48 protein-coding genes and 1 riboswitch (1 of these 49 running past the window's edge) are annotated in these 57,671 nt (G+C 43.4%); of the genes, 38 read left to right on the forward strand and 10 right to left on the reverse strand.

Annotation, left to right across the window (positions count from 1 at the left end):
* Positions 1-244: 244 nt before the first annotated feature.
* Positions 245-403, reverse strand: coding sequence for an asparagine synthase (locus BLS49_RS19530; RefSeq protein ID WP_091234830.1), 159 nt, complete (start codon positions 401-403; stop codon positions 245-247).
* Positions 404-1,044: 641 nt separating this feature from the next.
* Positions 1,045-2,136, reverse strand: a complete 1,092-nt coding sequence (locus tag BLS49_RS19535; protein ID WP_091234832.1) for an FAD:protein FMN transferase — start codon at positions 2,134-2,136, stop codon at positions 1,045-1,047.
* A 232-nt stretch (positions 2,137-2,368) separates the two neighbouring features.
* On the opposite strand from BLS49_RS19535, the gene BLS49_RS19540 reads away from it, so the two are divergent.
* From BLS49_RS19540 to BLS49_RS19575, 8 genes are all read left to right on the forward strand, one after another.
* A complete protein-coding gene (locus tag BLS49_RS19540) occupies positions 2,369-2,761 on the forward strand; it encodes a NusG domain II-containing protein (RefSeq protein ID WP_091234835.1) in 393 nt (130 codons plus the stop codon).
* The gene (locus BLS49_RS19545) at positions 2,745-3,302 is read left to right on the forward strand and encodes a Gx transporter family protein (RefSeq protein WP_091234837.1); all 558 of its coding nucleotides are present in this window, start codon (positions 2,745-2,747) and stop codon (positions 3,300-3,302) included. The genes BLS49_RS19540 and BLS49_RS19545 overlap by 17 nt, the downstream gene beginning before the upstream one ends.
* 28 nt (positions 3,303-3,330) lie before the next feature.
* Positions 3,331-4,170, forward strand: a complete 840-nt coding sequence (locus tag BLS49_RS19550) for an energy-coupling factor transporter ATPase (protein WP_091234839.1) — start codon at positions 3,331-3,333, stop codon at positions 4,168-4,170.
* Positions 4,146-5,072: an energy-coupling factor transporter ATPase gene (locus tag BLS49_RS19555; protein ID WP_091234841.1), complete on the forward strand. Its 927-nt coding sequence runs from the start codon at positions 4,146-4,148 to the stop codon at positions 5,070-5,072. Before BLS49_RS19550 ends, BLS49_RS19555 begins: the two co-directional genes overlap by 25 nt.
* Complete coding sequence (locus tag BLS49_RS19560; protein WP_091234844.1) at positions 5,065-5,865, forward strand: energy-coupling factor transporter transmembrane component T family protein; 801 nt, start codon at positions 5,065-5,067, stop codon at positions 5,863-5,865. The genes BLS49_RS19555 and BLS49_RS19560 overlap by 8 nt, the downstream gene beginning before the upstream one ends.
* 155 nt (positions 5,866-6,020) lie before the next feature.
* The gene (locus BLS49_RS19565; RefSeq protein WP_091234847.1) at positions 6,021-8,033 is read left to right on the forward strand and encodes a peptidase U32 family protein; all 2,013 of its coding nucleotides are present in this window, start codon (positions 6,021-6,023) and stop codon (positions 8,031-8,033) included.
* 312 nt (positions 8,034-8,345) lie between these two features.
* On the forward strand, positions 8,346-9,629 hold the full coding sequence (locus BLS49_RS19570) for an aspartate aminotransferase family protein (RefSeq protein ID WP_091234946.1): 1,284 nt from the start codon (positions 8,346-8,348) through the stop codon (positions 9,627-9,629).
* Between the two features lie 123 nt (positions 9,630-9,752).
* Positions 9,753-10,625: a UbiA-like polyprenyltransferase gene (locus BLS49_RS19575; protein WP_091234849.1), complete on the forward strand. Its 873-nt coding sequence runs from the start codon at positions 9,753-9,755 to the stop codon at positions 10,623-10,625.
* 66 nt (positions 10,626-10,691) lie between these two features.
* Here the strand turns inward: BLS49_RS19575 and BLS49_RS19580 are convergent, their stop codons facing one another.
* The 4 genes from BLS49_RS19580 to BLS49_RS19595 all read right to left on the reverse strand — a co-directional run bounded on the left by BLS49_RS19580 (position 10,692) and on the right by BLS49_RS19595 (position 15,159).
* Positions 10,692-11,672, reverse strand: coding sequence for a polyprenyl synthetase family protein (locus BLS49_RS19580; RefSeq protein ID WP_091234851.1), 981 nt, complete (start codon positions 11,670-11,672; stop codon positions 10,692-10,694).
* A 52-nt stretch (positions 11,673-11,724) separates the two neighbouring features.
* Complete coding sequence (locus BLS49_RS19585; protein WP_091234853.1) at positions 11,725-12,177, reverse strand: hypothetical protein; 453 nt, start codon at positions 12,175-12,177, stop codon at positions 11,725-11,727.
* 140 nt (positions 12,178-12,317) lie between these two features.
* Positions 12,318-14,195: an FAD-dependent oxidoreductase gene (locus tag BLS49_RS19590; protein ID WP_091234856.1), complete on the reverse strand. Its 1,878-nt coding sequence runs from the start codon at positions 14,193-14,195 to the stop codon at positions 12,318-12,320.
* Between the two features lie 61 nt (positions 14,196-14,256).
* The gene (locus BLS49_RS19595; RefSeq protein ID WP_091234859.1) at positions 14,257-15,159 is read right to left on the reverse strand and encodes an FMN-binding protein; all 903 of its coding nucleotides are present in this window, start codon (positions 15,157-15,159) and stop codon (positions 14,257-14,259) included.
* Between the two features lie 503 nt (positions 15,160-15,662).
* On the opposite strand from BLS49_RS19595, the gene BLS49_RS19600 reads away from it, so the two are divergent.
* The 4 genes from BLS49_RS19600 (at position 15,663) to BLS49_RS19615 (ending at position 21,769) form a co-directional block, all read left to right on the forward strand.
* Positions 15,663-17,156 carry an HD-GYP domain-containing protein gene (locus BLS49_RS19600; RefSeq protein ID WP_091234861.1) on the forward strand — a complete coding sequence of 498 codons (1,494 nt, stop codon included), beginning with the start codon at positions 15,663-15,665 and terminating at the stop codon, positions 17,154-17,156.
* A 69-nt stretch (positions 17,157-17,225) separates the two neighbouring features.
* Entirely contained in the window at positions 17,226-17,603 is a 378-nt protein-coding gene (locus BLS49_RS19605) for a RidA family protein (RefSeq protein WP_091234863.1), read from the forward strand.
* 195 nt (positions 17,604-17,798) lie between these two features.
* A complete protein-coding gene (locus BLS49_RS19610) occupies positions 17,799-20,954 on the forward strand; it encodes a DEAD/DEAH box helicase (RefSeq protein ID WP_091234865.1) in 3,156 nt (1,051 codons plus the stop codon).
* Positions 20,951-21,769: a hypothetical protein gene (locus tag BLS49_RS19615; RefSeq protein ID WP_091234867.1), complete on the forward strand. Its 819-nt coding sequence runs from the start codon at positions 20,951-20,953 to the stop codon at positions 21,767-21,769. The genes BLS49_RS19610 and BLS49_RS19615 overlap by 4 nt, the downstream gene beginning before the upstream one ends.
* A gap of 75 nt (positions 21,770-21,844) precedes the next feature.
* Here BLS49_RS19615 and BLS49_RS19620 read toward each other — a convergent pair whose 3' ends face one another.
* Positions 21,845-22,462, reverse strand: a complete 618-nt coding sequence (locus BLS49_RS19620; RefSeq protein WP_091234948.1) for a GTP pyrophosphokinase — start codon at positions 22,460-22,462, stop codon at positions 21,845-21,847.
* A gap of 348 nt (positions 22,463-22,810) precedes the next feature.
* Here BLS49_RS19620 and BLS49_RS19625 point away from each other — a divergent pair, with 348 nt between their 5' ends.
* Complete coding sequence (locus BLS49_RS19625) at positions 22,811-23,569, forward strand: zinc ribbon domain-containing protein (RefSeq protein WP_091234870.1); 759 nt, start codon at positions 22,811-22,813, stop codon at positions 23,567-23,569.
* 212 nt (positions 23,570-23,781) lie between these two features.
* The gene (locus BLS49_RS19630) at positions 23,782-24,087 is read left to right on the forward strand and encodes a hypothetical protein (RefSeq protein WP_091234872.1); all 306 of its coding nucleotides are present in this window, start codon (positions 23,782-23,784) and stop codon (positions 24,085-24,087) included.
* Between the two features lie 68 nt (positions 24,088-24,155).
* On the opposite strand, the gene mscL is transcribed toward BLS49_RS19630, so the two are convergent.
* Positions 24,156-24,647 carry a large conductance mechanosensitive channel protein MscL gene (gene mscL / locus BLS49_RS19635; RefSeq protein WP_091234875.1) on the reverse strand — a complete coding sequence of 164 codons (492 nt, stop codon included), beginning with the start codon at positions 24,645-24,647 and terminating at the stop codon, positions 24,156-24,158.
* Positions 24,648-24,804: 157 nt separating this feature from the next.
* Positions 24,805-24,905: riboswitch (purine riboswitch) on the forward strand.
* A gap of 129 nt (positions 24,906-25,034) precedes the next feature.
* Here mscL and BLS49_RS19640 point away from each other — a divergent pair.
* Both BLS49_RS19640 and BLS49_RS19645 read left to right on the forward strand, forming a co-directional pair.
* Positions 25,035-25,616: a xanthine phosphoribosyltransferase gene (locus tag BLS49_RS19640; RefSeq protein ID WP_091234878.1), complete on the forward strand. Its 582-nt coding sequence runs from the start codon at positions 25,035-25,037 to the stop codon at positions 25,614-25,616.
* A 46-nt stretch (positions 25,617-25,662) separates the two neighbouring features.
* Entirely contained in the window at positions 25,663-26,988 is a 1,326-nt protein-coding gene (locus BLS49_RS19645) for a nucleobase:cation symporter-2 family protein (protein ID WP_091234880.1), read from the forward strand.
* Positions 26,989-26,992: 4 nt separating this feature from the next.
* On the opposite strand, the gene BLS49_RS19650 is transcribed toward BLS49_RS19645, so the two are convergent.
* Together BLS49_RS19650 and BLS49_RS19655 are read right to left on the reverse strand one after the other, a co-directional pair.
* A complete protein-coding gene (locus BLS49_RS19650; RefSeq protein WP_091234883.1) occupies positions 26,993-27,331 on the reverse strand; it encodes a DUF4870 domain-containing protein in 339 nt (112 codons plus the stop codon).
* A 112-nt stretch (positions 27,332-27,443) separates the two neighbouring features.
* Positions 27,444-28,565: an MGDG synthase family glycosyltransferase gene (locus tag BLS49_RS19655; protein WP_091234886.1), complete on the reverse strand. Its 1,122-nt coding sequence runs from the start codon at positions 28,563-28,565 to the stop codon at positions 27,444-27,446.
* Between the two features lie 416 nt (positions 28,566-28,981).
* Between BLS49_RS19655 and BLS49_RS19660 the strand changes: the two genes are divergently transcribed.
* The 22 genes from BLS49_RS19660 to BLS49_RS19770 form a co-directional block, all read left to right on the forward strand.
* A complete protein-coding gene (locus BLS49_RS19660) occupies positions 28,982-29,170 on the forward strand; it encodes a hypothetical protein (RefSeq protein ID WP_091234888.1) in 189 nt (62 codons plus the stop codon).
* 173 nt (positions 29,171-29,343) lie between these two features.
* Positions 29,344-30,093, forward strand: coding sequence for a type I methionyl aminopeptidase (gene map / locus BLS49_RS19665; RefSeq protein ID WP_091234890.1), 750 nt, complete (start codon positions 29,344-29,346; stop codon positions 30,091-30,093).
* 766 nt (positions 30,094-30,859) lie between these two features.
* Positions 30,860-31,918: a cytochrome c oxidase subunit II gene (coxB, locus tag BLS49_RS19675; RefSeq protein WP_091234893.1), complete on the forward strand. Its 1,059-nt coding sequence runs from the start codon at positions 30,860-30,862 to the stop codon at positions 31,916-31,918.
* 99 nt (positions 31,919-32,017) lie between these two features.
* The gene (gene ctaD / locus BLS49_RS19680) at positions 32,018-33,868 is read left to right on the forward strand and encodes a cytochrome c oxidase subunit I (RefSeq protein ID WP_175471480.1); all 1,851 of its coding nucleotides are present in this window, start codon (positions 32,018-32,020) and stop codon (positions 33,866-33,868) included.
* Positions 33,865-34,494 (forward strand): cytochrome (ubi)quinol oxidase subunit III, encoded by a 630-nt coding sequence (locus tag BLS49_RS19685; RefSeq protein WP_091234897.1) that lies wholly within the window; start codon positions 33,865-33,867, stop codon positions 34,492-34,494. Before ctaD ends, BLS49_RS19685 begins: the two co-directional genes overlap by 4 nt.
* Positions 34,495-34,497: 3 nt before the next feature.
* Complete coding sequence (locus tag BLS49_RS19690; RefSeq protein WP_091234899.1) at positions 34,498-34,818, forward strand: cytochrome C oxidase subunit IV family protein; 321 nt, start codon at positions 34,498-34,500, stop codon at positions 34,816-34,818.
* Positions 34,819-34,917: 99 nt separating this feature from the next.
* On the forward strand, positions 34,918-35,808 hold the full coding sequence (gene ctaG, locus BLS49_RS19695; RefSeq protein ID WP_091234901.1) for a cytochrome c oxidase assembly factor CtaG: 891 nt from the start codon (positions 34,918-34,920) through the stop codon (positions 35,806-35,808).
* A gap of 186 nt (positions 35,809-35,994) precedes the next feature.
* Positions 35,995-36,459 carry a DUF420 domain-containing protein gene (locus BLS49_RS19700; RefSeq protein ID WP_091234950.1) on the forward strand — a complete coding sequence of 155 codons (465 nt, stop codon included), beginning with the start codon at positions 35,995-35,997 and terminating at the stop codon, positions 36,457-36,459.
* A gap of 545 nt (positions 36,460-37,004) precedes the next feature.
* The gene (locus tag BLS49_RS19705) at positions 37,005-37,730 is read left to right on the forward strand and encodes a hypothetical protein (RefSeq protein ID WP_091234904.1); all 726 of its coding nucleotides are present in this window, start codon (positions 37,005-37,007) and stop codon (positions 37,728-37,730) included.
* A 39-nt stretch (positions 37,731-37,769) separates the two neighbouring features.
* Positions 37,770-38,183, forward strand: coding sequence for a GntR family transcriptional regulator (locus tag BLS49_RS19710; RefSeq protein WP_091234907.1), 414 nt, complete (start codon positions 37,770-37,772; stop codon positions 38,181-38,183).
* Entirely contained in the window at positions 38,180-39,103 is a 924-nt protein-coding gene (locus BLS49_RS19715) for an ABC transporter ATP-binding protein (protein WP_245742581.1), read from the forward strand. The genes BLS49_RS19710 and BLS49_RS19715 overlap by 4 nt, the downstream gene beginning before the upstream one ends.
* 17 nt (positions 39,104-39,120) lie before the next feature.
* Positions 39,121-40,026 carry an ABC transporter ATP-binding protein gene (locus BLS49_RS19720; protein ID WP_091234910.1) on the forward strand — a complete coding sequence of 302 codons (906 nt, stop codon included), beginning with the start codon at positions 39,121-39,123 and terminating at the stop codon, positions 40,024-40,026.
* Entirely contained in the window at positions 40,019-41,311 is a 1,293-nt protein-coding gene (locus BLS49_RS19725; protein ID WP_091234913.1) for an ABC transporter permease, read from the forward strand. Before BLS49_RS19720 ends, BLS49_RS19725 begins: the two co-directional genes overlap by 8 nt.
* Positions 41,312-41,333: 22 nt before the next feature.
* Complete coding sequence (locus tag BLS49_RS19730; protein ID WP_091234916.1) at positions 41,334-41,525, forward strand: hypothetical protein; 192 nt, start codon at positions 41,334-41,336, stop codon at positions 41,523-41,525.
* Between the two features lie 425 nt (positions 41,526-41,950).
* On the forward strand, positions 41,951-43,321 hold the full coding sequence (locus BLS49_RS19735) for an ABC transporter substrate-binding protein (protein ID WP_091234919.1): 1,371 nt from the start codon (positions 41,951-41,953) through the stop codon (positions 43,319-43,321).
* Positions 43,322-43,417: 96 nt separating this feature from the next.
* Entirely contained in the window at positions 43,418-44,308 is an 891-nt protein-coding gene (locus tag BLS49_RS19740; RefSeq protein WP_091234922.1) for a carbohydrate ABC transporter permease, read from the forward strand.
* Positions 44,293-45,144: a carbohydrate ABC transporter permease gene (locus BLS49_RS19745; RefSeq protein WP_175471478.1), complete on the forward strand. Its 852-nt coding sequence runs from the start codon at positions 44,293-44,295 to the stop codon at positions 45,142-45,144. Before BLS49_RS19740 ends, BLS49_RS19745 begins: the two co-directional genes overlap by 16 nt.
* A 411-nt stretch (positions 45,145-45,555) precedes the next feature.
* A complete protein-coding gene (locus BLS49_RS19750) occupies positions 45,556-47,343 on the forward strand; it encodes a sensor histidine kinase (RefSeq protein ID WP_091234928.1) in 1,788 nt (595 codons plus the stop codon).
* A 23-nt stretch (positions 47,344-47,366) separates the two neighbouring features.
* Complete coding sequence (locus BLS49_RS19755) at positions 47,367-48,962, forward strand: response regulator (RefSeq protein WP_245742586.1); 1,596 nt, start codon at positions 47,367-47,369, stop codon at positions 48,960-48,962.
* A 195-nt stretch (positions 48,963-49,157) separates the two neighbouring features.
* The gene (locus tag BLS49_RS19760) at positions 49,158-50,528 is read left to right on the forward strand and encodes an ABC transporter substrate-binding protein (protein WP_091234934.1); all 1,371 of its coding nucleotides are present in this window, start codon (positions 49,158-49,160) and stop codon (positions 50,526-50,528) included.
* 206 nt (positions 50,529-50,734) lie between these two features.
* On the forward strand, positions 50,735-56,224 hold the full coding sequence (locus BLS49_RS19765; RefSeq protein ID WP_091234936.1) for a discoidin domain-containing protein: 5,490 nt from the start codon (positions 50,735-50,737) through the stop codon (positions 56,222-56,224).
* Positions 56,225-56,528: 304 nt separating this feature from the next.
* Positions 56,529-57,671, forward strand: the start of a protein-coding gene (locus tag BLS49_RS19770; RefSeq protein ID WP_091234938.1) for a glycoside hydrolase family 2 protein. It continues 1,299 nt past the right edge of the window; 1,143 of the gene's 2,442 nt are visible here — the first part of the coding sequence; the start codon lies at positions 56,529-56,531; the stop codon falls past the right edge of the window.

Raw genomic sequence — 57,671 nt, forward strand, 5'->3', positions numbered from 1 at the left:
CTGCAAATGTGCAGGCTTTCTCTAAGGATTCTCTTCAAACTAGTCTATTCTGAACCATTTTCCTGCATTTTTGCAGGCTTTTGTTCATCCTTTCATGGCTACTTAAATAAAACTGTATTTTTGCATCCTTTTCCTGATATCTTGCCTTTCCACTGCTAAACAAGAAGCGTCCCTCAAAGTTATCTGAGATAACTTTTGGGACAGCCTCTTTCCCCTATTTAACAAGGGATATCCTCCAAACGTGCTAGCGACGCCCCACCAGGTCGATGGCTCCAAGTACGATGTGAGCGAGACCAAAGCCAAGGACACCAGTTGCGGCAAGCTTATACCTGCTTCCAAGCAGTGATGCGGCAGAAGCAGATACTACGGTTCCAAGAACTGTAGGAATCAAACCTTCACGCATGTGTAACACCCCTTTGGATTTGTTTGGAAAGACATTGTTAGTCTGGTGTTTCGGGGAGTTAATTATTCGTATTTTTTAAAGTGTCGAATCCAGATGAGGTTGTTCAAGATAGCTAAAAGGATTCTAAAAGATAATGAGCAGCAATACTAAAATAAGCATCGCGAGAATGGTTACTCGTCGATGCTTATTCAAGCTTATAGCTGCTATAGCATTTCTATAGCTATATAGTAACCCGTGCCCAACTGTACACGTGAAGGACACTTGCGATGTTCCTGCTTAGACTACAACTGCAACTGTAACTGCATGTAATTTTCTAAAACAACAAAAGCCCTACCTCTCATTTGTCCTTGCGGCTCCGATGACCGCGCCAGCGTGAATCAGAATTACTTGAAAAATCCTTACTTTTCGTGAGAGTTTAAAAAGGAATTTCATACCGAACTGGTAATAAGGAGAGTTATAATCTTTTGAGGAACTACATTAATGAGGTTTACTTTCTTATTATAGTGAAAACAAAATGAAAATGCAAGAAAGTTTTCAAGGGTTATAATAAAGAACCGCTCGTTCATTCGAAACTTCAAAACGTCGAGACGTTAAAGTTTGTGAACGACGAACGGTTCCAATGGGTTGAATGACTTTATAGATTAGTTGTCGAATTCATAGCTGTCATTGGTTTTGTTAAGCATTTCTTTAAAGCCGGAAGAGGCAAAAAGCTTCTTGTCCTTGGAGATGAACAGCGCTTCGGTGTCTTCCGTATTTTCAATGAACTTCAGTCCATCTTCAATCCCAAGTACAAACAAGGTAGTAGACAGCGCATCAGCGTTAGTAGAAGAATTTGTTACAATCGTTACGCTGCTTATCCCATTATCGACAGGGTATCCTGTTCTAGGATCAAGAATGTGCTGGTACAGTTTGCCGTCTTCGATGAAAAATCGTTCGTAGATTCCAGAGGTGACGATCGTTTTGTCTTCGACTTTAATCGTTCCGATTGGATTTCCACGTTCCTGGTCGGGATCCTGAATACCGATATTCCATGGAAGGTTGCCTGGTTTTTGGCCCATAGCATATACGTTGCCGCCAAGATCTATAATTGCACTGTTAAAGCCTTGATCAGCCAGATACTCATAAATTTTATCGGCTGCATAGCCTTTACCGATGGAACCAAGGTCAATGGACATGCCTTTTTCCTGTAAGTAGATTTCATGATTTGCTTCATTTAACTCAATTTTACGGTAATCGCATAGTTTTTGGGCTTCAGCGATCTCTTCCGGCTCAGGCACATGAGCACCCTCATGCCCAATATTCCAGAGACTTACTAAATTACCGATCGCAGGGTCGAACATACCATTTGTACGCTTCGCGTAATCCATTGCTTTGGCTACGAGATTATAAGTTTCTTCAGATACCTGAACTGCGGCAATTCCGGAATTTTCGTTCACTTTATAGATTTCGCTGCCTTCAAGCTGACGGTTAATCTTTTGATCAATATCCTTGAGCAGCGCTTCGACATCCTCAAGATTTTGCTTGGTAGCACGATTATCATATATTTTGACGTTAACAATCGTATCGAAAATAAAATAAGTTTCAGATAGGGGTTGAACCACCTGAGATTGAGTCTGGTGTTCATTAGTTCCTGACTTAGTGTTTGGAGTCTCGTTTGCTCCGCCACAGCCGCTAATCAAAGTCCCAAGCATAGTCATAGCGACTAGTAAAATCGCTGTTTTATTCATTCTCATAAGTGCAGCCTCATTTCATTCAGTCATTTCGACCTTGATTTTAGCAGAAAATCTGTTCTACTAAAAGTATTCCTATTCACAAATAGTTAATGTACTATATATATTCAATTTAAAATGGTAATTCTGTGAATTATACACCCAATGAGACATTTGTCACGCTTCTATTCATAGGGTAAAATGTATAATGAATTCGTCTAAGATTTACATTATTAAAAAATAAGGGAGTACATACATGAAGCGCGGAGATATTATTCTTATTGGAATTGTGATAGCTATTGCTTTGGCATTTATAGTCCCTCGATGGCTTAATGAAGACACAAGTGAAACAAATCACGAAGAGGCAAGAGTTGCAAAAATTACAGTGGATGGCAAGCTGTTCAAAACCGTGTCTTTAACTAAAGAAGAGCAGACGGTTGAGGTTAATACGGAGTTTGGTTCTAATACTCTGAAAATTCATGATTATGGTATCGAAATGCACGATGCCGATTGCAAGGATAAAGTGTGCTTCACCTTCGGTTTTGTTGATCGCAATGGGGGCACGATTATTTGTTTGCCACATCGACTCATGGTAGAAGTAGAGGGGCCGTCCGGGGAAGGGGATGACGTCGATGTCATCGTTAAATGAGCATTCTAGCATAGCATTGAAAAGAACTGTCATCGTCTCTATTTTTGCAGCGGTAGCCGTTGTTTTAAGTTTGGTAGAGGCCTTGATCCCAGTAAATATGAGCGTGCCGGGTGCAAAGCTTGGTCTGGCTAACATTATGGTGCTGACGTGTCTGTACTTTCTGCGTCCAAGAGATGCTTTAATGATGGTAGTACTGAAAACGCTGCTTACCGCATTTATTTTCGGGACATTTTCAAGTTTGCTTTTCAGTATAATGGGAGCTATGTTTAGCTTTGTAGCGATGGGGTTTCTGCTGCTGGTTGGACGTAAGCGGCTTAGCTTGATTGGCATTAGTATAATTGGAGGTATTGCTCATAATATCGGTCAGCTTACAGCGGCTACTCTATATTTTAAGACTTCCAAAATATTTTACTATTTACCGATGCTTATGATCATGGGAGTACTCACTGGAATTGCTGTCGGTATAGCAGTTCGTTACTTGGTACCAGCATTATCGAAACTGTCGCTGTTCGAGGATTTTTTAAAGGAAGAGACAGCATAGGGACAAGACTGGAAGGGGGAGAACGACGATGTCAGGAACCGAAAACGCTTATGAGCTGCATCAGGTGTCTTTTGCTTATGAATCAGAGCAATCGGTACTAGACGGCATAACACTTAGTATCCCTTCTGGAAGCTGGGTTTCGCTCGTTGGCCCTAATGGCTGCGGCAAGTCGACGTTAGCTAAATTACTAGGCGGGCTGCTTGCTGCTAATGCAGGGGAAGTTGTAGTAGAAGGCACTGTGCTGAATCGCGAGACAATCCACCAGATTCGTCCTCGGATCGGCATGGTATTCCAGAACCCGGATAATCAATTCATCGGATCTACTGTTGAGGAGGATATCGCTTTTGGATTGGAAGGACGTTGTCTGCCAAGAGAAGAGATGATCCATCGGGTACGTAAGTATGGGGATAAGCTGGAAATAGGTCATTTGCTGTCCAAACACCCTTCTGAATTATCTGGCGGGCAAAAACAGCGGGTGGCCGTTGCTGCTATTTTGGCGATGGAACCAGGAATTGTTATCTTTGATGAGGCATCCTCGATGCTTGATGAGAAGGCACGCGGCGAGCTGCTCGACATAATAAAGGAAATGAAACAGTCCGGTGAATACACGATAGTATCCATTACGCATGATGCTGAAGAGATTATGTACTCAGACAGAGCAATTGTGCTTCTTGATGGTGGAGTTGCAGCTGATCTTAGTCCAGAAGATTTGTTCCATGATGATGCTCTGTTACAATCCTGTCGTCTTATCGCTCCTTACCGGATTCAGCTAGTACGGGAGCTGGCTAAGCTGGGCGTACAGGTCCCACCTTTGCAGCGTGAAGAGGAGGTGACGGAGGCGTTATGGCAATTACACTTGAACAAGTAAGCTATGCATATGATGATCGCAGCCTTTGGCGCAATGGTGCGCTGGAGGATATCAATCTGAAGCTGGATCAAGGTGTGTTTGCTGGTATCGTAGGTGCTACCGGATCGGGAAAATCTACTCTGTTGCAGCATTTTAACGGAATATTGAAACCAACCTCAGGGAAGGTGCAGGTTTTTGATTACATTTTGCAGGCCGGGGAAAAGAATCCTCCGCTTCGTGAACTGCGCCGGCGAGTTGGACTTGTATTTCAATTCCCGGAGCATCAGTTATTTGAGGATACTGTCGAGAAGGACATTTGTTTTGGACCTCTTAACTTTGGAATGTCTAAGGAAGAAGCGAAAGAGCGGACAAGTCGTGCATTAAATATGTTAGGTCTCGATGATTCGTTCCTCTCTCGAAATCCGTTTCATTTAAGCGGAGGACAGATGCGCAAGGTAGCGATTGCCTCCGTGCTGGCGATGGACCCGGATATTATCGTGCTGGATGAGCCTACTGCGACTCTTGATCCACAGAGCAGGGCTGAGCTGGCAGAGCTGCTGTTCCGCCTGCAGCGCGATCTGGGCAAGACCGTCATAGTTGTTACACATCGGATGGAGGAAATGCTTCCATATGCCGATACGTGGATCGTTATGAAAGATGGACGGAAAATATTTCAGGGTTCGAAGATCGAGCTAGTACGAGAAGCTAATACACTTGCCAAGTCAGGCCTTTCATTGCCAACCTGTATAACAGAATGGAATCAGCTTGCTGCCCGATTTGGTCTGGAGCATGAGGAGCCGTGTCTGACCGCGGGATCGGCAGCTGTAAGGATCGCGAAGCTGCTCACAAATCGTATGGACAAGGACACTGATCCTGGTAGCAATTCAACCAGTCCGGACGAAGGGGGCGAGCCGTATGCGTAACAAGCTTCTGTTTGGCCGCTGCATTGATACCGGATCATGGGTTCATGCTGTGGACCCGCGGGCCAAGCTTACAGCTATGGTGCTCTATCTGGCGGCATTATTGGCTGTGGGTTCATGGATACCGCTTGCTATTGCCGCGGCTTTTTCGTTAGCGTACATGCTTGCTACCCAGATTCCCTTGAAATATTTTGTGAAGGCGGCAAAGCCGCTTTGGGTTCTCATGGTGTTCATCTTTGTCATTCAATGTCTTACGGTGGATGAAGGCGTGGCCTTGTGGCAGATCGGGTCATGGACGTTGTATAGCGAAGGGCTTAGCAAAGGTCTGATCGCAGCTTTACGGATGGCATTATTGGTCTCTTTTACCGCGATTCTAACCTTTACGACTACACCTGGTTTGCTGAATCAAGGGATGTCCGGCGTACTGAAGCCGCTTGAGAAGATTGGGATTTCTGCAGAGCGTTTGACGCTCATGATGAGCATAGCGCTGCGGTTCATTCCAACGATTCTTGATGAGACTCACAAAATAGTAAAAGCTCAGGCAGCACGTGGTGCGGATCTTAAGGAGCTGCCGTGGAAGGAGAAAGGGAAACTGCTGGTTTCACTGCTTGTTCCGGTGACGGTAAGTGCTTTTCGCCGTGCGGAAGACCTTGTGCTTTCGATGGAATCCAGAGGGTACTTGATCGGCGCTCCGCGTTCGGAGTATCACTTGCTGGTATGGCGAAGCAGGGACACAGGGTTTATCTTGTCTTTTATCGTACTGGTAGCAGTTGTTGTTGTTCTCAGATTTATATAGTTCGTATTGCAAGTCCAAGTGAAGGAGCGGATATGTTATTTATGATCCTAGAACATCATCCGCTTCCTAACTTCACCTATTCCTGACGCATATATGTGTGAAAAAAATCACATTTTACATCATAAATTACTACAGCGATTTGAGGGGGAAGCGCTATGGCACGTTATTTTAATGGAAAAGAAATTGAACTGCTCGCACCAACGGGAACGTTTGAAATATTCAAAGAAGTGATTCATGCGAATTGTGACGCCGTCTACTTGGGTGGGCCAAGTCTGAATATGCGTCTTATGCGTAAAGGGTACAACTTCACATTAGAACAAATTACAGAGGCCGCTGAAATCGCACATTCCTTAGGCAAAAAGGTGTATGTAACAGTAAACAATTTGCTGAATGAAGGAGAGCTGAATGAGGCCCGTACTTATTTGAAATTTCTTGAGAACGCAGGCCCGGACGCTATCATCGTTCAGGATTTTGCCATTCTTGCTCTGATTCGTGAAATGGGGCTCTCGATTCCGGTGCATTCCTCCGTCATGATGAACGTGCATAATGTGGAAATGGTCAAAGCGCTTCAAGAGTTAGGAGTCACTCGTGTCGTAACATCACGTGAAATGGATTTGATGACGACTCGATACCTGCAGGCGGCTACTGGCATGGAGCTGGAGTACTTTGTTCACGGTGATATGTGCTCTGTTCATGGAGCAAATTGCTATTTTAGTTCGATGGTATTCGGTATGAGCGCTAACAGAGGAAAGTGCCTTAAGCCTTGCCGCTGGGATTATCGCGTGAAGAAGGATGGTCACGTCTACCCTGCAGAATATCCTCTGGCCGCAAAAGATATGTTCATGTACGAGCATATTCCAGAACTGATTCATGGCGGGATTACTTCGTTCAAAATCGAAGGACGCATGCGTGATGCCAATTTTGTGCTGATGCTTATTAATGCTTACGGAGATGCGATTGATCGTTATATCGAAGATCCGGCCGGATTTAATCGCAGCAAGGATACCAAGCTGCTGTATGATAACCGCAAACGTGATTTCTCAACGGCATATGCATTTGGAAAACCGGGTCTCTCGTATATTAACAAACGTTATGAGGGAACAGGTAAATTTTATAGCACAGGCAAGGTATTCAGCACACCAACGGAAGAGCGTGAGCTAAGCGACAAACGCCTGGAAGACATTCGTAATAAATGGACTGCTGCTCAGACGGATAAGGTTCATGGCATGAATAAATCGGAGCTTTCCGTTCATGTGAACAATATGGCTCAGGCGAAAGTTGCAATTAAGGCGGGGGCTGACCATATTTATTTGTCGGGTGATGTGTACGAACCGGATCGTCCTTTTACTAAGGATGAGATCAAAGAGCTTGCAACAATAAAAGGTAATGCAAAAATATATCTATGTCTGCCACGGATGATGACCGAGCTGCATTTTGAAATCTATGACGGGCTGTTGTCGGGCGAGAGATTGCCGATTGATGGTGTAATGGTAACGAACCTTGGGGCGATTCACAAATTTGCTTCCAAGGGTTATTCGCTGATCGGTGACTTTAATCTGAATGTATTTAACCCGCTTGCAGTACAATTCTATGCAAATTACGGGGTAAAACGTCTTACTGCATCAATGGAATTGCCATTGAATGATTTGATGGATCTGCTCAGAAATGCAAATGCGCCACTTGAGGGCATAGTGCACGGATCTCCTACAATGATGTATATGGAGCATGACCTGTATGCAAATACTGAAGCTTTTGAGCCGATTGATGAAGAAGATAATCATTATGTAGATAACAGCATTCTTGTGCTGAAGACTGATAAGGGAGAGAATCCGGTGTATCGCGATACACATGGCCGCTGCCATTTGACATTGGCAAAGGAGCTGTGCCTGTTACCGCTTGTGAAGGAGTTGACCGAAGCAGGCCTGTCCGTCATCCGTATTGAAGGTGCTACCTATAAGCCAGAGCAGCTTGAAGCTGTTGTGGGGGCCTATAGAGCCGTACTGGATAACCCGGATATGGCGGCTGAGGAATTCTCCAAACTGGCTCCTGTTTATGCAGGATACACGCTGGGCGCGTTGCAATTTAACGGGGGACGGACGGCAGAAGCTGATAAAAGTGTAGAGCAAACAGAGGCCTCACAGCTAGTAAAGGAACCGCAGCATGTTTAGCTTGGTAGGGTAACTCGATTTGATAGTGAAAGCCGCTAACATGATGGCGAAATTCCTGCAAAAGTACATCTTTATACTAAGAGCTTCATTCATCAGGTAAAGTTCCTGCAAAAATACACCTTTTTATTCTCCAAACGTTGGTTTGGGGCGTAATCGTTTGAAATTACTGCACTCATGCAAGCTTTTTCATAAATATGGTTATTTCAGCTCGAAAAAACTGTATTTTTGCTGCTTTTTCTGGAGTGGGAGAGACTGGCCAATCGGATTAGGCTACCTTGTATTCAAGTGTAAATAGGAGAGGAGAGAATGAACATGCAGCAATATATCGGACCGGAGGGTATTCTCTCAAAAAGAGGGCAGTATTTCTATCCTTGTACCAGTTATTTTTATCGGAATCCGCCCCAGCTAGTGAAAGGAGAAATGCAATATCTATATGGTCATGATGGAAAATGCTATACTGATTTTTTTGCAGGCGTTTCTGTCGTGGCGAGCGGTCATTGCAATCCAGAAATTGCGGAGCGAACAGCAGAGCAGCTAAAGACGCTGCAGCATACGTGTACTATATATTTGACTCAGCCTAATGTAGATCTTGCGGAGCGTCTTGCAGGAGTGCTGCCGGGTAAGCTTAGCCGGACGTTTTTTGTAAACAGCGGGTCTGAAGCTAATGAAGGGGCATTACTGCTTGCCCGTCTTCATACGAAGCGGCGCGGTTTTATTGCGCTGGAGCAAGGACTGCACGGCCGTACCTATCTGACCATGAGCGTGACAGGCTTAAAAATGTGGCGTTCAGACCCGCAGCTAGCCGAATCAGGTGAGGATGTGACCTTTATACCTCGGCCTTATGAGCCTGGGCTTAGCAAGGATGAGGCAGCTCGTCGCTCCATCGGTGCACTCAAAAAGGTGCTTGAGGAGAAGGGACATGAAATTGCAGCTATGATCGCTGAGCCGATTCAAGGGAACGGCGGGATGATCGTGCCTCCGGATTGGTATTTCCCTGAAGTGAAGTCACTCTTGGAGCAATATGGTATACTGCTCATTGCTGACGAAATTCAGACAGGATTCGGTCGTACAGGACGCATGTTTGCAATGGATCTATGGGGAGTAGAACCTGATATAGTGACGATGGCAAAAGCGCTTGGAAGCGGCATTCCAGTGGCAGCATTCGCTTCTACAGATGAAATCGCGGCAAGCTTCAATAAGCCGTCAGCCTCCACCTTTGGGGGAAATCCGGTTTCATCTGCAACTGCACTCGCAGTGCTGGATTATATTGAGTCACATAGCCTGGCAGAGCGCGCTGAACGTCTTGGCGACTTGTTAAAGAGTGGGCTTCAGGAGTTGGCTGGTCGTTACCCTGATATGATCTCTGAGGTGCGTGGAGCAGGGTTGATGATCGGTGTGGAGCTGTGTGCGGAGGACTCCGAAAGGGGGGCCGTGCTAGTTGATGACCTTCTGGAGGAAATGAAGGACCGCGGCTTTATCATCGGTAAAAATGGCGTTGGACGCAATGTGCTTGCTTTCCAGCCACCTCTCGTCATTACAGAGGATGATATCCGCGAGATGCTGTCTGCCCTCTCAGCTTCACTATCAAGCGTGTAAATATACCTAAGCAACCTCTTAAAGATTTGGATGATTTAGCCGTTAAATTAGCATGGACTTCATTTCAGTGGAGACAGTGTAGATGAACACAGGCAAGGAACGTTTCAAGGAGAGTGGATGAAGATGGAATATGCTCGGAAAATCGGTACAAAAATAAAGCTGTACAGCCAGCTGGTGATGTTCTCGCATACATTATTTTCACTGCCATTTGCGGTGATCTCGATGATATGGGCTGCTGAGGGATTGCCCTCCTGGCATGTGATGCTATGGGGATTGATCGCGCTTGTGGCTGCGCGTAATGGTGCTAATGCGTTTAATCGCGTTGTCGATCAATCATTTGATGCGATGAACCCTAGAACCGCTCATAGGCACCTTCCCAAGCGTCTGCTGGCGTCTAAAGAAGTGCTGTGGTTCGTGGTAGTGAACTACGCGATATTTATTTTTGCAGCGGGCATGCTCAATATGCTGTGCTTTATTTTATCGCCAGTAGCTATTTTTCTGATCTCATCTTACTCGTATACAAAACGCTTCACCTATTTGAGCCATCTGTATCTTGGCTTTACGATAGCTTCAGCACCGATTGGAGCCTGGTTTGCGGTCACCGGACAATTCGCCTTTACTCCGTTTATTCTGGGTACGATTGTGATGCTGTGGATCGCCGGGTTTGATATCATTTACGGCTCACAGGACATCGAATTTGACCGTAATCATGGACTCTGGTCTATTCCTAGCATATTCGGCCTGAAAAACGGTCTGAGAATAGCTGCAGCACTTCATAGTATCATGGTGCTCCTGTTGATTGTCCTTATTCCAATTCGTCAGCTAGGCTGGATCTATATTGTCGGAATTATAGTTTCTATCTTACTGCTGCTAACGGAGCATAAAATCATTAAGCCTTCCAGTCGAAAAGTAATGAAAGTTGCCTCCTATAACTTGAATCAGGTTATTAGCATGGTTATTCTGATCTCAGCCCTATGTGATTTTTTCTTATTATAAAAAAAGCTGCTCTATCCGGTCACATTGTACGGTGACCCGAAGAGCAGCTTTTTTTTATCTATTCATTTATTTATCCCGACCGCTGAAAAAATGCAATAACGCTTGCAGATCCTTGTGCGCCGGGTACATGTCCAGTTCATTGATAATGGCCTGAGCTTCGTCCAGATATTGATTGCTAAGGGCCTCTGTTCTTATGAGAGCGTCTGACGCCTGTATGCTGGCGATGACAGCATCGATTTCGGATGAAGGGGTATCTGAGTTAATAGCCCTTATAGAAGGGGCGAGACGGCTGTCCTGGAGGGCATAGAGTACAGGAAGAGTGACTTGACCCTTACGCAGGTCGCTGCCTGCTGGTTTTCCGAGCTGCTGTGAAGACTGAGTGAAGTCCAGCAGATCATCGAGAATCTGAAATGACATTCCGAGCTTCTCTCCAAAGCTATATAAGAGATTAAAGACTTCATCCTTTGCACCAGCTGATTGTGCACCAATACGCAGGCAAGTAGCCATAAGCTGTGCTGTTTTGTTCTTTGATTTCTCAAGATATTCTTCAGCCGTTACATCATAATCGTAAAGATGGGACAGCTGTTGGTATTCTCCAAGGCACAGCTGTGTTGTGGCTAGCGATGACAAGTCATATACGAAGCGCTCCCGCTCTGCAGAGTAAGCAGCGATGAGCTCAATTACCCGTGCTGACATGTAGTTGCCGACATATATAGCTTCCTGAACCCCGAGCTTGACATGCAGTGCGGTCTGCCCCCGTCTAACAGGGGAATCATCTATAATATCGTCGTGGATCAGGGAAGCGGCATGAATAAATTCTGCTGCTGCGGCAAGGCGCCACACCTTGCGTTCATTGGGGGTGGGGCCGAAACGGCTGCCGACAATGACCATCAACGGACGAACTCTTTTGCCACCAGAACGAACGAGATCAACAATACTTTTGGCAAGTGTGGAGGAGCGAGGTACATCCTTATCGAATTTGACCATATTCTCAATTTCCCGATCAACAGCGGCAAGAGAAATGTCTAATGCTTCATTGAGCTTCATAGCTGAACCCTCCCTTGATTCCATTCCTGGATGTCAAATTTACAGATGTGTACTAGATCGCCTTGCTTGCACTGTTACGGCTGTGATCCAGCTTCAGGAATAATTCAAAGGCTTTTAAGAGTTTATCATCATCTGGTTTGCCGTCCATCCGCTTAATCTGGATTTGTTTAATGACGGGAGCGAGATGTGTGATCAGGTCGTATTCGTTCCATTCGAGACATAATTGAATATACATGCTATATAGGTAATCGCCGTCCAGCACCAAGCGGGTGAGTGTTTCGCCAGTAATGGATTCATCACAACTACTGTGGCGTAGAAGGGCGACCTTGATTGCAATGTAAATGGATAACAAGCGGCGCGCACGAAGTTGATGGAGATCATATTGCTCCAAAAGGTCGGTCATGGGCTGCACGTCATCTTCTAACAGATTCAGGTGAATGCCGGCCTCGGGCGATATTTCGCCCTGCAACAAGTGACAAGCGTCTTGGATGAGCTTAGATTTCATAAGGACACACTCCTTAAAAAACAGGTAGGCTTGCAGGGACCCGAACACCGAGTTCGGCAAGGGTGTAAAAATATAGAGTAATGCGCGACTAGCGCACATTACTCTATTGTAAATCGGTAATTAAGGTGATTGATATGATATTAGTCCGTGTATAAGTACCATCTTCTTACAATCGGAATTTTCTTCCATTGTTTTTTGAGCCAAGGAAGAACATAGTAATCGAGACCAAGCATGCTGCCTGAACCACCGATTAGAGCCACACCTGCAGTCATGTACCAGAGCATTTCGGTAGATGCCATGCTGGAGGACCAGATCATAACGCCAAGCGCGACAGTAACTGCAGAAGCTACTGCGGTGAACAGGCCGAGAATCAACAGGATGCCGATTGCGATTTCCGCAAAAACCATAAAGAACTGGAATACGGTAGCAAGCGCGGTATATCCGCCGTCTGCTGTATAGAAGAATACATCCATGAACCAGCCAACGATACTCTTGATGAACCCAGGTACAGGCAGTGCTGTAACAGCGGTAGAAGCACTTTCAACGGCAGAAGCTGCAGTTTGTGCGTCTACAGTTGAAGTTACATTTCCAGCCGCTTCACTAGCCGCTGAGATTGCGTCACCAGCATTTGGAGAAGCAGGGATCAGGAATATATTGTTCGGATCTTTCAAAATCTTAGGAAGCTTGTCGATACCTTCCTCAAGCCATTTGTAACCCACAAAAATACGGAGCGGGAACAACCAGAAGTTTGGTGAACGCTTGGAGAAATGACCGCCCAGGAAGCTTCTGCGATTGTGTACATGGAAAAATTCGTGCATCATGTAGGTCCACATTTGGGTAAAGCCAGCAACAGTAAACAAATAGTACATATTAATCATGTGCTTACTGAGCATAGCCATAAATCCGCTAAGCATGAACATTTTATTCGGAAGACCAACGTTGGCTACGCCATAGCGGCTACCGATACATACCATCGTTCCGTGGAATCCTGGTTTGTAAGATTTTTTTGGTTTATTATGCACATCTGCATAAATGTTGTGAGCGATGAGCGGACCTGCTTGCTCAGCATTCTCAACCATTTGTGGTACAGGACGTGTTTCACCCTCAGGAATGAAGAAGATGTTGTCGCCTACAACGTAGACATTGTCATGATCTACGCTTTGCAACTTGTCGTTAGTTACAATCCGTTTGCGTCCTTCTTGCTTGACATCAAGCTTGCCAACGAGATCAGAGCCTTCTACACCGGCTGTCCATACAATAGTATCTGCTTCAAGCTCGGTATCACCGAGAATAACACTTGATTTAGTAACTCCGGTAATTTTGGCGCTAGTGATGATTTCAACATTCATTTTGTTGAGACGTTTAGCAGCCTTTTGAATCAGTTTGTCAGGAAGAATTGGCAAAATCTTAGGAGCCATATCAGCAACAACGAGACGAACCTCACTGCGATCAATGTAGAACTCCTTGCACAATTCATCACGGAATTCTGCAAGCTCTCCGACGAGCTCGACACCGGTAAATCCGGCACCTACTACAACGAAGGACAGCATCTTGCGACGTTTTGCAGGGTTGTTCTCTTTAGCAGCTTCTCCGAATTTATTGCGGATCTGTTCTTTCAGACGAACAGCATCCTCATAGGACCAGAGAGTAAGAGCATTCTCTTCAGCACCAGGGATGCCGAAGAAAGTGGGCTTACAACCTGTACCGATAACAAGGTAGTCATATTTGTAGGTTTCGGTTTCAGAGCGAAGCTGATTGTTGGCAAAATCAATGTTGTCGATGGAATCTAGTACAACATCAACCTTTTGGCCAGCAAAAATCTTTTTCAGCTCAATTTTGACAGAATCTTCCGGAGCCCGGTTAGCTGCAACCTCGTGTAACTCGGTTAGAAGCGTATGGTACGGATTCCGGTCAATCAGCTTGATTTCTACGTCTTTGTCTTTTTTGAACAGTTTGGCAAGATGCTTGGATGTAACGACACCGCCATAACCGCCGCCTAGGACGACTATTCTTTTCAAGAGATTCACCTTCTTTATTTAGGGTGGTAATCATGAAGTAATATATTGCTAAAAACCGATATTATTTTGCTTGTTCCAGAGCTTTTGCAGCAAGATCATAGTAGGATTGCAAGCTGATGGATACGCCGGAAATTGCGTCGGTTTTACCTTCTTCGTTGAACGTTAATGCTGCTGGATCTTGTTTTTCTACAAGGTATGCTTCAGCTTTTACAGCTTGTTCGTGCCATTCAGCTTGAGCGCCACCTTTTTCCTTCATACCGTATTTACCGTCGATGGAGTTTTGTTTCTTGTCTTCGCCAGCTGCGTTTACACCGCTGAAGTTAACTTTGATTACTTTGCCTGCTGCTACTACAACATCAGCAGTTTCTTTCCAGCCGGATTTAGCATCGAAATCAGCTGCTTCGGCATGGTAGGTACCATCTTTGTAAGTACCAGCTTGAACTGGTCCAGCAGTCAATGCTTGATCTGCCAATGTAAAGAATTCATTAACGTGTACGGATACGCCAGTGATTGCGTCAGTTTTACCTTCGTCGTTCAAAGTAATGTCTTTAGGATCTTGTTTTTCAATGAGGTAAGCTTCAGCTTTTTCAGCTTGCTCATGCCATTCGGATTGAGCGCCGCCAGCTTTCATGCCGTATTTACCTTCCTTGGAATAAGTAACCTTATCTACTCCAACGTTAGCATTAGTTGCATTCCATTTAGCTTCAGTAATTTTACCGCCGGAAACAGTTAATGTAACAAAAGCTTGCCAACCAGTTTTTGCATCAGCTTCGCCTTGTGCAAAATACACGCCGTCCTGATATTTGCTTTGTTCAGCTGGTGCGTTAGTGCCTGTGTTCGTGCTGTTCTCTGTTGCAGGTGTGTTGTTAGCTTTGTCAGCTGTGTTTCCTTCATTGCTAGATCCACATCCAGCAAGAAGACCTAGTAACAGGGCACTGCTTAGAATGATAGATGCTTTTTTCATGATAGATGACCTCCAAGTAATAAAATTATATATATTAAAATGTGAGTACATTTTAATAACAGAGTAAAAGAAAAATGCATAGATATAAGGATTATAAGCCATTTTATATAGTTCGAAAAGCCTTGTTCGATGGAATTTTAGCATATTACTATATAGCTTTATGTGAAAAAAGTCACATAGATTGTGACATAGGTTACTACCTTGATGGGCGTGGGCCCTTTCAGGGTAAGGGATGGCAGGGTTTGGAACGGGTATATAAATTTTTTAATTATTTTTAAGAATATAAAATTTTCTGTATCTTGAGACTTAACAACATAAAAAATTTATATTATAAAAATTATCTTGAATTGTTATACAAAAAAGAAGAATATATAAACAAGTCGGAATGGTTGGTCAAGGAAATCGTTTACGTCTATGAAATGTATATCATTATTAGCCGATAATTATAGTAAATAAATTTCTGTCTACTACTATTTGCGAGATGGAAGGAATGAAGATTCCCTGTGACAGTGTATAACACATTTATTTCTCGCTTAAAAATGAATTATGCTGTAGCATCTGTCCTGACGATTATAGCTATTGGCAGTTTGATTATACTGTCACCTTTGCATATCGATAGCAAGGAATACTTCTGGTTGTTCAGTGTTTTGTTCTTGTCGCTGGTTCTCATGCTCAGTCTTGAATGGCTGGTCTTTACTCTGCAGATCAGGCCGATTCGGGTCTGCTTCGAGCATGAGATTGAGAGTTTTTCTGCTTTGCAAAATGTTTACTTAAGAACCCATCGTCTACCCTCGCTTGCGGTAAAACGCATACTAGGACCGCATTTATTCGGAATGTTGCTGCCAGCATGCGGTTTAGGCTTCTATTTTATACATATCGGTAAATTGTCTATACCTTATTATTATGTTACTTTAGCTATTTTGGGGGTTGTGCTCGTAGTTGGAATGCGAGCGATGATAGAGTTCTACTTGACTTCTTATGCGATTCGTCCGCTTCTGAATGAGCTATGTGAATGGTCCATCCGATTGTTCGGCAAAGAGCTGACTCTTGGCGGAAGAGTGCTCATATCGATTCGGCGCAAACTGCGGTGGAGTTTCTTTATGATCGGAGCCTTTCCTATATTATTGTATAGTTTATTTGTTCAACTTCAGTTAGGTAACTGGAGCATGGCGGATAATACATATTGGATTAATGCTGTATTCATTTTGATCGTTGGATTAGGTTTTGCCTTCATCGGCTCCCGTCTGTTGACTCGAGAGATTGAACTGCCGATTCAGCACCTGTACGAACGAATGGGGGAAGTGAAGATCGGGAATCTGCGGACTGGGGCTTTCGATCTGTTCTCAGATGAATTTTCTCGGCTTGTATCCGGTTTTAATCATATGCTTCGAGGGATTAAGGTTCAGGCAGCCAGAAACAATCAATTGCTGGAAAGCTATTTTGCCACCTTGGCAGCCGCGCTGGATGCGCGAGATCCGTATACAGCAGGCCATTCATTGAGAGTAGCCGAATATGCCGTTAACATTGGGATTCTTGCAAAGCTTCCGGATGATCAATTACATGATTTAAGAAAAGCAGCGCTTCTTCATGACATCGGGAAGATTGGGATTCGTGATGATGTACTGCTAAAAGACGGCCGACTAACGGATGAGGAATGGGAGCAAATTAAACAGCATCCGGTTTTAGGGGAATCGATTCTGAAGCAGATTGAGCCTATGGATGCAATGGCCCCATTTTTGCCGGGCGTGCGTTCGCATCATGAACGCTATGACGGTCAAGGATACCCGGATGGACTTCAGGGTGATGAGATTCCATTGTTTGGACGAATCATTGCAGTTGCAGATGCCTTTGATGCGATGACCTCGGATAGGCCATACCGGAAGGGAATGGATAAAAGTACCGCAATAGGAATATTAGAGGAAGGCCGGGGAACACAATGGGACCCGCTTTTTGCCGACCTGTTCATTGAAGCTTATCGTAAGCATTTGAAGAGTTAGTGAGAAAGAAATGCCTATAGATAAAAAATAAGCTACAATAGAAAGAAAACAATAAGGTGGAGATGTTCCATGGCAAAACAAGTTATTTCTACATCTGCAGCACCGGGCGCGATCGGGCCGTATTCTCAGGCTGTACAAATCGGAGATTTCGTCTTCACTTCCGGTCAGCTTGGTCTCATTCCTGAGACAGGACAGCTTGCTGAAGGAGTAGAAGCTCAAGCGACTCAATCATTGCGCAACGTTAGCGCTATATTGGAAGCTGCAGGTAGCAGTCTGGATAAAGTGATTAAAACGACGGTATTCCTGAAGGATATGAATGATTTTGCAAAGGTAAATGAAATTTACGGATCATTTTTCGCTGAGCCCTATCCAGCACGTAGTGCGGTTGAAGTGGCACGTCTGCCAAAAGACGGTCTTGTAGAGATTGAAGTTATCGCAGCAAAATAAAATATGATTGTTAGCTAGAGCAAGCCGGATCGAAGAGGACGATAACGTTCTGCTCGTCCGGCTTTTAATATGGTGTAAAATGAAATGAGATTAAATTCAGTGACATCCCGAGAGTGCTTTGGTTTTATTGTATGGCAGTTTCGTATAAGATATTATTATGAAACTGGATGGAATTAGAAATGACGGGAGATCATCATGAATCAACGTCTTTATGGAATATGGCTTGGAGAAGTTTTGTTCTGCTTCTCTGGTGAAATATCAGAATCAAAAGTGGATGCCTGGACGGCCTTGATTAGACCGCTGGAATTTTCTTCAGGAGGACGTCCCTTTCAACATGCAGCTCTTCGGCTTGCGGAGTTAAGATATCCGGTATCTACAATGCGCAGATCGGCTAAACCAGGCGAACGTAGAGGTTTGATCGGAAGGACTTTGGAGGGCTTGGCTTTACCGGTACAAGAAGCTTGGTCTCTGCTGTTAAACTATGATGAGACTGAATTTATAAGTCAGGGAATACAGCCTGGAGCAGAATTCGGATACTGGAGTATAGCAGCGCGGTTTGCTCTAGGGCTTATGTTGAGAGGGAGAATTACACCTGGGGCAAGGGAAGTAGCAGCTGGTCCAGGAAGACGGCGTGGACAATCGTCGTTAGACTCGGTATGGAAGCCGCTTCTAACTGAAGGTGGCGATATGGAGACCTTTCGTCAGCTTGCAGGTGCGATGCCGCCGATTTGTTTGGCAGCTATACAAGGTGGATCTGGTGCAGAAGAGGGATCAATAGCAAGTCGTCAGATGGCGCTACTGTACTCCTTTTTGACTTCGATGATTAATGCCGAGACCCGAAAGGCTGTTAGCGATCTGGGAAGAAAACTGAACTCTGCTCGTGCGGATTATCGCAGAGGAACCTCGCCTCTTACTGAATTATGGTGGAATGGTGTATTAACAGGCGGCAAACCTCCCGAAATACAGGGTAGTGTTGCGGAGATGGAGGATCTTGAACAGGAAATATCGTCTATGCTTGGAGATTGTCCCAGTGATGAAGAGGATCAAAAACTGGTTAAGGGTGAAGTGCCCGGGACTGTTCGTCTTTGCCTGCGAATTGAGCCGCAGCAAGAGAGTCGTGGGCTAATGGGCGAAGATAACAATGGTCCGGTATGGCAATTAAGTATTTGGTGTGAAGGGGCGGAAGATCCGTCGATGCTGCTTCCAGCGGAATTGATCTGGAGCTATCCCGATAAAGATATTATCTTTAGAGGCAGACGGTATAAGGATGTACAGGAGAATCTCCTTCTTCGTATAGCTAAAGCAGCAGCTATGTCAGTAGAAATAGAATCTGCACTGAACATAGAGCGTCCTGCCGGGAAATTACTTCGTTCGGAAGAATTGTATGTTTTTTTGAGCAAATCAGTATCAACTCTGCGCAAGCATGGAATTACAGTACAGATGCCTTCCAGTTGGACGAAGGAAGGAAGACGTTCTGCGGGAATCAAGCTGAAGGTTTCCGGTTGGAGAGATTCTGACAAGCATAATAAGACTGAAAATCGAGTTCATCGTCTTGGAGTAGAGCAATTGCTCTCTTTTGAGGCGGAAGCCATGCTGGGGGACAAGGAGCTGGCTTCAGAGGAGCTTGCCGAGCTCGCATCCTCGAAATCCCCGCTAGTCCTGTTTCGTGGCGAGTGGATTGAGATTGATGTGAAGGAAATTCGCCAAGTGCTGAAATACATGAAACGTCAAGAGAACGGAAATATGACGTTTAGAGAATTAATGTATTTGACTTCGGAAGAGGAGCAGGATGCGCGATGGGACGGTTTGCTGGTTGAAGGCATCGAGATCGAAGGCAAGCTGTCGATGCTTGCTAACAGCGATGGAGGAGCAGGTCGTTATTCCACTATCCATACGGTACCTGGCTCTTTGCAGGGCATACTCCGCCCCTATCAGGAGCGTGGGTATCAATGGCTGGCCTCTATGAAGGATCTTGGCTTTGGTGCGCTTCTCGCAGATGATATGGGACTCGGTAAGACCGTACAGGTTATAACCACGTTGTTGGATGGATTAGATCGTTCCGATCATCCATGTTTGATTATTTGTCCAACCTCGTTGCTGGGCAACTGGCAGCGTGAGTTTGCACGTTTTGCGCCGGAGATGCTCCTTTATGTGCATCATGGCGGCAACAGGCTGCATGGAGATCAATTTCTGCAGGAATGCCGTCGCTGTGACGTCATTCTGACCACGTATCAGTTGGTTGGCCGAGATAGTAATGAATTACGTTCACTTGAGTGGTCTACGATCGTGCTTGATGAAGCGCAATATATTAAAAACTACGGGACAAAGCAGACACAGAGCGTTATGAAGCTGAACGCACCTCACAGAATCGCGATGACAGGAACGCCCGTAGAGAATCGCCTAAGTGAGCTGTGGTCTATTTTTCAATTTTTGAATCCGGGGTATCTTGGTTCGTATTCGATGTTTAGATCGAGATATACCGGTTCTGGCGAGCAGCAGACTGCGGAGTTATCCAAATTGCGAAAATTGGTATCCCCACTTTTGCTGAGACGACTAAAGAGTGATCCAGACATACGTAAGGATCTTCCAGAGAAGATCGAATTGAAATCGTATTGTTCAATGACGGTGGAGCAGGTCAGAATGTATGAAGCGATTACTGAGGAACTGATGACCAGAATATCCGGTACTGGCGGCATTGCACGCAAGGGTCTGGTGCTCTCTTCGCTAACGAAGCTGAAACAAATTTGCGACCATCCCCAGCTGGCTGGGGGCAGAGTTAGAATGATCAATCGTCCCGAGAGATCAGGAAAGCTGGAACGCCTATCTGAACTACTGGATCTTATAGTGGATAATGGAGAAGCTGCGCTTATTTTTACACAATACGTACAGATGGGAGAGCTGTTGAAGGAATTTTTAAGTGAACGCTATGGGAAGACGCCGTTTTTCTTGCATGGTGGAACTGTTAAGCAGGAGCGGGATGATATGGTTCATGCTTTTCAGGAGGGAAGCAGTTCTCCGTTGTTTGTACTCTCGTTGAAAGCTGGCGGTGTAGGGCTGAATTTAACGAGGGCGAATCATGTGATTCATTATGATAGATGGTGGAATCCTGCGGTAGAGAATCAAGCAACGGATCGTGTCTTCCGAATCGGGCAGAAGAGAAATGTAGAAGTGCATAAGCTGATATGTCAAGGAACGCTTGAGGAACGAATTGATGAGCTGATTGAAAGGAAAAGGACCCTTTCGGAGCAGGTCGTAGGTTCTGGTGAACAATGGCTGACGGAAATGTCCAATGATGAGCTCCGCAGCCTGATTACGCTGCATCAAGGCAGCTTTCTGGAGGAGAATCTATGATGAGCAGACATATCAATATTCCGGACAATGTTCATATAGAGCTTGTTTCAGATGGCCTTAGAATCGATATTCCGAGGGTGGCGCAGTGTAACGATGGAGAGCTTCCGCAGGTCGTATCGTTGCTGCTTCCAAAGGCTTCAAAGGACGATCTTCAAAGCCAAAAACTGCTGCGTGATCTGCGGTGTCACCCGTTTGATTTAGCAGCTTTGATTGAGAAGGGACCAGAGGCTCTGGCGCCAGTAAGTAAACGGTTGGATCTTGTGCCGCCATGGCGATATGAGGGTGACAGCGATGGCATGGCTAGTGATGTCCACACGGGTGCAATAGGTCAGCGGTTAACACCTGATGAGATTCTGGCGATGGATTATGGGGATGTCTTGTGGAAAAAAGACATGAGCCTGCAACTCGCACTGCTTAGCTGGACGAAGGAGTCGCTGATTGCAGCGGTATGGGAAGCTTGGGCGCAGGCTGCCCCTCTTCCTGACGCCGAGCTCGCGCTTCGTGAGGCGGCAGGGCAGCCTGAGGAGCCGCCACGCGGTGCGGCAAACGAAGGGCCGAGCATAGCTGAGTGGCTGGCCGAAATGGCCGAGCAGGGAAGACTTCACCTGCCCGGCCCGCAGTTCCACGATGTGGAGATAGGACTCCATATCGTGGGACAAGGCAGCGAGCCTGCGGCTGATGCCTCTCAGTCGGATGGGCTGGCTGCGCTGCTGCCTGGCGTTCCCGGGGCGGCCAGGGGCTTGAGCCTAGTCGCCGCTGTGTTGATGCAGCGAGCCGAGCAGCTGGCGGCCCCGCTTCGAGGAACTAAGATGTAGTGAAATAATAAGGCTACCCTGGTCATATAATGACATATAGGGTAGCTTTATTTTGATGCTTCGAATATTTTTACATTAGCGCAGCAGGTTAGTGTTAGTTTTTTGAGGTAGAGCAGCCTCACTCACACCCATAATTTCTTTTCGCAATCGGTGCATTTTTTTATCCAGCGAGTCTGCTGCTCTGGCTGCTTCAGTCAGCTCCATGACAACGTGGGAAGGGACTTGCTTCTCATACTTATAGAACAAAATATGCTCCATACTGGCCCAGAAATCCATAGCAAGGGTACGCATTTGAATCTCAACCTTTATCCACCGTTGTCCCTCAAATAAAGTGAGGGGAACCGCGACAATGACGTGCAGACTTTGATATCCGTTTGGTTTAGGAACTGCAATGTAATCTTTTATTTCGATGATTTTTAGGTCGTCCCTCATCTTGAGATGGTCCAGCAGAAGATAAATATCCTGTGCAAAGGAGAATACAATTCTCATTCCAGCTATATCATGTATATTAGCAATCATGTTCTCTACGGTTAGATCAAATCCCTTGCGCTCCAGCTTTTCCAGTATGCTCTTAGGTTCTTTAATTCTTGTCTTGATATGTTCGATAGGGCTATAGCCGTTAATCACTTTCCATTCTGTCTGTATGAGCTTGATTTTGTTTTTTAATTCATCCAGAGCAAGCTGATACAGCATAGGGAGCTTTTTCCACTCCTCCAGCTGACGGATTTCTTTTTCTCCGATGTCATAGTGGTATAATTCTCGCAAATCCAACTGGTTCAGCAAACTGTCGCTTTCATTACTAGAATTGTTTCCATTTGATTTACTCAGTGTGATCTACTCCTAATAAGATTGGTTATATATATTTATTGTACATTGAATAGTTAATTAAAATCAAAATTTGCATTAAGCCAAAGGGCGGTTTTCCCTAACCCTTTATTTCTGGTATGATTATGTCAGATTTCGAGAATTGGGTATATAATTTGATACAATAGTTGATTTGCGAAGGGATATGGCGAGCAAATGGATTGGAGGACTACAACTATGAATTTTTTACAGAAGATTAAAAATGGTGCCGGTAAAGTAACCGATCGTGCTCAGAATGTTGTTGAGATCGGCAAGCTTAATACGCAAATTTCTAATATTGAACGTGAAATGGGACTGTACTATCAACGAATGGGTGAAGTATTTTACGAGGGATATCGTCTAAAGGACATGTCCAAAGCGGAAAAGGAAATGGTCGAGCTAGCCAAGACCTGCGATTTGCTGGCTGAAGAGCGAGACGATATTCGTTCAAAAATTGCTAATCTAAAAAATGAACGTTTATGCTACCAATGCGGTAAAGTTGTAGCAGAGGACGCTATGTTCTGTCCTTATTGCGGAGAGAAGCTTCTGAAGCCTAAAGCGAAGGAATTTGTCAGCTCGACTGAAGCAGTCAAAGAGCAATCCGCTTCAATTCTCAGCCCGGTACTTGAAGATGATGATATATTCAAATCATTGTACAATTCGACTTCAACAAAAATAGAAGACACTGTGCTCGTTACAGAGCCTCAGGCTACTCCCGCTAACAATGTTGTGGATCAGGAAGCCGAGGCTAGAAGACAGCGGGAGCTAGACCGCGAACGTGAACGGCAAGAGGAGCTGGATCGCCGAATTCGCACATGGAAGGAAAATGTGAATTCGAAGGAACCGGCAAAAACGGTAGTTGAGACAGCGATTCCGACATCAATCTGTCAAATATGCTCGACTGCGTTAGTTAAGGGGACGAAATGGTGTCCGCACTGCGGTTCAGAACAAATTTAGCTATTATCTTTCAGGTACTACAAAAATTATTCACCAAGTTGTAATAAGTTACGTCATACTAACGGATAATATATCCGTACTAAGTAGTAGGCGTACCAAACATTAAGAGGCACGCTGGATCAGTTAGCGAAGTTGGCTACAGATCCCGACGTGCCGTCGCTTTTTAAATGGTGTTTCGTGAAACTTTAATATGGGATGAGGAGCGTTTAATTATGGAATGTATTGTATATTTCGATGTAACGCATGGTAGTACGGTTAAGGAATTAAGGGGGCTAATCTTTTTGGATGAGGGTCAAATTCCGACCGAAAGTGATTTCCTGAAAATGTTTGAAGAGATGGGATATAAGTTGAGACTAGAAGATCGTGATAACCTTGTATTTAAGCCGATCGAATCGGGTGCAAGTTATAGCCAGATTCGAGTTCGCAGATTGGATACAGGTGAAAAAAGCTATAAGGAAGATACTGAATTGAAATCAGTTCTTACCAATCTGTTACCACGGGAGTCTAGACCAATATAATAAGGACCTGATTCTCATATGAAGTGAAATGTCCTATGAGAATCAGGTCCTTTGTACCGTAATGATTACTATTGTGGTGTCCCGGCATGCTCTTCAAGATGGGAAGTACAGTGAGAACAGCGAACGGCTTTAATAGGAACTTCTGACAGACAGAAGGGGCATTCCTTTGTTGTCTTTTCAGGCTTCGCTTGCTCCTTTTCTTGACTGCGACGCAGGAAATTAATACCTTTGACGAGTAAGAATACGCAAAAAGCGACGATAAGAAAATCAAGCAAAGTGTTAATGAATTGTCCGTAAGCAACAACCGCTGCCCCGGCTTCATTTGCTTGCTTGAGCGAGTGAATTTCTCCACCGGATGGCAATGTTTTATCGGGATCCAGATTTATGAATAAGTCACTGAAGTTAGCGCCCCCGAGCAATTTACCAATAGGAGGCATAAGGATATCGTTAACGACGGAAGTAACTATTTTTCCGAATGCTCCCCCGATAATGACACCGACTGCCAGATCAATTACATTGCCTCGTACAGCAAACTCTTTAAATTCTTTGATAAAGCCCATAATAGAACTCCTTCCATGTGAGGTAGATAATTAAATACTATACCCTCTTAAGTGTAAATCGCAATGAAATTGTCTGAAATATTTCAAGAACACCACGAAATACCTCTTTATTTCCGCTATAATTTTGCGTTATACTTCTAACGTTACATGATTCGACATATATTTATATATCTTTTCTCGTATATGTGCAGGAATGGGCCTGCATGTCTCTACCTGATCACCGGAAATGATCGGACTACGAGGAGAATCTATATCTGTGCCTGTTTGCAGAAGTACGGAAGACAGATGGTGGGTTCTACCTTTTAAAGTTCATTATTCCTTTGGGGAAATGGGCTTTTTTTATCTGGGGAGAATGAATAGGGTTTAGGCATTGGAGGAGGAAATGAAGTGAAATTGTTAAAAGAAAAAGTAATGACAGAAGGAATTGTCCTGGGTGATCAGGTTTTGAAGGTAGATTCTTTCTTGAATCATCAGATGGACCCGGTGCTTATGAGAGAAGTGGGCAGTGAGTTTAAGCGTCGTTTTGCGGGAGAGGGTGTAACGAAGGTGCTGACGATCGAATCTTCGGGTATTGCTCCGGCAATTATGACGGCATTGGAGCTTGGTGTGCCCATGATTTTTGCGCGCAAGCATAAATCTCTGACCTTGAAGGAAGATATTCTGGTAGAGAAGGTTTACTCATTTACGAAACGTGAGACAAACGAAATTACGGTCTCAAAAAAATTTCTTCATCCAGAAGATCGGGTGCTAATTATCGATGATTTCCTCGCGAATGGTGAGGCAGCCTTTGGTTTGGCACGCATCGTTGAGCAGGTTGGTGCTAGTGTAGCAGGTATTGGTATCGTCATCGAAAAATCGTTTCAGCCTGGGGCCAGATTGCTAGAAGAGGCCGGTTATCGTCTGGATTCACTAGTTCGAATTGCTTCGCTTGAAGATGGAACCGTAACTTTTGTGGAAGAAGTTCATTGAACTTGAACACATAAATAGATAGAGACGTGGGGGGCAATTACTTATTATGGCAAACGATCGAATTTTTCAAAAAAATCGACATCCGTTCAAAACTTTTTCTTTAGGGATTCAGCATGTATTGGCCATGTACGCAGGGGCTGTTATCGTACCGCTGATTGTTGGTGGAGCACTTAATTTATCGCACCAGAATCTTACGTATCTAATAGCTATCGATTTGCTTGCTTGCGGTATTGCTACATTGCTCCAGGTGTTCGGAAATCGCTTTTTCGGTATAGGACTTCCGGTTATGCTTGGCTGTGCTTTTCAGGCAGTATCACCGATGATTGCAATCGGACTAGAGGATGGAATGGGCATGAGGGCGATTTATGGCGCGATCATTGCCTCAGGCCTCTTCGTGTTTCTATTTGCAGGTCTGTTCGGAAAACTAATAGCATTCTTCCCACCTGTTGTAACCGGATCGGTAGTGACAATTATCGGGGTAACCTTGATTCCAGTCGCATTAACGGATCTTGGTGGGGGTAATGTGCAAGACCCCAATTTTGGTAGTCCGCTGAATTTGGCGCTGGGGTTCGGTGTATTTCTGTTTGTTATTTTAATGAACCGATTTGCCAAAGGGTTTCTTCAATCCATTTCCGTCTTGCTTGGCTTGATCTTTGGAACTATTGTTGCTGCTATCGTTGGGAAGGTAGATCTGGCTCCTCTAAAAGAAGCAAGCTGGTTCCACATGATTCAGCCGTTTTACTTTGGAGTGCCTACTTTCCATGTGACGCCGATCATTACAATGATACTTGTAGCGATCGTCAGCGTTGCAGAATCGACAGGTGTTTTTATGGCGCTTGGAAAAATCGTGGACAAAGATATTACCGCAAAAGATTTGACTCGCGGATATCGGGCTGAAGGTCTGGCTATTATGCTCGGCGGTATCTTCAACTCATTCCCATATACAACATATTCGCAAAATGTAGGGCTCATCCAAATGAGCCGTGTAAAAACTCGTGACGTTATCGTGGTGGCAGGTAGTTTGCTTATTCTGATCGGTTTTGTACCTAAAATTGCTGCATTAACTCAGCTTGTGCCTACATCCGTACTTGGTGGAGCCATGATTGCGTTGTTCGGACTTGTATTGTCCTCCGGTATTCGAATGCTTGGTGAACAAGTGGATCTGAATCGTCATGAAAATTTGTTGATCATTGCATGCTCCGTCGGTATGGGGTTAGGTGTTACGGTTGTACCGCAAATTTTTGATGCCTTGCCTGCATGGCTTCGTATTCTTGTTGATAACGGGATTGTAGCGGGCAGCTTTACGGCTATTGCTTTGAACCTGTTGTTTAACGGTCTAGGCAACAAAAAGAAAGACGCAGCTTCGGTGTAACGATTTACATTCTGTTCAGCTGTTTTTCAGCCATGTCACCGATCAGGGGGAGCTTAAGCCATTTGCCCTGCAAGGAAGCCAGCATCATAATAACCCAGAGGGTTACCCCCAGTAAGGTAAGCAGTAAATTGACTACAATGCCGATGAAGGGTAAAAAACCTGAGAGCATATGAAAGACCATTAAACCTGCAAACATCATGAAGGATTGCAAGGCATGAAACAGCACAAAACGGCTTCTTCGTTCGATAGCTATAAAAAAGACACCACCAACAAAGGCGAACAAGTAACATAAAAAGCCTGCAACATTCTCATAAAGTCCGATTGATGATTTAAATGGTGACAAGGCCAAGCACCTTCTTTCGTGAGCGTAGTGATTTCTTAACATAATGTATGACGAGCCCCCTGCAACAAGAACTGCCTTTTAATTCAGCTTGGCTTGTTAAGTCAACTAATGATCACGAGGTTACAAAGCACTGCTCCATAATATCGTTAACGATGACCTCCGCAGCTTCGGGCTTGCGGAGGTCATTTATTTTGTGCTGGATTTCCTGAAATCTCGTTTCGTCGTGGAGCATAGAGTTGATTTGCACCATCAGTGAATCTACGTTATGAGCGATCGCGGCGATGCCCTTTCGTTGCAAATAGAGAGCGTTGTTCAACTCTTGACCGGGGACAGGGCGATACAGAATAAGCGGAAGGCGGCATTCGATCGCTTCTGATAACGTTATTCCACCTGGTTTGGTAATCATACAGTCACTCATGGTCATTACATCAGCTACATTATTTATATATCCGTAAATATGAACATCAGGACGATTGCCAAAGCGATCATTTAGTTGACGGTACAATTCCTTGTTACGCCCGCATACTACAATGAGTTGATATTGACTGCTTGAAGTTAGCGCTTCACAAATGTCATGGTTTCCCTGCATAACTCCGTACGCACCGGCCATCAATAAAATTGTTTTTTTATTTTTGTGCAATAGATTATTAAGGTGGCTGCTCTCCTGCTGGATACGGTTAAAATCAGGCTGGATCGGTATTCCGCTTGCCATGATACGCTCCTCAGGTATACCGAGATCTTTCATTTCTTGCTTGAGATCGTCAGTTGCCACATAATAACGATGAATTTCCGGATGCAGCCATCTTCCATGAAGATCAAAATCAGTAATAATGTTGATTAGAGGAATCGACATCCCTGTCTTTTTCAGAAGCCTCGGCAAAGTTAATTGTGGAAAAGTATGAATGACCAAATCTGGATCAAATGAAGTAACTGCCTGAAGCAGTGTGCTGGTTCCGAATGAATTGATTAAACGGAGCAGGGCGGTTTCTGATTGCATTTTTCTGGTGGCGTTATATATCCATCCATAGATAGATGGGAGTGTCTTGAAGCTGTTGAGATACACAAATTTAGTGAATTCATTGATCAGTGGGTGGGCTTGTGCCATCAAATCAAGGAGGACAATGTCAGTTACGCCCTTCCTGCGGAAAACGGTCTCGATCGCTTTGGAGGCTTGATAATGACCATTCCCGTAGCTAGCGTATAAAATCATTACTTTGAGCGTTTTCGAATTCAAGTGAGATTCCTCCTGTATAGGGTAGTCTTAATATACATTCCCTCTATTTCGAGAATACTGTACTTTTATCAGCTCTTGATAAACTTCACGTCAAACTGCATACTAAAGAGAAAATAGTTCCATAGTATATTTTAACCAGCTAATAAGCAACTATAAAAATAATTTCTAAATTAATAAATTTTAATTAGGTGTTTGGAAGAAAGCTGTAACTGTTGGCTGAATATGATACAATATGGAGGGTAGAGGTCTTTTTCCAACAAATTGCATTCACTGCAAAGACCGGCATACACTGCAAGGCGCTTTTCAACCGTGCTTGATCAATCGAGATTGAGCTTGCAACTTCATGAGCAGTCTACTTTGTCGCTTTTCTCGATTTTCGGAGCATTCATTTACAAGCGTTCTGGGAGGGAATTGGTATGGCAACTAAAGGTCACAATGAAGTAAAGGAAAGTTTGCGGGAAATGACCCGGATTTATAAACCTAAGGACCCTAAGAAATTCGTTAAGGATTATGTTCGCAAATACCGGATTACGGGCGGGTATGAAGAAGAATTGACCCATCTTGTTGAGCTTGAATTAGGTAAACTGGATTCCTCTGTCTCCTGATACATACTCGGGACAGGCATCATAGTAATCCGGCTGACAACAATTTGTGTTTAGTGATAATCGTCCTGGCGGATTGATCGCTGGGGCGTTTTTTTTGTTAGGTTCAGACATATATTATATAGAAATTATTTTGTATTGTAGATCTTGCAGTAGCCGCGAAAGGAGAGGCGGACATGAAAATTAATTTAAAGTCCAAAGAAGAAATAGCTAGAATTGGAGAGGCAGGGGGAATTCTTGCCGAGTGTCATAAAGAAATTGCCAAAATGATCGCTCCAGGGATCACAACACTTGAAATTGATGAATTTGTAGAATCATTTTTGGCGGACAGGAAAGCTACACCTGAACAAAAGGGATATCGTGGATTCCCATTTGCAACATGCGCTTCAATTAATGATGTGGTGTGCCATGGATTTCCGAGCCAGCAGCAATTACAGCCAGGAGATATTGTAACGATAGATCTCGTAGTTAATAAAAGCGGATGGTTAGCGGATTCTGCATGGTCATATCGGGTGGGAGAAGTCAGTGCGGAGGCTGACAAATTGCTTAAAATGACGGAAAAAGCACTTTATGCAGGGATTGCTCAAGCTTTACCGGGTAAAAGAATCGGGGACATAGGCTACGCTGTGCAACGTGTCGCTCAAGAAGCGGGAATAGGCATTGTCAGACCTTTGATCGGTCATGGGATCGGTAAAACCATGCACGAAGCACCAGACGTTCCTAACTTCGGACGGCCTCATAGCGGAGTGAAGCTTCAGTCTGGAATGGTCATAACGATTGAACCGATCTTTACCCTTGGTGAGACAGGGGCGATTATATGGGAAAATGATGGATGGACGATACGCTCCGCAGATCGAAGCTTGGGAGCTCATTATGAACACACATTAGCCATCACAGATGAGAGGCCAGTTATTTTGACTGCCTGACTCTAGATAGAATTGGAAAAGTAATAGTTTGTGAAGGAGTAGGAACCTCTTATAAAGGAGGTTCTTTTTTTTGCGTGATTAGATTCCAAATTCCTGCAATGGTGCATCTTTTTTTTCGATATGTTAGTCAGTATCGTACAATTCCTGCGAAAATGCAGTTTTTCAGCATACTTTTTGGTTTACTGGACTAAAATGATGAAATTACCTGCACTTTTACAGTTTTTTTGCATAGACGAGAGACATAGCTTTATAAAGCTGCACTTTTACAGGTTTTAGCATTTGCATCGTGAGAAACTCGAAGACAGAATCACGAAATTCATAAAATGAACAGACCCAAAAAGGCGATAATTAGCTTGATTGTTAAACTTTGTAATTCGGAATTTTACCTAAAAAAGTAAATTGAGACCATGTACCAAGCTATTTTCATAAAAATATCAAACAAAGTTAAAAGAAATGTCAAAAATGAATTAAGGATGAATATACCGATAATTTGGAATTATTATGGAAATATAAAAAGGTGTACGAGAGTATTAATAATAGCTGCAAACGCTAACAAAGCCTTTAACGACGCGGGTTTTCGGATTTTTGAACAATTTGTGAACTTGGTTGTGATCATTGACAAAATGGGGGTTCAATCATATATTTAATAGGTGATTGTGTTAATTGACAGGGTGAAGTTTCCGTGATAAAGCAGGTAGGTTTTTGGCAGGGTGTGTAGAAATGCCTGTACATAATCGGGAAGAAAACGTAAAAGTGGGGTAGATGAATGATGAAACCGTGGAAGGCTGTAAAGCGGCTCTTACCTTTGTTCGTCGGGCTTTCGCTCTTGCTGTCCGCTTGCGGTCGTGAGGATTTATCGGTGCTCAGACCACAAGGACCGGTAGCAGAAGGACAATTGGGCTTGATTAAACTGGCAATAACGATCATGGTTGCCGTAATGCTGATTGTGTTTGGGATCGCGGCTTATGTGTGGGTCAAATTCCGCCGTAAACCCGGACAAAATGAAATTCCGAAGCAAGTCGAAGGTAACTTTAAGCTGGAAGTCATCTGGACGGCTATCCCGCTTGTACTCGTCATTATTTTAGGCGTATTCACAGTTCAGAAAGTATTTGCTTTCGGAGAAAACTATTCCTCTGATAAAAATGCGGTAAAGGTGAAAGTTACTTCGCATTTGTTCTGGTGGGAATTCAGCTACCCGGATTATGGAGTAACGACTGCTCAGGATTTAATTATTCCTACAGGAAAGAAAATCGCTCTTGAGCTTAAGACTGCCGATGTGCTTCACTCCTTCTGGGTTCCTTCCTTGGCGGGGAAAACCGACACGAATACCGATGGGACAATAAACAACGCCTGGTTTGAAGCGTCCAAAGAAGGTGTTTATCTGGGTAAATGTGCTGAGTTGTGTGGACCATCCCATGCATTTATGGAATTTAAAGTGAAAGCAGTTAATCAGGAATCGTTTGACAATTGGGTTGCAGCGATGAAGGCTCCGGCAGTCCTTCCAGAAGAACCGGCTGTAGCTGAAGTGTTCAAGACACAATGTCTGTCCTGTCATGCTGTTGGTGATCAAGGACTTCCGGTTGGACCGAACCTTACAGGGATCGGAAGCAGAGAGGCTATCGCAGGTATCCTCCTTAATGCTGAGGGTGAAGGCAGACCGGAAGACGGCAAGCCAATTAGAGATAATCTCGTTGACTGGCTCAAAGATCCTCAAGGAGTTAAGCCAGGCAACAAAATGCCTGCTCCAAAAGAAGATCTTGGTCTAACAGATACGGAAATCGAAGCGATTGCAGATTACCTGGCTGATTACAAACTAACTTATTGATCTTTGGTGCCTCTGACGGCATTTGCATTAATGTATAGGAATTTAAAGGGGGTACAAACCTTGGCTCACGCTCACAGTGTCAAGCGGCACAAGGGTTTGATGGACTGGCTTACTACAGTTGATCACAAAAAAATCGCAATCCTGTATTTATTGGCGGGAGGTTTGTTCTTCGGAATAGGCGGTATTGAAGCGCTTCTTATCCGCGTACAGCTAGCTAAGCCGATGAACGACTTCGTAACAGCGCAGCAATTTAACGAATTGATTACGATGCATGGTACAACAATGATTTTTCTTGGTGTAATGCCTGTCATTTTCGCGCTAATGAATGCGGTTATTCCGCTGCAAATAGGAGCGCGTGACGTTGCATTTCCCTTCTTGAACGCGCTTGGGTTCTGGACCTTCCTGTTCGGTGGTTTGTTGCTGAACCTTAGCTGGATTATGGGGGGAGCTCCTGATGCGGGCTGGACATCTTACACTCCCTTGTCATCGACAACCTACAGCTTGACTCATGGCGTTGACTTTTACACGATTGGTCTGCAGATTGCTGGTCTCGGTACTCTGATCGGGGGGATCAACTTCCTCGCAACGATCATTACGATGCGTGCACCTGGAATGTCCTACATGCGGATGCCGATGTTTACATGGACGACTTTTGTTACTTCGGCGATGATTTTGTTTGCATTCCCTGCGATTACCGTTGGGCTTGTATTGCTTACTTTTGACCGGATACTTGGCGCTAACTTCTTTAACGTAGAGGCTGGCGGTAACCCTGTACTCTGGCAGCACATTTTCTGGATTTTTGGACATCCTGAAGTATACATTTTGATTTTGCCTGCGTTCGGGGTTATTTCAGAAGTAGTAAGTACATTTTCACGTAAACGTCTGTTCGGATACAGCTCCATGGTATTTGCGACGATCCTTATCGCATTCCTTGGCTTCATGGTTTGGGCGCATCACATGTTCACAACAGGAATGGGTCCAGTAGCTAATGCGCTGTTCTCCATTGCAACGATGTTGATTGCGGTTCCGACCGGTATTAAAATTTTCAACTGGCTGTTTACCATGTGGGGCGGTCAAATTACATTCAATACTGCGAATTTATTCGCTTCGGGTTTTATTCCGACCTTCGTAATGGGCGGGGTTACCGGAGTAATGCTGGCTTCTGCTCCTGCTGACTACCAATATCATGATACTTATTTTGTCGTAGCTCACTTCCACTATGTTATTGTGGGTGGTCTCGTACTTGGACTTTTCGCTGGCTTGCATTACTGGTGGCCAAAAATGTTCGGACGTATGCTGAATGAAAAGCTTGGTAAATGGGAATTCTGGACGTTTATTATCGGCTTCCATCTAACCTTCTTTGTACAGCATTTCCTTGGTCTGATCGGTATGCAGCGCCGTGTATTTACTTATTTACCGAATCAAGGTTTTGACTTAATGAACTTGGTTAGTACAGTCGGTGCGTTCTTGATGGGTGTAGGTGTTATTATTTTCCTTGTTAACATCGCTATTTCATTCAAGAAGCCAGTTGGGCTTCCGGATGATCCTTGGGGAGACGGACGTACTCTGGAATGGAGCATCCCATCGCCGCCACCGGAATATAACTTCAAACAAACTCCGCTTGTACGTGGAATTGATGCTTTATGGAAAGAGAAGGTAGCAGGACATACTGAAATGACTCCAGCGGAACCTGTTGGTCCGATTCATATGCCTTCACCAACGATCCTTCCGTTCTTGATGTCTGTAGGTCTGTTCATTGCCGGTCTTGGATTCATGTTTACGAGTGATGATTTCGGAAACAGCTTCTTGAACTTCATTTTCAGTAATTACATCGTTACAGGTATTGGTCTTGCGATTACTTTAGGCTCGATGCTGCTTCGTTCGCTCTTTGACGATCATGGCTGGCATATCGAACCGGAAGAACTGAACAATAAGGGGGTAAAAGCATGACGAATCCTCATGTACAGCACGCTTCAGGCGATCTTCCTCATGAACCGGAAAAAGCGACGCTTGAAGGACGCAATAAGGTGCTAGCCTTCTGGCTTTTCCTCGGCGGTGAAGCGGTATTGTTCGGTACGTTGTTTGCAACCTTCCTGACACTGCGTAATCAGATTGCTGACGGCCCATCTGCGAGTGAGTTGTTCAGCCTGCCGATGACAGCTGCAGCTACCTTTATTTTGTTAGTCAGTAGTTTGACGAGTGTATTTGCGATTCAAGCAATGCATCGCGGTAACAAAAAAAATCTGCAAGGTTGGCTTGCTGTAACTGTACTGCTTGGTCTTGCGTTCCTCATTCTAGAAATTTACGAGTTTTACGAGTATATCGTTCATGAAGATTATGGAATGACAACTAGCGCTTTCAGCTCTGCGTTCTACACGTTGGTAGGCTTCCACGGAGCGCACGTATTGTTCGGTATTCTGTGGATATCCATTCTCATAGGTCAATTGTCGAAAAAGGGATTGACTGTGGTTACGGCTCCAAAAGTATATGTATCTGCTATGTATTGGCACTTTATCGATGTAGTGTGGGTGTTCATTTTCACTGTTGTATACCTGCTCGGAAAGGTGGTTGGTTAGAGGATGACAAATCACGATTCCAATGGGGGCGCTGCTGTTAAACATCGTCACCGTCATGAAGGACCACAGAAGCACGTAGTAGCTTTTATATTTTCGATTGCCTTGACCTTGATCGCTTTTGCCGCTGTAGCAGCGGGTGGTGTGAATACCGCATTTACAGTTCTGATCCTGCTCGTAATGGCAGTGCTTCAAGTGCTGGTGCAGTTAGGCTACTGGATGCATCTGAAAGACAAAGGCCACATGATCCCGATCATATTTATGGCTGGTGGATTTTTTGTAGCGGCTACTGCTGTAGTTGCGGCGTTATATTGGATGTGGTGGTAAAGTTGAAAGAGGTGGGCTTACATCAAGCCCCCTCTTTTGCATTATTTGAGATGTAGTTCAAAAAGTCGGCTATGAAAGCTGGTGGAAGGAAGGTAAAGCGTGCTTGGGCTAGAATATTTTAAATTTGCGCAAGTGTGGAGTCCTGTCGCTCTAGCGGTGACGCTGCTCTTAATCGCGGGATATTTCATATTGATCGGCCCCATCGGGGACAAGTATGGCCAAGGAGAGACGGTACCGACAGGACGAAGATGCCTTTTTGTTGCGGGTTTGTTATTTCTTTATTTGGCACAGGCTGGGCCGATAGAATTGCTAGGTCATATGATGTTCAGTTTTCATATGGTCAGTATGGCATTATCTTATTTGGTAGCTCCTCCGCTTCTGATGCTTGGAGTACCGTTATGGATATGGAGAGGACTTGTTTCTTGGCTGAAACGCAGTCCGCTTCGACATCTTAAATTTATGCTCCATCCAGTTGTAGCGGCTGTAATTTTTAATGGTCTTTTCTCGTTCTATCATATCCCGGCTATTCATGATTATGTCATGCTGCATTTTGGGGTTCACAGGCTGTACTATATTGTCTTGTTCATCACTTCAGCTATGATGTGGTGGTCCTTGGTAGATCCTTTGCCGAAGCAGGGAGAGGCCCAAGGTCTCAAAAAAATGGGGTTTATTTTTCTAAATATGGTGCTGCTGACTCCGGCATGCGGGTTAATCATTTTTGCAGGTGAGCCATTATACGCGACATACAGTGATCCGATGATTTGGGCTAAAGCGATGGGATATTGTATCCCCGGTGATTCATCCAATCTGCTGGAGCGGTTTGGCGGTCCGGAGTTTTTTGGTTATTTGGAGCCGAAAATTGATCAGCAGGTAGGCGGGATCTTGATGAAATTTTTCCAGGAGATTATATTTGCAACTATGCTTGCTTATGTGTTCCTTCAATGGTATAGACAGGAGAATCGGGAGGATGCTGAAGAGGAATTGGCTTAGATTAACAAGAGAATGCAATCGATGGCTCCTGTGCGATTAATCACAATTGTGAATAAATGATGGATTATTGCAGAATTCCTTGAACTGTAGAGCTCAAAATCGTTATAGTCTATGTATGAGATTCTGTTGGTAGCTTCTGTACTGTAATACTGAGTTGTGAACAACTATAGGAGGATACGTATGAATTTGGATGTTTTTACAGTGTTTCCCACCATAAGCACATCATTTATTGTCATTAGTGCTGTGCTTGTAGCAATTGGATGGTGGCAGATCATCAAGGGTAAAAGAAATGCCCATAAAAAAACGATGATTGCGGCTGCCGTTGCTGCGCTCATTTTTTTCATCGTATACATGTCCAGAACAGTATTCATAGGGAATACTTCCTGGGGCGGTCCTGATGATTTGAAAGTATACTATCAGGTGTTTCTGATTTTTCATATTGTTCTTGCGACTGTAGCAGCTGTATTTGGAATCACGACGCTTGTCCTCGGTTTTAAAGAAAAGTATGCTAAGCATCGTAAGTGGGGGCGTGTTACCGCGGTCATTTGGTTCATTACAGCGATAACTGGTGTTGCTGTATATGTACTGCTGTACCTATTGTATCCTGGCGGACATACAAAGCCGGTGTGGGAAGTAATTTTAGGGGCCTGACGAGAGTCGGGTTCTTTTTTTACTATGAAAATGATGTTGAAGACGCTTAAATTAATTTATATGATTAACTATATCTGGGATAAGGCGTTAAGACATGGGAGGGGCTTATTCAGGCTGGTGTGAGTAGTTCATTAAGAACTGTTCCCGTCTCCAGTAGGTTATGGGTGTATCTCCATTGATGAAATCCTACACCGTCTGATCGCGGATGGATATAACGACATCGTGGCCATTGAGCATTTTGATGCTGCAGATGAGCTTTCCTATATACAAAGATCTGCTGAGTGGCTCCGATCCAGGCTGTCAGGTGGAAGAACGTCAAAAGTGACGTAGAAATGGTGGATAGGGCATCGAACGGGTGAATGAGTCGAGCCACCCGTATTCATGAAAGAGCTTAAGCATCCAATGCTAGAGCTTTTTTTTGTTCTCAGCAGGCATTAAAACGGCAATTTCCATAAACAGGGTTGACGACATTACGAGCACAGTATATACTGTGTATAAAGATATAAACAGTAAGCACAGTGAATGTTAATCAGAGGAAGGGTTGGATGGCCTTGAAAAGCTGGCAGGATGCGTGGTTCATTTTTTTTAGGGATATACGGAGAGACTGGTTGTATCTCATATTTACAGTATTATTCATGATTTATACAGGCATTATGCTGGGTAGTATGATTCATTCTCGAATAGAGGCGCAGTTTATACTGAACCCAATGGTAGATATGTTGATGATGATGCTGAGTCCGATGATTGGATTTTATTTTACAAGAAGATCATTAAGTTATCTGAAAGAAGATTCACACTCTCAGATGCTAATGTATTATCGTAGCCTTCCGATTCCGACTGAAATAGTTGTGATGAGCAGATATGTTCAGATGGGAACTGCGATCATAGTTAACGGGATTGTTTTGTACGGTGCAATGTACGTTTTACCGTTTGGGCTGGACGATATGAATTTTTCGAATTATCTAGTATTCGTTCTTACATGGATTGGGTTCGCAATGATGATTAATACCATTTACATTCACTTTGAATTATTGAGTAATGGTCGAGTGTATATGATGATGACATTGCTTATCATGGTATGTACGATAATCCTGGCTTTAATCATTACAGTATTTGATGGTAACGCTGTGATGTATTCGATAGAGTGCTCACAGCGATATGGATTTGCATCTCCGTTGATGTGGGGCAGCCTGATTTTAGGATTTATTATGATTGGAACGTTTGGGAAGAAGACGAAATACAGACTTGCTCAGCGCAGTTTTGTTAAATGATAGAGCACGGAAGGGGTATGTTGGAGGTGAATGTAAAAGGTGTGGATTCCCATTCAAATTAATGAAAACAGTACTGAGCCATTATATCACCAAATAGAGACGCAGCTTAGGTCACTGATCGTTAGCGGGCAGGTAGAGGAAGGGACGCTTCTTCCTTCAATACGTGAATTTGCAGGTAATTTGAATTGCAGCGTCATTACAGTCCGGCGTGTATATCAGGATTTGGAGAATGAAGGTCTGCTTCGAACGAAACAAGGTACGGGAACTTTTGTTGCCAGGGTTGGAAAAGATGAGCGTGATGAATATCGCCGAAATGTAGTGCTGGAAGCGGTAGAGGTTACGGTAGACACTGGTTTATCTGTGCAATATCCAGAGGATGATCTTAGGGATCTGTTCCTGGAAATTCTAAAGAAGAAATACGGTGAATCTCATAATAAGGGGAATTCCAAATGACAGAGTACTTAATGGAACAAGATATAGCAATCGAACTTACTGGGGTGAAGATTACGCGAAGACGGAGAAAAACGATCGGACCAATCAATCTCCGAATTCCACAAGGACACATTGTTGCCCTGGTTGGACCAAACGGTTCTGGTAAAAGCACTATCATTAATATGATACTTCAGACGATTAGTCCAGATGAGGGAAGTATAACTTGGTTAGGCGAAACGTCAAAGACTGCTCTTCCGCTAGAAATCAGACAGCAGATCGCTTACGTTCCAGAGCATCCAATTAATGAAGAGAATTTCATGACTGCGGATGAGGCGGCACGCTTCAGATCACATTGGTATCCAAACTGGGATGAGGTACGATTTGATCAATTGATGAGTCGATTTGAAGTGTCTAGACATGAAAGGTTAAACCGTTTGTCCAAAGGTGAAAGACGGAAATTTGAAATAGCAGCTGCATTTGCGGCTAAACCTAAAATTCTTTTACTGGATGAACCTTCATCAGGGCTGGACCCTTTTGCATGGAAGGATATGATCGAGCAGCTCCGATGCTTCATGGAGGGTGAGGATGTTACCGTCATTTTGTCTTCTCATATTGTGGAGGAAGTGAAACGTCTGGCGGATTATATTGTGTTGGTCAACTCTGGTCAAGTATTAGGGATGGCTGAGAAAGACGCTTTGTTTGCTAACTGGAAGGAAATTTGGGTGCGCGGTGAGCTGGAAGGATTGGATGGGCTTGAGGCAGATATCCTGAGACGTGATTATGGACCAGCGATGACCAAATTGATTGTACGAGAAAGTGAAGCATTGGAACTGTGGCAGCATGAAAACCGTATACAAATGGTGAAGAGCCGTAGTCTGGAGCTAGATGAAATTTTAGAAATTTGGATTCAAGGTCACACACCGGATGTTTTATCAAAATAGGAAAAGAGGGTGCCATTATGTCAAAACCTTTAGTTTTGCAGCAGGTTGTTAAGCAATTTGGTGAAAAAACAGCAGTGGATCAAATATCTTTTCAGGTTGAAGAAGGGGAAATATACGGATTGCTCGGTGCAAATGGAGCGGGCAAGACAACAACGATGCGGATGGTGCTTGGTCTGATCTATCCGGATGGTGGAGAAATCACATATAACGGTAAGCCATATGGTAAAGAGCTGCAACGAGAATTGGGTTACCTGCCTGAAGAGCGCGGTTTATATCCGAAAGTAAAAGTTAGCGATCAAATTATTTATTTGGCTAAATTACGTGGAATGCCTGCGGCTGAAGCGGATAAAAATTTACGGTACTGGCTCGATCGATTTGAGGTGCCGGAGTATTACGATAAAAAAATTGAAGAATTGTCCAAAGGGAATCAGCAGAAAATGGGTTTTATCGCCGCAGTTGTGCATAAGCCGAAAATCGTCATCATGGATGAAGCATTTAGCGGACTGGACCCAGTTAATGTAGAGTTGCTTAAGGCCACTGTAAAAGAGCTTCGTGATCAAGGAACAAGTATTTTGTTCTCAACACACCGAATGGAGCATGTCGAAGAATTGTGCCGCAATATTACCATTCTGGATCGTTCCAAGACCGTGCTTCAAGGAAATATTCGGGAGATTAAGAAGCGGTATCCGCGAGAGGAAGTTTTGCTTCATACGACAGGTGAAGTAACCGGACTGGAATCAATATCCGGAGTAGACTCGGTAGAACGTAAGGAACGGGGATATTTGGTCAGAATCTCAGAAGTAGCAGCGGCTAAGTTGATCCTGCGTAAAGCGATGGAAGATAGCGAAGTGGAACATTTTGAAATCAAGGAACCAACCTTAAATCAAATCTTTATTAAAGAAGTAGGTGAATCTAATGAATAGAATGGGCGCAGTTATTCGTTTTACATTCATGAATAAAGTAAAGACAAAGTCGTTCCTTATAACGACGTTAGTATTGCTGCTTCTCGTAACTGTGGGTCTTAATATACCATACTTCATTGATAAATTCTCAGGCAATGATGATTCTGGAACGAAAATAGGAATTGTGCTTGAAAATCAACCGGAAATTGCTGCGTCATTGAAATCATATCAGGATAAAGCAAAGGCTGCTTCCTATACTTTTGTTGAATATGACAAGGGTGATGCACAGGGCCTGAAACAAGAGATTGATAAGGGGAATATTGACGGTTATCTGTGGTTTGATAATAGTGAAGGCGGAGTATTTCCTGCGGTAAGCTACGTTTCCAATGATGAGAGCTTAAGTAATGGAATCTACACATTTCTGCAAGCTGCTCTGCAAAGCGTAAAAGCAGAGTATATCACGAAAGGGGCGCTTAGTGATGAGCAGATCGCCGCACTTACAGCGCCGGTAAACATAGAATCACAGCAAGTGAAAAATTCAGTAGATGGCGGAAGTGCAAATGATCCGAAGTCGGATAATGAGCCAACAAAAGCTATAAATTACGGTGTAGTTTATATACTGATCATTTTGTTCTTCATGACCAGTATGATGACCGGAAATATGATCGCTGCTGAAGTGACGGCAGAGAAAAGCTCGCGAATTATGGAAATTTTGATTACGAGCGTATCTCCTTTAGTTCAAATGTTCGGAAAAATTCTAGGTATGTTCCTTGTAGGGTTATTTCAAATCCTGTTGTTTATCGCGGTGATCGGAATCAACGTTTCACTGCCGCATAATCAAGGTGTGTTGGCTGAGTTTGATCTTAATCTCTCACAAATTAATCTCGAAGTACTTATCCTTGGCCTGATCTTCTATGTTCTTGGTTACTTCTTGTATGCGACACTGTTTGCCGCGGTTGGCTCTTTGGTCAGTCGGACTGAGGAATTAGGACAGGCGGTTATGCCGATAACGATGATTTCGCTGGTAGCATTCTATATTGGTATTTTCAGCATGGGGGCGCCAAATTCACTGTTGCTCAAGGTATGCTCATATATTCCGTTTGTTTCTCCGGTCTCTATGATTATTCGAGTAGGTTTGGGAGATACACCGGTATGGGAAATTATAATTTCACTTTTGATTCTTGTCGCAGGTATTTTCGTATTCGGATGGTTGTCGGCTAAAATTTATCGCACAGGCGTGCTGCTTTACGGTAAACGTCCTACATTCAAAGAGCTTCGCAAAGCTATGAAGGCTTATAAAATTTAGGGAAATTGAGGAGGAGTATAAAATGAAACAAGGAATGAAACAGATACATTGGACACTAATTGCAGGTATGCTACTTTCGTTGGGAGCTATTGTGATTAGACGTACAGATCTAGAAATTGGTGATTTCACCTCTGGTATGTTAAGCGGATTGACGATTGTGCTTATCATTAACGGCATTGTTCAATTTGCTAAGAATCGGGCAGTGGTAAAGTAAAGGATTTGGGGTAATACAATAACGTCATGTGATTACTGTAAGACGCAGTGCGGAAAAGTGGTTGGATTTCAGCTTATCTGCACTGCGTTTTGCTCGAACTATCTATTCTAGCATTAAGCGAAGCCAACTTCCCCTTTCGCCAAATCTTCCTCGCTTTCCAGCAGCATTAGCGAATATCTCATCGTAGAAGTTCAAACAAATCCGAGCGATTTCTTAAAAATTCAATGAATAACCGTAAAAAGTTCACTTTTTCATTAAAAAGTGAACTTTTCCGTTTTATGATCGAACTATATTCAGCAACATCATCAATATAAGTGAATATCGAATAAGAAAGTGCAGGATTTCGATAGTAATTGCATTAAGAGCAAAAAAAAAATGTTCTATACTAATTTCAGTAAATAAAATTCATCATTTGGAGGGCAAAAATGAAGAGGCTCACGAGAATACTTTCATTGATGCTGGTTGGAATCATGATGACAGGTCTTGTCGCAGCGTGCGGTAATAATTCATCGTCAAATTCCCCGGCCAATTCGCCAAGTTCAAGCAATGCGTCAAGTTCCGACGAGACGAAGGAAGAGCCGGTCACAATTAAAATATTTTTGGATTCGGCAAAATCCAAAAATAATGTGTATCTGGACACGATCTCAGAATACAATGCGCTTGGTGGTGACCAGGTTGAAATGAATGTGTTGCCTGGAGATGGAGTAGCGGCTGTTCAGAAAATGAATATTTTGATGGGGTCAGGCGATTCCACAGATGTAGTCATACTTGATAATCCGATCATTCAGAAGAAATATGTAGAGGCAGGATATCTTGCTCCATTGAATGATTTGGCTAACAATGCGAGCGTCGATCTGGGGAAAATCTATGGTCAATATCTTCCTAAAGAGGATGACGGAAATTCCTATTATCTGAGAACGGATATCGGTCAATGGTATGTCTTTTACAATAAAAAAATATTTGATGATGCCAACGTACCATATCCTTCCGGCAAATGGACGTGGAGTGAATATATCGAAACGGCTAAAAAGCTGACAAACGCTGATAAAAAAATCTATGGTTCCCTTATGCTGGACTACGATAATTATCTATATTTTACAGCAAGACAAAAGGATGTGCCAACTTATAAGGAAGACGGAATGTCAAATTACGACGACCCGGCTTATAAGGAAGCATTGCAATTCTTTGCGGATTTGGGCAATGTTCACAAAATTCAACCGAGCTGGCTCGAATTTAAAACGCAGAGGGTTGCATGGGATGCCTTTATGACTGGAAATTATGGCATGCATCTGATCGGAAGCTGGTACATGGGAATAATAACCGATATGGAGACGTATCCGATTAACTGGAAATGGGGTATTACGCAAGTACCTGTACCGGATTCTGGCGATGGAGACCGGACATTAGTGGCCGGAGCGGCGTTCGGAGTAAACAGCAAATCCAAGCATAAAGAGGCTGCGTTTAAATTTATCAACTACATGTCGCAAAACATATACAAGAAAAACAAGGCGATTCCACCGATGGAAAATGTAAGCGATGCTGATAAGACAGCATTACTTCAAGGAATTGTGGATTCCTCCAATGGAAGTGTCACCGTTGACGAACTGAACAAAGTCATATTTGATAGCGGCTTGGGCGTTGCAGATGAAAAGATTTCCGGGCCGGGATCTTCTGTAATCAGCCAAACGGTTCTCCAGGAAGGCGAACTTTACATGGTCGGGCAAAAATCGCTGGATGATGCCATTCAAGCGATCAAGAAAAAATCCGATGAGGCCATACAATCAGAAGAAGAATAAAACAATCAGCACCATATTTTAGAGGAAATAAGCACCAACAAGGTGAGAAATTGATCAACTTCTCATCTTGTTGGTACAAATAGTGAGGTTTTCGTAATGAGTAAAATAAAAAAACCATCGTCTGAGGAATTATCCGCCATACTTTTTTTAGCACCGATCTTTATTGGGTTTTTCATTTTTATTCTGATACCTATTCTATTCACAGTTGTTCTTAGTTTTGTGGATTATAATAAGGTCGGACCTTTGAATATGGATTTTGTCGGTTTGAAAAATTATATAAATGTATTTTCCGACGAACAAGCTATGAACGGCTATCTGCAAAGTTTGTACTTCTCAATAATATACGTGCCCGTGATGCTTATTTTGTCCTTATTGCTGGCGATCTTGATTAACAAGAGCTTTTACTTTAGGACAGCAACTCGAACGTTGATCTTCATGCCGTATGTATCGAATGTTACTGCAGTGGCGATGGTATGGTCATTAATATTTGATCCGCTCAATGGGCCTATCAACCAGTTGTTAGAGCTCATGGGTGTATCTAACCCTCCACTTTGGTTTGGCGGAGTGAATACTTCCTTGATCTCGGTCATTATTGTCAATGTCTGGATCAACCTGGCTTTCCAAACTATTGTCTTTCTGGCAGCCTTGCAAGGGGTGTCAAAGGACCTTTATGAGTCAGCCTCTATCGATGGGGCCGGAACATGGAGAAAATTCATAAGCATTACAGTTCCTTCAATATCGCCAATCACTTTTTTCTTGGTCATTACAACTTTGATAGGGTCGTTTCAAAACTATGCTATCGTCAAGTTGCTTACAAATGGAGGTCCTGGCACGTCCTCAAGGGTAATATCGTTAAACATCTATGAAGAAGCCTTCACCTTTAATAGATACAGTTTTGCTTCAGCACAAGCGATGTTACTGTTTCTAGTTATTCTTATTATCACTCTAATACAATGGAAGTGGCAAAAAAAATGGGCACAAAATTGACTTTAAAAAGTTCCTCCATGAACTATAAAAAGCTGCTTTTTTCCGTGATTATGCTTCTCGTTGGAATCCTGATGATTGTACCTTTTATCATTATGATTTCGTCATCATTCAAAACCCAGGCCATGGTCTTCGAAAGTCCATTCACCACAATTATTCCTGAAACAATCACTTGGGAAAACTATTCAAGCATTTTTAAAGATGAATATTACTTTGGTTGGTACTTTAATAGCCTTCGAGTTGTCGTTTTGACGATTGTCCTAAGAGGAATATTTGTAACGATGGCAGCTTATGCCTTTGCAAAAATTGAATTCAGGTTAAAAAATGTATTATTCATGGTATTTATTTCAACCATGATGATTACGCCGGATACTACGATAGTATCAAGGTTCCTGTTTTACAAAAATATCGGTCTGACCGATTCGTATTGGGCACTTGTATTGCCGGCAGCATTTGATGTTTATTTTATCTTTATGCTAAGACAATTTATGATGGGTATTCCCAAAGAATTATCTGAAGCAGCAGTTCTTGACGGGTGCGGACATTTCAGAATATATTCCAAAATTATAATGCCGCTTATCAAGCCTCCTCTGGTAACTATGGTCCTGTTTACGTTCATTTGGTCATGGAATGATTATGCCAACCCGTATGTTTTTATTAACACTATTAAAAGCCAGACTTTAACTGTCGGACTGACAACTTTCCAGGGACTGGGCGGGGCGAACTACGCTTTGCAAATGGCTGGCGCCACCTTGGCAGTCATACCTACTGTGGTATTATTTAGTTTCCTCCAAAAATATTTTGTGGAAGGCATTGCTTCAACTGGTGTAAAAGGTTAGGTGCATTCCGCGATAGCCTCATGATGTGATGACGGAGGGCTTTACACGTACCCATCCCGAACACGACCGTTTAGCCCTCCAGCGCTGATGGTACTTGAACCGAAGAGTTCCGGGAGAACAGGAAGCAGCCAATCAAGTAGAAAGCACTGCCGAATATGGGTAGTGCTTTTTTTCTAGTGGTTTTAGCCATTAAGCTCGTGAAGCGGAAGAAGATTGACTTGTTTATCTCGAACCGCGCCAGATTCATATATGTCCTGCTTGCAGGCCAATAATTAAACAATTGAAATATCTTAAATCACTTTTTCCTAGGTATTTACTTTGATAAAATATACATATGTTTTGAGAGCAAGCCCTTTCGTATTCTTCGTGAATAATCTGACTTTGCGAATAGATTTTAAGGTGGAGGATATCTTGAAAATTGAGAATTTATTTAACATGAAAAAAAGCATTCAGAGCAGAATATTTGTCGCTTTTTTATTTGCTTTGGTTGTACCGACTCTTGTTATTAGTCTGAGTTCTTACTATATTTCAGTAAAGGTGCTTAAAAATAAAGTAAGCTCTTCCTACATTGAGACTGCTATGTATATTGGAAATAGTATAGAGAAAGACTTGTTTCAGTTGGAACAAATGAGTGATTATTTTTTTTCAAATTCAAGAGAATATGATTATTTGTCTAATTATTATGGCAATACTGCCGAATTATACTCCGGTTTTAATAAAATGAATCAAAGTGTAGATAATTATTTTTCTTATGTACAAATCTCTCCATATGTATCAAGCATTGCAATGTTAGGGAGGAATGGGAATTTATATTTATATGGGAGCGATTCTTTCAAGTTCGAACCAGAAAGCATGAAACAATCTGCATGGTTCAATCAGACTATAAGTTTAGATGGTAAAATTAACTGGATTGGGGTTCAGAATCTTAAAACAACTACCGGATTATCCAAAACAGTGGTTTCGTTTTCTCGAGTAATCAAAGACAGCGACTTCAAAAAAATGATAGGTGTTGCTTATTTTGCGGTCTCTAATGATGTGTTTTCTAATTCGCTTAAAAAAGTGAATACAAATTCAAATAATCAAATTATTATCTTGGATAATAACGGTAGTGTTGTTGTGCATCCTGATACCAGTCAGGTACATCAATCTTTTAAAGATTTGAGTAAACTGGATGCTGAAAACGGAAGCTTCATCTCGACCGAAAACGGTAAGCGCTATCTAGTTGCTTATCAATATTTGAATCAATATGGCTGGTGGGTTGTAGAAAAAATTCCATATAGCGAATTAATCAAGGATAACAAGCAAATTATTAATGCTACATTATACGTTTTTTTGATTTCGTTAATTATTTTTACTTTTATATTGTTTTTTGTATCATCGGCTATTGTTAAGCCTATAAAGGGACTTACAAAAATAATGAAAAATGTGAAGAACGGAAAATTGGACTCCAGGTCAACTTATACCAGAGAAGATGAAATCGGTATAATGAGTCATAATTTCAACTACATGCTGGATCGAATTAATATGCTTTTCGATACCATTATAGAAGAACAAAAAATGAAAAGAGATGCCGAATACAAAGCCCTTCAATCACAGATCAATCCTCATTTTCTATATAATACGCTAAATACGATCCGATGGATGGCCATTATAAAGAAAGAAGACAATATTAAAGCAGTAGTTGAATCGCTCGGAAGACTACTAAAGAATACAACGAGCAAGATGGATCCATATATTTTAGTGAAGGACGAGCTAAATAATCTGAAGGATTATGTTTTTATTCAAATGCTAAGATACAAAGATAAGTTTGAAATTATCTATGAAGTAGAGGAAGAATGTTTGGATTGCCAATGCATCAAATTCATTTTGCAGCCTATTATTGAAAATGCTATTTTTCACGGAATTGAGCCGAAGGAAGGAAGAGGGACCATTTGGATTAAAGCTGAAATCCACAATAATGAGCTCATATTTACGATCAAGGATAACGGTGTTGGAATACCCTCTCATAAAATTAAAGATTTACTGTCGGATGATAAAAAAAGGTTTAACGGTATAGGAATAAAAAATATTAATGATCGAATTAAACTGGAATATGGTCAACAGTACGGGGTTCAAATTGAAAGCAGGGAGAATGAATACACGATATATAAAGTCATCCTGCCATCGATAACTTTGAAGGATGAAACAACGCAGAATTGAACGGAGGAATTGGATTGCACAAGGTGCTTATTGTTGATGATGAAGTGCTGGCAAGAGTAGGAATAAAATCTTTTGTTCAATGGAATGAAGCAGGGTTTGAAGTTGTTGGGGAAGCTGAAAATGGTAAAAAGGCATTTGCTATGATTATGGACTTGCAGCCTGATATTGTAATTACCGATATTCATATGCCTGTTATGAACGGGATCGAATTGATCAAAGCGGTAAAAAAGGAAAACATTCCGGTAGAATTTTTAGTCCTAAGCGCTTACGATGACTTTGAATATGTCAAGGAAGCAATGAGACTTGGGGCTAATGATTATATATTAAAACTTGAAATGGAACCTAAAGCTTTAACTGAGCTATTGAATAAATTGAGGGAGAAAATTGAAACAGAACATACGAAAAAGACGGCAGAAAAATACTTCATGCGTTCAAAAGAGAATATATCGACCATTCAGGAAAAGCTGTTTAAGGAAATGGTATTCGGACATAAGTACCGGAATGACGAGTTTGAGGGAAAATTAAAAGAGATTCAGATTACTTTGCCAGGGCAAAATTTGATTTGCCTGGTTCTGAACCTGGATAACAAAGGCCGCTTTGATGAAAGGAATACAAAGGATGTTTACCTTTTAGATTATGCGATAATGAACATTATTAATGAGGTTTTGGTAGACTATCAATATGGAGTTGTATTTTGCTCCCGACCGGAAGAATATATCATTATATTTTCCGCCGGAGAAGAAAAAAATCTCGATCAATATGATCATAAGGTTGCAGAATTGGAACGATTAATAAAACGATTTTTGAAGGAATACCTGAACATTAGCGTTACTATAGGGGTTAGTAATTTTTTTCAGGAATATGTAAAATTGCCAATTGCGTATCAACAGGCATTGTATGCAGTTAACCAGAATTTCAATCTACCGAGGGGTAGTACAATAAGATATAAGGATATTATTCCCGAGTCGTCGGAGGATGACGACTTATCTCTTGATTTAGATCTCAAAAATTTGGAAAGACAGTTTGAAGCAGCCGATGTTCTAGGGATTGGTAATTCATTTGATATGATGATCAATTATTTTCTTGTGGACGCTAAAAAAATTACAAGGGAGCATTTAAAAGCCACCTGTGCTGCACTGATTTTTATGATCAATTCTTATCTGGATAAATACAAAATGGAGAAAGGAAAGTTATGGGAAATTGATCCGTATAAGCAGCTTGAGGAGTTAAAAACACAAAGAGATTTTATCTCTTGGATCGAACAATTAAAAGTGAAATTATTGAATGAGCTTGACCATGCCGACGAACCGAAACGGATGATCGCCAAAGCAAAGCAGTTTGTAAATCGAAACTATATGGAAGAGATATCATTAGAGTCTGTATCCAAGTATATCAATTTTTCGGCTAATTATTTTAGTGCGGTGTTTAAAAAGGAAACGGGTACTAATTTTATTGATTACGTGACGAATGTTCGCATTGAAGCTGCGAAACGGCTTCTTACCGAACAAAAATATAAAATTTATGAAATTTCACAGATGGTCGGATATGAAAATGAACATTACTTTAGTAGAGTTTTCAAAAAAATCACGGGCGTTTCGCCCAAAAGATTTAATGGATAAACCGTAAAAAGTTCACTTTTTAATAAAAAAAGTGAACTTTTCTGTTTTTTGCCCGAACCCTAATCAGCAGCAGCGTCAATATTAGTGAATATCTAATAAGAAAGTGTAAGATTTCGGTAGTAATTGCATTAAGGGCACAAAGAAAGTGTTCTATACTAACTTTGCAAATAAAATAAACAGCTAGGAGGCAATAAAATGAAGGGGTTTATGAAAGTGCTTTCATTGATGCTGGTTGGAATCATGCTGACAGGTCTTGTCGCTGCGTGCGGCAATAATTCATCGTCAGATTCCTCAGGCAATTCGCCAGGTGCAAACAATGCGTCGGGTTCCGACGGGACGAAGAAAGAGCCGGTCACCATTAAAATGTTTTTGGATTCGGCAAAATCCAAAAATAAGGTGTTTTCCGACATGATATCGGAATATAATGCGCTTGGCGGAGATCAGGTTGAAATGAATGTGTTGCCCGGAGATGGAGTAGCAGCTGTACAGAAAATGAATATTTTGCTGGGTTCAGGCGATTCCACAGATGTAGTCATCCTTGATAATCCGATCACTCAAGAGAAATATGTAAAGGCAGGATATCTTGCTCCATTGAATGATTTGGCAAACAATGCGAGCGTCGATCTGGGGAAGAGCTATGGTAAATATCTCCCGAAAGCGGATGACGGAAATACCTATTTTCTGAGAACGGATATCGGTCAATGGTATGTCTTTTACAATAAAAAAATATTTGACGATGCCAACGTGCCATATCCTTCCGGTAAATGGACCTGGAGTGAATATATCGAAACAGCTAAAAAGCTGACAAACGCTGAAAAAGGAATCTACGGATCCCTTATGCTGGACTACGATAATTATCTATATTTTACAGCTAGACAAAAGGACGTGCCGGCTTATAAGGAGGACGGAACATCCAATTATGACGACCCGGCGTATAAGGAAGCGTTGAAATTATTTGCGGATTTAGGTAATGTTGACAAGATTCAACCTAGCTGGCTCGAATTTAAAACGCAGAAGGTAGCATGGGACGCCTTCATGACCGGGAATTATGGCATGCATCTGATCGGCGGCTGGTACATGGGATTACTAACCGATCAGAAGACGTATCCGATTGACTGGAAATGGGGTGTTACGCAAGTACCTGTACCGGATTCCGGCGATGGAGATCGGACATTAGTGGCCGGAGCGGCGTTTGGAGTAAACAGCAAGTCCGAGCATAAAGAGGCTGCGTTTAAATTTATCAACTACTTGTCACAGAACCTATACAAGGAAAACAAGGGAATTCCACCAATGGAAAATGTAAGCGATGCTGATAAGGTAGCATTACTTCAAGGAATTGCGGATTCCTCCAATGGAAGCGTTACCGTTGACGAACTGAACAAAGTCATATTTGATAGCGGATTGGGCGTTGCAGATGAAAAGATTTCCGGGCCGGGGTCTTCTGTAATCAGCCAAACGGTTCTCCAGGAAGGCGAGCTTTACATGGTCGGGCAAAAATCGCTGGATGATGCCATTCAAGCGATCAAGAAAAAATCTGATGAGGCCATACAATCAGAAGAAGAGTAGAATCAATCAGCACTATAATTTATGGGAAATAAGCACCAACAAGATGAGAAACTGATCGGCTTCTTATTTTGTTGGTGCAAATAGTGAGGATTGAAAAGAATCTTCACTTCACATTAGTGCGCGTGAAGGTCTTATTATGGTTTATATGAAAGCGCTTGCGAGTATTTAATAATGAATCGTGAGTTTTGGGTAAAGGAGATGAAAGTGTGTTGAAGAGTTTGTATTTTAGCAGAAGTATAAAAAGACCTGGTGTGATGTTATTGGTGTTTGCAATGCTAGTATCATCCTTACCGGTATTGTTAAGTTTTCCGGCCAAAGCTCAAGCGGCAACTACATTAGTGACGTATCCTGCACCTGAGGGGGTCACATTAAATAATACCTATACGGTAAAAGTCCGAGAACCTGGAGGCGAGTGGAACGATTTAGACGAATATAATACAAGAGTAGGATATGGAGCTACAGCCTCAAATGTTTCATTTGTTTATTTTGATACAAATGGTCCGGTAGAGCTATCTGTTACTGATAATACCGGAAACATTGAATCAGCGGAAATTCGGCCATCACATAATAACATTATTCCCGATATCAACGGCAATACAATGACCTTTACCATATCGGGTCCTGTGAAACTTTCGGTTGAGGTGAATGGCAATGTGCAAGACAACTTGCATATTTTTGCCAACCCGTTAGAGGTTAACCCGCCAAATCCCGATGATCCGGATGTGCTGTATGTAGCTCCTGGCACTACGTATACCCCAAGTCCCAGCGACCCAAGCATCATTTATGTTGCCCCGGGTTATCATACACAGGATTTTGTAGTGAAAAGTGGTAAAACACTTTACATCGCAGGTGGTGCGGCTATCAAAGGTGGAATTGTTTTGGATAATGCCACTAATGCCAAAGTCATCGGTCGTGGTGTACTTGATAGACCCTTGGAAAAAGCCATTTCAGCTGACTATACCAACCAAATCGTGATAGATGGAATCATTGCTAACAATTACGGAGTCGCAAATAATGGTGGCTACGGCGCTACATTCGGCAATGCCACCAATGTTCTCGTCAATAACTATAAAGCTTTCAGTTACATGAGATGGGGGGATGGCATTGATATATTTTCCTCCCACAATATCACCATCAATGATGTCTTTATGCGTACTAGTGATGATTCGATTGCAATATATAACGCACGTCCTAACGGCGGTAGAATCTGGTCGGGGAATTCAAACAATATCAACGTAACAAACTCGATTCTTATGCCCGGACTTGCTCATCCGATCAATATCGCGACTCACGGGGATCCAACGAAACCTGGAGAAGGCGAAACACTTGATACACTTAACTTTTCGAATCTGGATGTTCTGCTCGATAAGCCATACGGGGTAGGTCCGATTCGTCTGGATGCCAGTGACGGTAATTTGATAATCAATGTGAATTTTTCGGATATCCGGATCGAAGATCGAACTGTGGGGCTAGGCAAAGCTGTAGAGCTGCGTACAGACAAGAACGGTGGTTACGGCCTTGCGCCGGGGCGTGGCATTAACAACGTTTATTTCAAGAATGTTACCTATAATGGAACCAATGCAAACGGATCTAACATCTATGGTTATAACTCTACTCGTCTGACTCAAAATATAACATTTGAGAATTTGGTGATTAACGGAACTGTTGTTGAGAGTGCCGAGGCCGGAAACTTCAAGATTGGCAACTACACTCAGAATATTAATTTTATTCCTGGTGGAGGAGTTGCACCTAAATCGGCGGCAGAGATTCCTGCCCCTGTGCCGATTGATCTGGCGATTAATAAGACCGCAACTGTGGATAGTTCCGGTCATTCGTGGACAGTGGATCTGGGCTCGAGCATGAATATTACCAATGGCACTCAGGTCACGTGGGGAAATAGCGGAGTTGCCTATCCGTACAAGATTGAGACTTCCAATGACAATACCAACTGGACCTTAAAATCTGACAAGACCGATAATACTAACACGGATCAGGTTCAATCTGATGTCTTCCTTGATACCACCCGGTATGTCAGAATTACCGTGACCGGTCAGCCAAGCGGTGCTTCAGAAGGGCTTGTCGGATTCAAGGTGTTGGGGGAACCAACCAATCTGGCGCTGAGCAAGACCGCAAGTGCAGATAGTTCGGAATCGGAAAATCCGGCTTCCAATGGTAGCGATGGCAATCCAACCACCCTTTGGAGAGCTGCTGACGATGCAGTCGATCATTCGTTTACGGTTGATCTTGGCGTGAACAGGAATATTACCTATGGTACGCAGGTATCATGGCTTAATAGTGGCGTTGCCCACCAGTATAAGATTGAAACCTCCAAGGATGCTGCCGACTGGAACGTAGTGGTGGACAATACTGGTAATACCAGCACGGATCAGGTTCAAACTGATTATTTTATCGATACCGCCAGGTATGTAAAAATTACGGTTACCGGATTGCCGAGCGGTGCCAGAGCGGGCTTCTATGATTTCAAGGTATTCGGTGAACCTATCAATCTGGCGTTGAATAAACCCGCAAGTGCGGATAGTTCAGAGGCAGGCTATCCGGCTTCCAATGGGATTGATGCCAGTACGACGACTCGCTGGAGCGCTGCTGACCGTAAGACCGGCCATTGGTATATGGTTGATCTGGGCTCGGTTATGAAAATCACCGAAGGTACGCAGATCATGTGGGAGCGGCCTGAAGCTATCTATAAGTATAAGATTGAAACATCTACAGATGGTACTAATTGGACTACGAAAATTGACAAAGAGGCTAGTCAGTATAATCAGGGCAATACAAAAAGCGCCCAGGTTCAAGCCGACTACTTTACCGGAACAGCCCGGTATGTCAGACTTACCGTCTCCACTCTACCAGACGGTGCCAAGGCCAGCTTCTATGATTTCAAGGTATTCGGGGAGTCTGAGCAAGGAAATTACCAAGTCAGCTTTGATACAAATGGCGGCGAGCCTGCACTTGATGCTGTTACTGTACCGGATGGCTCTCTGGTTAATGAACCAACGAATAGCATTGAGAAAGATTACTTTACTTTTAAGGGATGGTATAACGGAGAGCAGAAGTGGGATTTCGCAAAGGATATTGTTACGAATGATATGGTATTAAAAGCGCATTGGGCGCTTGAATCGCCGGAAGATATCACGAACGTCGAGGTCATTGAGGATTCGACGGTTGTTAAGAAGGAATACCGGATCAACGATTCATTAAGCGTCGAAGGTTTAAGCTTGAAAGTATCCTGGAGCAATGGTAATGAGATTATTATCCCTGTAACTATGGATATGGTAAGCGGCTTTAACAGCAGCGCTCCTGCTGAAAGCCAGACGCTTACTGTAACCATTGATGACCGTACAGCGACTTATACAGTTTCGATTGTGAAACCGATTAAGATTGATGTGTATAACGAAGCAACGATTGTAGCCTCGCATCCACAGTGGGCACCCAGTGGCACCACTCCTGAGCCGAAGGAAGTAGTGGGATATCGTTTGTTTGACGGAGATACGAACACGGCTGGCGATTTGAACGCAGGGCGATCCTACTATGACATCGATTTCGGGGAGCTTCGCTCTGTTAAGCTTACTGACATCCGAATGCTGCCTCGTAACAAAGCCGACAATGTAAACAGGATGAACGGTGCGTATCTCCTTGGCTCCAACGACAAACAAACCTGGACCCGACTGACGAACAACGTCAGCAATGCAACATTGGGTACGTGGACAATATATGAGCCGGATGACATATTGGATCACGGAGCATACCGTTATTTCAGGCTGACAAATGACAGCAACTGGTTTGGTAACGTTGCGGAATTGGAGTTCTACGGCAAAATTATTCAGCCTCAATCTGTTGCAGTCAGCAGCGAATCAACGTATAAGACTCAATATCAGGTGGGCGAGCCGATTAGCGTAGAAGGATTGTCGCTTGCGGTAAACTGGAGTGACGGAAGCAAGACAACCGTTCCGGTAACAGCAGACATGGTCAGCGGCTTCAACAGCAATGCCGCGGTGGAAAGTCAGATACTGACTATCACATACGGAGGTCTTACCGCTACGTATACCGTCAGCATTGGGGCTGACCCTGGTGAAAAGGTCATTACCGGCATCTCGGTAAGCGATTCAGTCTACAAAACTGATTATAAAGTAGGAGAACCGCTGAATGTGACGGGACTTGCTCTGAATGTCAGTTGGAGCGACGAAAGCACAACAACCATTCCGGTAACAGTGGAAATGGTGAGCGGCTTCAACAGTAGCACTGCGGTGGAAAGTCAGATACTGACCATCACATACGGAGGCTTTACCGCTACGTACACCATCAGTATTGAGGAACTCCCAGCGGAAAAGGTCATTACTGGTATCACGGTAAGCGATTCGGTTTACAAAACCGAGTATAAAGTAGGAGAACCGCTGGATGTGACGGGGCTTACGCTTGATATCGCCTGGAGCGACGGAAGTAATACAGTCGTTCCGGTAACGGCGGAAATGGTAAGCGGCTTCAACAGCAGCGCCGCGGTGGAAAGCCAGATACTGACGATCACATACGGAGACTATACCGCCACGTACACTATCAGTATTGAGGCGCTCCCGACCGAAAAGGTCATGACCAGCATTGTGCTGAACAATTCGGGCTACAAAACCAGCTACTGGGTCGGCGAAGCACTGGATGTGACAGGACTTTCTCTCATTGTCAACTGGAGTGACGACACGACTACTACCGTCCCTGTAACAGCAGAAATGGTAAGCGGGTTTAATAGTAGTGCTCCTGCAGCCAATCAGACGCTGACCGTGAATTATGAAGGATTTCATGTCGTGTATACAGTATCTATTGTGTCCAGACCTGTCGTACAGCCGTCATCGGTTGTAGTTCAGCCGCCAGTTGTATACTATGTCGTCAGCTTTGATGCAAACGGAGGAACGCCTGCAGGAAGCGTAAAGGTTCAGTCGGGCTCAATGGTATCTTCGATGCCGACAAGCGAACGCGAGGGATACATTTTTGAAGGATGGTTTACGAACGGCGGAACGAAGTTTGCGAGCTCTACAAGAGTGTATTCCAATTTAACGCTTGTGGCTAAATGGAGCCGTACGGGAGAAAAGGCCAAGCCTGAAACTCCGGTAGTGCCGGGAACGACGGAGAAACCGAAGGTTCAGTTTACGGATGTGGCTGAATCGTACTGGGCAAAAAATGAGCTTGAACGTCTGATTGAAATGGGAGCTATATCCGGTTTTGAAGACGGAAGCTTCCGACCTGATGACTCTATTACGAGAGCGGAATTTTTGAAAATTGTAGTGACTGCGCTTGGCTTGAAAGCTTCTGGGACCATGGTGTTTGAGGATACCAACCAACATTGGGCTAAGGATTATATTTCTACTGCCGGTGCTTTGGACATTATCTCTGGCAGAAGCAAAGAAACTTTTGCACCGGATGCAAAAGTTACCAGACAGGAAATGTCGGTTATTCTGGCTCGTGCTGGTAAGCTGACCCCGAAATCCGAGGATTCGTCAAACCGTTACACCGACCAAGGGGAAATAGCTGATTGGGCAAGCAAAGCCATTAACGCTATGACAGATGCAAGCATAACGAACGGCTATCCGGATGGAAGCTTTAAGCCTGACCAAACGGCGACAAGGGCGCAAGCTGCTGTCATGATCGTAAGATTGCTGGATTACCTCCAATCTCAGAAGCAGTCCGAGTGACTCTAACCAAGGAATAGTAGTCCTGCTGCCAAAAAGGCTGCAAGTGGATGGAAATTTCGGGCTAATGTATTATTACTAAGCAAGATAGGGCTCTCTTTAATAGATAGCCCTATTTTTGCTTTCTCTGTTCATGATTGAGGTAGAAGGGGGTATATCGTAATTTTGTTTTATTAATATAAAAATTCTGCTATTTTAGTTGGGTTTATTAACAATTATAATAAGAATAAAGTTGAAGTACATTGCCGTTCAGCAGTGGGCCATTGCCTTGCTCAAGGTGGGTAGTAGCGTGAAAGGATGAAGAGAATTGAAATCGTTCGCTAACCGGATTGAAACATTGATTAATGATAGCTGGAAATTTTCCTATGGAGACTGTATAGAAGGCAAGGATAAGGATTTTGACGACACGGCTTGGTATGATATCGGTATTCCGCATTCATTCGGTACCCCCTATTTTATGGAAAATGAATTTTATGTAGGCTATGGCAGCTACCGCAAGGAGCTTCAAATTGATCGGGAATGGATAGGGAAGACGATTCTGCTTGAGTTTCAGGCTGCCTTTCAAGAAGCAGAGATTTATCTGAACGGACAATTTGCCGGCAGCCACAAAGGTGGTTACACAGCATTTGTGATCGACATTTCCACTCTGGCTCTGGAAGGGACGAATCTGTTGTTTGTAAGGCTGAATAATCTATGGAATCCACGGCTTGCTCCGCGCGCGGGAGAACATGTATTTAATGGAGGACTCTACCGGGATGTCAGTCTTATTATCACGGATCCTCTGCATATCGAGTGGTATGGCACTCATGTGACCACACCGGAAGTATCGGCTGACCGGGCCGTCTTGAACATAGAGACTGAAGTCGTCAATGCGAACCTGCATCCAGTGAAGTGCAAGCTGGTATCGAGAATTGAATATGAGGGAGTAACTGTGTTTGAAACCGTAGCAGAATCGGATGTCCTGCAACCTGGACAAAGCCTGATTTTTAAGCAGACGGGAATTGTAGATCAGCCAAATCTCTGGCATCCGGATACTCCGCATCTGTACACGCTAACCAGCCAATTGTATGAGAATGGCTTGTTAAAAGACGACTATACTACGACATTTGGTATCCGCTGGTTCTATTTCGATGCCAAGAAGGGTTTTTTTCTTAACGGCAGCCACTATGACATTCTGGGAGCCAACGTGCATCAGGATCATGCGGGGTGGGGCGACGCTGTTACCCGTGCGGGAATGCGGCGTGATGTGAAGCTGATCAAGGATTGCGGGATGAACTTTATACGCGGATCACACTATCCCCATCATCCTTATTTTGCGGCAGAATGCGACAAACAGGGCATTCTGTTCTGGTCGGAGCTGTGCTTCTGGGGAGTAGGGGGAGCTAATGTTGAAGGGTATTGGACAGCAAGCGCTTACCCGATTCATGAAGAAGACAAAGCCGAGTTTAAA

It is taken from the genome of Fontibacillus panacisegetis, assembly GCF_900102215.1.
Lineage (GTDB): Bacteria > Bacillota > Bacilli > Paenibacillales > Paenibacillaceae > Fontibacillus > Fontibacillus panacisegetis.

What these genes read in the sequence shown, in the direction of transcription:
- BLS49_RS19530 (WP_091234830.1), bottom strand. Translation starts at nt 403, where the DNA reads ATGCGTGAAGGTTTGATTCCTACAGTTCTTGGAACCGTAGTATCTGCT.
- BLS49_RS19535 (WP_091234832.1), bottom strand. Translation starts at nt 2,136, where the DNA reads ATGAGAATGAATAAAACAGCGATTTTACTAGTCGCTATGACTATGCTT.
- BLS49_RS19540 (WP_091234835.1), top strand. Translation starts at nt 2,369, where the DNA reads ATGAAGCGCGGAGATATTATTCTTATTGGAATTGTGATAGCTATTGCT.
- BLS49_RS19545 (WP_091234837.1), top strand. Translation starts at nt 2,745, where the DNA reads ATGTCATCGTTAAATGAGCATTCTAGCATAGCATTGAAAAGAACTGTC.
- BLS49_RS19550 (WP_091234839.1), top strand. Translation starts at nt 3,331, where the DNA reads ATGTCAGGAACCGAAAACGCTTATGAGCTGCATCAGGTGTCTTTTGCT.
- BLS49_RS19555 (WP_091234841.1), top strand. Translation starts at nt 4,146, where the DNA reads ATGGCAATTACACTTGAACAAGTAAGCTATGCATATGATGATCGCAGC.
- BLS49_RS19560 (WP_091234844.1), top strand. Translation starts at nt 5,065, where the DNA reads ATGCGTAACAAGCTTCTGTTTGGCCGCTGCATTGATACCGGATCATGG.
- BLS49_RS19565 (WP_091234847.1), top strand. Translation starts at nt 6,021, where the DNA reads ATGGCACGTTATTTTAATGGAAAAGAAATTGAACTGCTCGCACCAACG.
- BLS49_RS19570 (WP_091234946.1), top strand. Translation starts at nt 8,346, where the DNA reads ATGCAGCAATATATCGGACCGGAGGGTATTCTCTCAAAAAGAGGGCAG.
- BLS49_RS19575 (WP_091234849.1), top strand. Translation starts at nt 9,753, where the DNA reads ATGGAATATGCTCGGAAAATCGGTACAAAAATAAAGCTGTACAGCCAG.
- BLS49_RS19580 (WP_091234851.1), bottom strand. Translation starts at nt 11,672, where the DNA reads ATGAAGCTCAATGAAGCATTAGACATTTCTCTTGCCGCTGTTGATCGG.
- BLS49_RS19585 (WP_091234853.1), bottom strand. Translation starts at nt 12,177, where the DNA reads ATGAAATCTAAGCTCATCCAAGACGCTTGTCACTTGTTGCAGGGCGAA.
- BLS49_RS19595 (WP_091234859.1), bottom strand. Translation starts at nt 15,159, where the DNA reads ATGAAAAAAGCATCTATCATTCTAAGCAGTGCCCTGTTACTAGGTCTT.
- BLS49_RS19605 (WP_091234863.1), top strand. Translation starts at nt 17,226, where the DNA reads ATGGCAAAACAAGTTATTTCTACATCTGCAGCACCGGGCGCGATCGGG.
- BLS49_RS19610 (WP_091234865.1), top strand. Translation starts at nt 17,799, where the DNA reads ATGAATCAACGTCTTTATGGAATATGGCTTGGAGAAGTTTTGTTCTGC.
- BLS49_RS19615 (WP_091234867.1), top strand. Translation starts at nt 20,951, where the DNA reads ATGATGAGCAGACATATCAATATTCCGGACAATGTTCATATAGAGCTT.
- BLS49_RS19620 (WP_091234948.1), bottom strand. Translation starts at nt 22,462, where the DNA reads ATGCTGTATCAGCTTGCTCTGGATGAATTAAAAAACAAAATCAAGCTC.
- BLS49_RS19625 (WP_091234870.1), top strand. Translation starts at nt 22,811, where the DNA reads ATGAATTTTTTACAGAAGATTAAAAATGGTGCCGGTAAAGTAACCGAT.
- BLS49_RS19630 (WP_091234872.1), top strand. Translation starts at nt 23,782, where the DNA reads ATGGAATGTATTGTATATTTCGATGTAACGCATGGTAGTACGGTTAAG.
- mscL (WP_091234875.1), bottom strand. Translation starts at nt 24,647, where the DNA reads ATGGGCTTTATCAAAGAATTTAAAGAGTTTGCTGTACGAGGCAATGTA.
- BLS49_RS19645 (WP_091234880.1), top strand. Translation starts at nt 25,663, where the DNA reads ATGGCAAACGATCGAATTTTTCAAAAAAATCGACATCCGTTCAAAACT.
- BLS49_RS19660 (WP_091234888.1), top strand. Translation starts at nt 28,982, where the DNA reads ATGGCAACTAAAGGTCACAATGAAGTAAAGGAAAGTTTGCGGGAAATG.
- map (WP_091234890.1), top strand. Translation starts at nt 29,344, where the DNA reads ATGAAAATTAATTTAAAGTCCAAAGAAGAAATAGCTAGAATTGGAGAG.
- coxB (WP_091234893.1), top strand. Translation starts at nt 30,860, where the DNA reads ATGATGAAACCGTGGAAGGCTGTAAAGCGGCTCTTACCTTTGTTCGTC.
- ctaD (WP_175471480.1), top strand. Translation starts at nt 32,018, where the DNA reads ATGGACTGGCTTACTACAGTTGATCACAAAAAAATCGCAATCCTGTAT.
- BLS49_RS19685 (WP_091234897.1), top strand. Translation starts at nt 33,865, where the DNA reads ATGACGAATCCTCATGTACAGCACGCTTCAGGCGATCTTCCTCATGAA.
- BLS49_RS19690 (WP_091234899.1), top strand. Translation starts at nt 34,498, where the DNA reads ATGACAAATCACGATTCCAATGGGGGCGCTGCTGTTAAACATCGTCAC.
- BLS49_RS19705 (WP_091234904.1), top strand. Translation starts at nt 37,005, where the DNA reads ATGGCCTTGAAAAGCTGGCAGGATGCGTGGTTCATTTTTTTTAGGGAT.
- BLS49_RS19715 (WP_245742581.1), top strand. Translation starts at nt 38,180, where the DNA reads ATGACAGAGTACTTAATGGAACAAGATATAGCAATCGAACTTACTGGG.
- BLS49_RS19720 (WP_091234910.1), top strand. Translation starts at nt 39,121, where the DNA reads ATGTCAAAACCTTTAGTTTTGCAGCAGGTTGTTAAGCAATTTGGTGAA.
- BLS49_RS19725 (WP_091234913.1), top strand. Translation starts at nt 40,019, where the DNA reads ATGAATAGAATGGGCGCAGTTATTCGTTTTACATTCATGAATAAAGTA.
- BLS49_RS19730 (WP_091234916.1), top strand. Translation starts at nt 41,334, where the DNA reads ATGAAACAAGGAATGAAACAGATACATTGGACACTAATTGCAGGTATG.
- BLS49_RS19735 (WP_091234919.1), top strand. Translation starts at nt 41,951, where the DNA reads ATGAAGAGGCTCACGAGAATACTTTCATTGATGCTGGTTGGAATCATG.
- BLS49_RS19740 (WP_091234922.1), top strand. Translation starts at nt 43,418, where the DNA reads ATGAGTAAAATAAAAAAACCATCGTCTGAGGAATTATCCGCCATACTT.
- BLS49_RS19745 (WP_175471478.1), top strand. Translation starts at nt 44,293, where the DNA reads ATGGGCACAAAATTGACTTTAAAAAGTTCCTCCATGAACTATAAAAAG.
- BLS49_RS19760 (WP_091234934.1), top strand. Translation starts at nt 49,158, where the DNA reads ATGAAGGGGTTTATGAAAGTGCTTTCATTGATGCTGGTTGGAATCATG.